At 39.0% G+C, this 57,671-nt stretch carries 52 protein-coding genes and 3 pseudogenes; 14 read left to right on the plus strand and 41 right to left on the minus strand.

What is annotated here, in order from left to right; translation table 11 throughout:
* Positions 1–316: 316 nt before the first annotated feature.
* From A6749_RS01055 to map, 4 genes are all read right to left on the minus strand, one after another.
* The gene (locus A6749_RS01055; protein WP_066383808.1) at positions 317–1,663 is read right to left on the minus strand and encodes an aspartate aminotransferase family protein; all 1,347 of its coding nucleotides are present in this window, start codon (positions 1,661–1,663) and stop codon (positions 317–319) included.
* Between the two features lie 282 nt (positions 1,664–1,945).
* Positions 1,946–2,650 (minus strand): BsuPI-related putative proteinase inhibitor, encoded by a 705-nt coding sequence (locus A6749_RS01060; protein ID WP_066383810.1) that lies wholly within the window; start codon positions 2,648–2,650, stop codon positions 1,946–1,948.
* 94 nt (positions 2,651–2,744) lie between these two features.
* Positions 2,745–3,533, minus strand: coding sequence for an HAD family hydrolase (locus A6749_RS01065; RefSeq protein WP_066383812.1), 789 nt, complete (start codon positions 3,531–3,533; stop codon positions 2,745–2,747).
* Positions 3,534–3,658: 125 nt separating this feature from the next.
* Positions 3,659–4,399 (minus strand): type I methionyl aminopeptidase, encoded by a 741-nt coding sequence (gene map, locus A6749_RS01070; RefSeq protein WP_066383814.1) that lies wholly within the window; start codon positions 4,397–4,399, stop codon positions 3,659–3,661.
* Positions 4,400–4,748: 349 nt separating this feature from the next.
* Here map and A6749_RS01075 point away from each other — a divergent pair, with 349 nt between their 5' ends.
* The 4 genes and pseudogenes from A6749_RS01075 (at position 4,749) to A6749_RS01085 (ending at position 7,505) form a co-directional block, all read left to right on the plus strand.
* Positions 4,749–5,639 (plus strand): ABC transporter permease, encoded by an 891-nt coding sequence (locus tag A6749_RS01075; protein ID WP_330220435.1) that lies wholly within the window; start codon positions 4,749–4,751, stop codon positions 5,637–5,639.
* An 18-nt stretch (positions 5,640–5,657) separates the two neighbouring features.
* The gene (locus A6749_RS27995) at positions 5,658–6,026 is read left to right on the plus strand and encodes a MetQ/NlpA family ABC transporter substrate-binding protein (protein WP_153042989.1); all 369 of its coding nucleotides are present in this window, start codon (positions 5,658–5,660) and stop codon (positions 6,024–6,026) included.
* 12 nt (positions 6,027–6,038) lie between these two features.
* Positions 6,039–6,686: pseudogene (locus A6749_RS28000) on the plus strand (taurine ABC transporter substrate-binding protein); the annotation flags it as partial.
* 3 nt (positions 6,687–6,689) lie between these two features.
* A complete protein-coding gene (locus A6749_RS01085; protein WP_201787870.1) occupies positions 6,690–7,505 on the plus strand; it encodes an ABC transporter ATP-binding protein in 816 nt (271 codons plus the stop codon).
* Between the two features lie 50 nt (positions 7,506–7,555).
* Here A6749_RS01085 and A6749_RS01090 read toward each other — a convergent pair whose 3' ends face one another.
* The 7 genes from A6749_RS01090 to A6749_RS01120 form a co-directional block, all read right to left on the minus strand.
* Positions 7,556–8,161, minus strand: a complete 606-nt coding sequence (locus A6749_RS01090; protein ID WP_066383817.1) for a YitT family protein — start codon at positions 8,159–8,161, stop codon at positions 7,556–7,558.
* An 88-nt stretch (positions 8,162–8,249) separates the two neighbouring features.
* The gene (locus tag A6749_RS01095; protein WP_066383821.1) at positions 8,250–9,650 is read right to left on the minus strand and encodes an amino acid permease; all 1,401 of its coding nucleotides are present in this window, start codon (positions 9,648–9,650) and stop codon (positions 8,250–8,252) included.
* A 448-nt stretch (positions 9,651–10,098) separates the two neighbouring features.
* Positions 10,099–11,610: an APC family permease gene (locus tag A6749_RS01100; RefSeq protein WP_066383824.1), complete on the minus strand. Its 1,512-nt coding sequence runs from the start codon at positions 11,608–11,610 to the stop codon at positions 10,099–10,101.
* A gap of 178 nt (positions 11,611–11,788) precedes the next feature.
* A complete protein-coding gene (xsc, locus tag A6749_RS01105; RefSeq protein WP_066383827.1) occupies positions 11,789–13,558 on the minus strand; it encodes a sulfoacetaldehyde acetyltransferase in 1,770 nt (589 codons plus the stop codon).
* 22 nt (positions 13,559–13,580) lie between these two features.
* The gene (locus A6749_RS01110) at positions 13,581–14,945 is read right to left on the minus strand and encodes an aspartate aminotransferase family protein (protein ID WP_066383830.1); all 1,365 of its coding nucleotides are present in this window, start codon (positions 14,943–14,945) and stop codon (positions 13,581–13,583) included.
* A gap of 22 nt (positions 14,946–14,967) precedes the next feature.
* Positions 14,968–16,104, minus strand: coding sequence for an alanine dehydrogenase (ald, locus tag A6749_RS01115; protein WP_066383833.1), 1,137 nt, complete (start codon positions 16,102–16,104; stop codon positions 14,968–14,970).
* Positions 16,105–16,355: 251 nt separating this feature from the next.
* Positions 16,356–17,078, minus strand: coding sequence for a GntR family transcriptional regulator (locus tag A6749_RS01120; protein WP_066383842.1), 723 nt, complete (start codon positions 17,076–17,078; stop codon positions 16,356–16,358).
* A gap of 135 nt (positions 17,079–17,213) precedes the next feature.
* Here A6749_RS01120 and A6749_RS01125 point away from each other — a divergent pair, with 135 nt between their 5' ends.
* From A6749_RS01125 to A6749_RS01135, 3 genes are all read left to right on the plus strand, one after another.
* Entirely contained in the window at positions 17,214–18,119 is a 906-nt protein-coding gene (locus A6749_RS01125; protein WP_066383845.1) for a selenium metabolism-associated LysR family transcriptional regulator, read from the plus strand.
* A gap of 125 nt (positions 18,120–18,244) precedes the next feature.
* Positions 18,245–19,333, plus strand: coding sequence for a hypothetical protein (locus tag A6749_RS01130; RefSeq protein ID WP_066383849.1), 1,089 nt, complete (start codon positions 18,245–18,247; stop codon positions 19,331–19,333).
* 6 nt (positions 19,334–19,339) lie between these two features.
* Positions 19,340–20,554: an amidohydrolase family protein gene (locus tag A6749_RS01135; RefSeq protein WP_066383854.1), complete on the plus strand. Its 1,215-nt coding sequence runs from the start codon at positions 19,340–19,342 to the stop codon at positions 20,552–20,554.
* Positions 20,555–21,044: 490 nt separating this feature from the next.
* On the opposite strand, the gene A6749_RS01140 is transcribed toward A6749_RS01135, so the two are convergent.
* The 7 genes from A6749_RS01140 to A6749_RS01170 all read right to left on the minus strand — a co-directional run bounded on the left by A6749_RS01140 (position 21,045) and on the right by A6749_RS01170 (position 27,970).
* Positions 21,045–21,548 carry a GNAT family N-acetyltransferase gene (locus tag A6749_RS01140; RefSeq protein ID WP_164745673.1) on the minus strand — a complete coding sequence of 168 codons (504 nt, stop codon included), beginning with the start codon at positions 21,546–21,548 and terminating at the stop codon, positions 21,045–21,047.
* Between the two features lie 39 nt (positions 21,549–21,587).
* The gene (locus A6749_RS01145) at positions 21,588–22,379 is read right to left on the minus strand and encodes a GNAT family N-acetyltransferase (protein WP_236719609.1); all 792 of its coding nucleotides are present in this window, start codon (positions 22,377–22,379) and stop codon (positions 21,588–21,590) included.
* A gap of 129 nt (positions 22,380–22,508) precedes the next feature.
* Entirely contained in the window at positions 22,509–23,216 is a 708-nt protein-coding gene (locus A6749_RS01150) for a response regulator (protein ID WP_066383859.1), read from the minus strand.
* Positions 23,173–24,804: an ATP-binding protein gene (locus tag A6749_RS01155; RefSeq protein ID WP_066383862.1), complete on the minus strand. Its 1,632-nt coding sequence runs from the start codon at positions 24,802–24,804 to the stop codon at positions 23,173–23,175. The genes A6749_RS01150 and A6749_RS01155 overlap by 44 nt, the downstream gene beginning before the upstream one ends.
* A gap of 72 nt (positions 24,805–24,876) precedes the next feature.
* Positions 24,877–26,403 (minus strand): tripartite tricarboxylate transporter permease, encoded by a 1,527-nt coding sequence (locus A6749_RS01160; protein WP_066383865.1) that lies wholly within the window; start codon positions 26,401–26,403, stop codon positions 24,877–24,879.
* A 27-nt stretch (positions 26,404–26,430) separates the two neighbouring features.
* A complete protein-coding gene (locus A6749_RS01165) occupies positions 26,431–26,883 on the minus strand; it encodes a tripartite tricarboxylate transporter TctB family protein (RefSeq protein WP_066383867.1) in 453 nt (150 codons plus the stop codon).
* 58 nt (positions 26,884–26,941) lie between these two features.
* A complete protein-coding gene (locus A6749_RS01170) occupies positions 26,942–27,970 on the minus strand; it encodes a Bug family tripartite tricarboxylate transporter substrate binding protein (protein WP_066383869.1) in 1,029 nt (342 codons plus the stop codon).
* Between the two features lie 244 nt (positions 27,971–28,214).
* Between A6749_RS01170 and A6749_RS28775 the strand changes: the two are divergent.
* Positions 28,215–28,502: pseudogene (locus A6749_RS28775) on the plus strand (transposase); the annotation flags it as partial.
* Between the two features lie 80 nt (positions 28,503–28,582).
* Positions 28,583–29,578 (plus strand): annotated as a pseudogene (locus A6749_RS27445) (IS3 family transposase); the annotation flags it as partial.
* 81 nt (positions 29,579–29,659) lie between these two features.
* Here the strand turns inward: A6749_RS27445 and A6749_RS01185 are convergent.
* The 13 genes from A6749_RS01185 to A6749_RS01245 form a co-directional block, all read right to left on the minus strand.
* Positions 29,660–30,199 (minus strand): GrpB family protein, encoded by a 540-nt coding sequence (locus tag A6749_RS01185; protein WP_066400586.1) that lies wholly within the window; start codon positions 30,197–30,199, stop codon positions 29,660–29,662.
* Positions 30,200–30,307: 108 nt separating this feature from the next.
* Positions 30,308–31,177, minus strand: a complete 870-nt coding sequence (locus A6749_RS01190; RefSeq protein WP_066383884.1) for a GNAT family N-acetyltransferase — start codon at positions 31,175–31,177, stop codon at positions 30,308–30,310.
* 47 nt (positions 31,178–31,224) lie between these two features.
* On the minus strand, positions 31,225–31,737 hold the full coding sequence (locus A6749_RS01195; protein ID WP_066383887.1) for an AraC family transcriptional regulator: 513 nt from the start codon (positions 31,735–31,737) through the stop codon (positions 31,225–31,227).
* Positions 31,738–31,804: 67 nt separating this feature from the next.
* On the minus strand, positions 31,805–32,224 hold the full coding sequence (fosM, locus tag A6749_RS01200) for a FosM family fosfomycin resistance protein (protein ID WP_066400588.1): 420 nt from the start codon (positions 32,222–32,224) through the stop codon (positions 31,805–31,807).
* 25 nt (positions 32,225–32,249) lie between these two features.
* Positions 32,250–32,795 carry a GNAT family N-acetyltransferase gene (locus A6749_RS01205; RefSeq protein WP_066383889.1) on the minus strand — a complete coding sequence of 182 codons (546 nt, stop codon included), beginning with the start codon at positions 32,793–32,795 and terminating at the stop codon, positions 32,250–32,252.
* A 57-nt stretch (positions 32,796–32,852) separates the two neighbouring features.
* Complete coding sequence (locus A6749_RS01210) at positions 32,853–34,652, minus strand: M3 family oligoendopeptidase (RefSeq protein ID WP_066383900.1); 1,800 nt, start codon at positions 34,650–34,652, stop codon at positions 32,853–32,855.
* A gap of 43 nt (positions 34,653–34,695) precedes the next feature.
* Positions 34,696–35,256, minus strand: a complete 561-nt coding sequence (locus tag A6749_RS01215) for a histidine phosphatase family protein (protein ID WP_066383902.1) — start codon at positions 35,254–35,256, stop codon at positions 34,696–34,698.
* A 35-nt stretch (positions 35,257–35,291) separates the two neighbouring features.
* On the minus strand, positions 35,292–36,170 hold the full coding sequence (locus tag A6749_RS01220) for an NAD-dependent epimerase/dehydratase family protein (protein ID WP_066383908.1): 879 nt from the start codon (positions 36,168–36,170) through the stop codon (positions 35,292–35,294).
* A gap of 2 nt (positions 36,171–36,172) precedes the next feature.
* Positions 36,173–36,586 (minus strand): GNAT family N-acetyltransferase, encoded by a 414-nt coding sequence (locus tag A6749_RS01225; RefSeq protein WP_174842967.1) that lies wholly within the window; start codon positions 36,584–36,586, stop codon positions 36,173–36,175.
* Positions 36,587–37,407: 821 nt separating this feature from the next.
* The gene (menC, locus tag A6749_RS01230) at positions 37,408–38,520 is read right to left on the minus strand and encodes an o-succinylbenzoate synthase (protein ID WP_407937499.1); all 1,113 of its coding nucleotides are present in this window, start codon (positions 38,518–38,520) and stop codon (positions 37,408–37,410) included.
* Entirely contained in the window at positions 38,520–39,374 is an 855-nt protein-coding gene (locus A6749_RS01235; RefSeq protein WP_066383916.1) for a hypothetical protein, read from the minus strand. The genes menC and A6749_RS01235 overlap by 1 nt, the downstream gene beginning before the upstream one ends.
* 200 nt (positions 39,375–39,574) lie before the next feature.
* Positions 39,575–40,609 (minus strand): TolB family protein, encoded by a 1,035-nt coding sequence (locus tag A6749_RS01240; protein WP_066383919.1) that lies wholly within the window; start codon positions 40,607–40,609, stop codon positions 39,575–39,577.
* 32 nt (positions 40,610–40,641) lie between these two features.
* Complete coding sequence (locus A6749_RS01245) at positions 40,642–41,502, minus strand: permease prefix domain 1-containing protein (RefSeq protein WP_066383921.1); 861 nt, start codon at positions 41,500–41,502, stop codon at positions 40,642–40,644.
* A gap of 288 nt (positions 41,503–41,790) precedes the next feature.
* Here A6749_RS01245 and A6749_RS01250 point away from each other — a divergent pair, with 288 nt between their 5' ends.
* Positions 41,791–42,060: a hypothetical protein gene (locus A6749_RS01250; RefSeq protein WP_236719610.1), complete on the plus strand. Its 270-nt coding sequence runs from the start codon at positions 41,791–41,793 to the stop codon at positions 42,058–42,060.
* 56 nt (positions 42,061–42,116) lie between these two features.
* Here A6749_RS01250 and qoxD read toward each other — a convergent pair whose 3' ends face one another.
* The 4 genes from qoxD to qoxA form a co-directional block, all read right to left on the minus strand.
* Positions 42,117–42,398: a cytochrome aa3 quinol oxidase subunit IV gene (qoxD, locus tag A6749_RS01255; protein WP_066383927.1), complete on the minus strand. Its 282-nt coding sequence runs from the start codon at positions 42,396–42,398 to the stop codon at positions 42,117–42,119.
* 1 nt (position 42,399) lies between these two features.
* Positions 42,400–42,996, minus strand: coding sequence for a cytochrome aa3 quinol oxidase subunit III (gene qoxC, locus A6749_RS01260; RefSeq protein WP_066383928.1), 597 nt, complete (start codon positions 42,994–42,996; stop codon positions 42,400–42,402).
* Entirely contained in the window at positions 42,996–44,942 is a 1,947-nt protein-coding gene (gene qoxB, locus A6749_RS01265) for a cytochrome aa3 quinol oxidase subunit I (protein ID WP_066383929.1), read from the minus strand. The genes qoxC and qoxB overlap by 1 nt, the downstream gene beginning before the upstream one ends.
* A gap of 76 nt (positions 44,943–45,018) precedes the next feature.
* A complete protein-coding gene (qoxA, locus tag A6749_RS01270) occupies positions 45,019–45,924 on the minus strand; it encodes a cytochrome aa3 quinol oxidase subunit II (RefSeq protein ID WP_066383931.1) in 906 nt (301 codons plus the stop codon).
* A gap of 553 nt (positions 45,925–46,477) precedes the next feature.
* On the opposite strand from qoxA, the gene A6749_RS01275 reads away from it, so the two are divergent.
* Entirely contained in the window at positions 46,478–46,786 is a 309-nt protein-coding gene (locus A6749_RS01275; RefSeq protein ID WP_066383938.1) for a DUF3870 domain-containing protein, read from the plus strand.
* Positions 46,787–46,838: 52 nt separating this feature from the next.
* Here A6749_RS01275 and A6749_RS01280 read toward each other — a convergent pair whose 3' ends face one another.
* The 4 genes from A6749_RS01280 to A6749_RS01295 all read right to left on the minus strand — a co-directional run bounded on the left by A6749_RS01280 (position 46,839) and on the right by A6749_RS01295 (position 52,962).
* Entirely contained in the window at positions 46,839–48,170 is a 1,332-nt protein-coding gene (locus A6749_RS01280) for an aminotransferase family protein (protein WP_066383939.1), read from the minus strand.
* A 97-nt stretch (positions 48,171–48,267) separates the two neighbouring features.
* On the minus strand, positions 48,268–49,479 hold the full coding sequence (locus tag A6749_RS01285) for an acyl-CoA dehydrogenase family protein (protein WP_066383942.1): 1,212 nt from the start codon (positions 49,477–49,479) through the stop codon (positions 48,268–48,270).
* Between the two features lie 20 nt (positions 49,480–49,499).
* A complete protein-coding gene (locus A6749_RS01290; protein ID WP_066383949.1) occupies positions 49,500–50,687 on the minus strand; it encodes a CaiB/BaiF CoA transferase family protein in 1,188 nt (395 codons plus the stop codon).
* A gap of 256 nt (positions 50,688–50,943) precedes the next feature.
* Entirely contained in the window at positions 50,944–52,962 is a 2,019-nt protein-coding gene (locus A6749_RS01295) for an oxidoreductase (RefSeq protein WP_066383959.1), read from the minus strand.
* 219 nt (positions 52,963–53,181) lie between these two features.
* Here A6749_RS01295 and A6749_RS01300 point away from each other — a divergent pair, with 219 nt between their 5' ends.
* The 3 genes from A6749_RS01300 (at position 53,182) to A6749_RS01305 (ending at position 56,498) form a co-directional block, all read left to right on the plus strand.
* Positions 53,182–54,657 carry a sigma-54 interaction domain-containing protein gene (locus A6749_RS01300; protein WP_084797595.1) on the plus strand — a complete coding sequence of 492 codons (1,476 nt, stop codon included), beginning with the start codon at positions 53,182–53,184 and terminating at the stop codon, positions 54,655–54,657.
* A 96-nt stretch (positions 54,658–54,753) separates the two neighbouring features.
* Positions 54,754–54,897 carry a hypothetical protein gene (locus A6749_RS28275; RefSeq protein WP_161487104.1) on the plus strand — a complete coding sequence of 48 codons (144 nt, stop codon included), beginning with the start codon at positions 54,754–54,756 and terminating at the stop codon, positions 54,895–54,897.
* The gene (locus tag A6749_RS01305) at positions 54,894–56,498 is read left to right on the plus strand and encodes a sodium:solute symporter family protein (protein WP_084797596.1); all 1,605 of its coding nucleotides are present in this window, start codon (positions 54,894–54,896) and stop codon (positions 56,496–56,498) included. The genes A6749_RS28275 and A6749_RS01305 overlap by 4 nt, the downstream gene beginning before the upstream one ends.
* A 43-nt stretch (positions 56,499–56,541) precedes the next feature.
* Here the strand turns inward: A6749_RS01305 and A6749_RS01310 are convergent, their stop codons facing one another.
* Both A6749_RS01310 and A6749_RS01315 read right to left on the minus strand, forming a co-directional pair.
* The gene (locus A6749_RS01310) at positions 56,542–57,309 is read right to left on the minus strand and encodes a LamB/YcsF family protein (RefSeq protein ID WP_066383965.1); all 768 of its coding nucleotides are present in this window, start codon (positions 57,307–57,309) and stop codon (positions 56,542–56,544) included.
* A 17-nt stretch (positions 57,310–57,326) separates the two neighbouring features.
* Complete coding sequence (locus tag A6749_RS01315) at positions 57,327–57,563, minus strand: acetyl-CoA carboxylase (RefSeq protein ID WP_066383967.1); 237 nt, start codon at positions 57,561–57,563, stop codon at positions 57,327–57,329.
* Between the last annotated feature and the right edge of the window lie 108 nt (positions 57,564–57,671).

The raw sequence follows: 57,671 nt of genomic DNA on the forward strand, positions 1-57,671 counted from the left end.
TCTGCAAAAAAGTCATGCTGCTGTCATTTTTTTGCCTGCAGGAACTGTTTTTATTAGTGCCAGTTCCAGAATCACCCACCTGTATTTCCATATAACCCCAAAACAAAACTATCGTTGGCAGCGCTTACAGGAATGATATATCAGTCATTTTTAGCTCTACTAAACGACATATTTTTAGGGCATTATCCCTCCTTTTTATCCTGAATATAAAAAATATTAGGAATATTTTAATTAAATATAAAACGCAAACCAATTAATTGCAATACTTTTTTATTTGTTTTACCTTTTTTATCTTTGTTTTAATTAAATCTTTCTATTACCTTAAAGATTGTTCAAGAATATCCATAGCTCGTTCCAATTCTTGATCCGTAATCACCAAAGGAGGGGAAAGCGTGAGGACATTTCCCTGAGAGATTTTAAAGCTTAACCCGTTATCCATACATTTGTACATAACTTTTTCCGCTTCATTTATTGCTTTTTCCTTCGTTTGCCGATCATTTACCAATTCAACACCATATAACAGTCCAATCCCCCTGACATCACCAATCATTTCAAATTGCTTTTGCATATTTTTAAGTCGTACTTTCATATAATCACCCATTTTATTGGCATGCTTAAGTAACTGGTGTTCTTCAATGTACTGAAGAACCGCCAGTGCAGCGGCACAGCCTAAGGTGCTTTTTTCATGTGTATAATGTCCTAGTGCGATGTCTTTGGCCACATCTAAATCATCACGGACAAGCATTGCAGCCATAGGCAATATCCCGCCTCCTAACCCTTTACCCAGTAAAACAATATCAGGAACAATTCCATAATGCTCAAAGGCAAACATTTTCCCGGTTCTTCCAAGCGCAGTCGGTATTTCATCGTAAATCAATAACATATTATATCGATCGCAAATTTGCCGCAGCCTCTGGTGATATTCCTTAGGCGGTACCTGCACATCGGTACATCGGATTGGTTCGAGAATCAGTGCTCCAACCTCCCCTTCACGTTCCAACACATATTCCAAATAATCAAGACATTTAAATGGACATTTGCTGCATTCTCCTAACAAACAACGGTATGAATTATAAGGCATTACATGGAGACTTCCTGGTAAAAGCGGTCCCATACCGCTTCGGAAAACTGCTTCACCGCCTACAGAAATTGCATCTAACGTGGCTCCATGGAATGAATCCCACATTGAAATGGTTTTAAATTTGCCTGTTGCTTTTCGAACAAGCTTCAAAGCCATGCTGACGGCAGAAGTCCCCCCTGGAGCAAACAGAACCTTATTCAAATTCCCCGGAGCAAGTTCGGCAAGCTTTTTCGCAAGCTGGATCGCTGGTTTATTCGTATACCGCCGAGGAGAAAATGGTAAAGTATCCAGTTGTTCTTTAACAGCTTTGACAACATACTCATTTCCATAGCCGACTTGGTGAACACTATTTCCATGAAAGTCCATATATTTTCTCCCATCAATATCCTCAAGGTAAATGCCATAACTTTTTTCAATGACATTTAAGCAAGGAGTTGATAAAGATTGTTGTAAGTAATAACGGGAGTCCTCCTCTAACAGTTGAAATGCCTCTTCACTCAGGTGATTTTTCTGCCAAATATCTCGATTCTGCGATAAATTGACATCCCCTTCCGTACGTAACGACTCGGAATTTAGTTTCATTTATTCCTCCCCTTTCGAAATAGTGATAAAGCATAATGCAAATAATGCCAAACTAAAACCAAGGAAATACAACTTTATGTTATAATATGTATGTAGTTTTGTAAATAAAAATTGTTAATTTTCAAAAAACTCATAGTAAATACAAACCATTCCCAACCTTTTTGAACATATAATTTATTTAGAATCTAATATTGTTCATACAAAAAGGAGCCTTAAATATTAGGCTCCTTTACCTTTTATTCTTATTTCAAACTGTCTGATTCACTCAGAAATTCTTGGCTTTTATTGGTTTTCAAACCTTTCAATTACTTTTTGCCCTTTATCGTTTTCTATATAAACAAAGGTCACCAGGTCACCATCTTTAATTGATTGTATCTCTACCCTAGCTTGATCCGATAACTGATAGGCAATAGCCTCGCCATTCTTATTGACTTCTATTGAATGGGGGTCCATTAATCCAACCAGCTTGCCGTCCCCTAATTTATAAATCGAATTTTCTACATTAAAATCCTTTACTGCTTTTGCTTCTTCTTCCTTAGCCAGCAAGAATGCCTCAACCTTATAATTACCGTTCACAAGACCGGGAATTTTAAACATTCTTTCAATTTCTTGATTATTTTCAAATGTGATTTCTTTTAGTGCCTGTGTTGATAATACTTCTTCAGAATATCTCTTTAAGATATTCCCATTGTGATCATATAAAATAAAATCTACCTCAAGACCACTTGTAAAAGAAAGCCGTTTTGCTTCACCAGATAAATTTTTCACTTTATATAGAACAACGACATCATTCTTCTCTTCTCTTGTTTCGATCGTAGAATGGAACTTAGCGGCAATTTCATCCTTAGCTGGTGTCTCCGTTTTGACAGGATCTTGACCGGAACTGCCGCTTTTATGATCATTAACATTACTGCTGGAGCCACAGCCTGCCAAGAGCCCAATAACAATTGCTGAGCAAACAAAACTATTGAATTTTTTCTTTATCATCCTCTTGATCCCCTTTAAATAAATTAAACCGGTTCATTTAATTAGTCGTAGTTCTAAGAGGATTTGTTACATTACTGACAACCCAACCGCCAAATTACTTAAAAGAATCCAGGATTGGAAACAGTTCAGATAATTGTTTAATTTCATAGGTTGGAACGACTTCATTTCGCTCTTTTTCGTGACGGTTAATCCAAACCGACTTAATTCCGGCCCGATTTGCACCAAGAACATCTGTCATTAAATTATCCCCAACCATAATTGCCTCATCTTTATCAATAGACAAAAGTGACAATGCGTGTTCGAAAATGGCTGGGTCTGGCTTGCCTTTTCCAAAAGCCCCAGAAATGACGATATGGTCAAAATACGGACTTATCTCTGGTGTAATTGTAAGTTTCGTATTTTGTAAGTCTGGTGACCCATTAGTTAATAGAAGCATCTGATACTGACCCTTTAATGCATCGAGGGTTTTAAATGTATCGTCATAGACAAATGGAGTTTTCCGTCGTTCTGCAGGGAAACGTTCACCCAATTCCTGTCCAAATTCGGGATCATTTACACCCAAAGCTTTAAGCCCTGCTGTCCATGCATCCCTACGATATCCCGGAACGGTATCTTTCATCTTTTTAAATTCTCCCAAATGTTCGTCGGGAAAATTGCCCCATAATCCTTCAAATGGATTTATACCAATCATTTGAGTAAAAGAGTAAAAATCATAGCCTGAATACAGCTTTCTAGCAGCTTCGCGGACCGCTTCTTCTAAAGCTTTAGAGTCCACCTCATAACGCTCTTCAGCCACTTTGCATGTTGCACAAAATGCTTCCTTGACACTTTTTTGGTCCCATAGAAGTGTGTCGTCTAAGTCAAAGAAAATCGCCTTTATCATTTGAAACTTCGCTCCTAACATCCCTAGTGAGTATTTCGAATTTTTTGTTTATAGGACAACTATACAGATATTTAATATTGGCTGCAACAAAAAAAGCAGAACCACAAGATTCTGCTTTTACTCCATTAAAGAGTTGTAATAATCGGTCCATTATTTGTCAAAATGATCGTGTGTTCATACTGTGCAACAAAGCTTTGTTCCGTAATATAGGTCCATCCGTCCCCTTTTTCGAATACCTCTTCTTCATCAGTGGAGATAAATGGTTCAAAGGCAATAACCATGCCTTCCTTTAGTATTTCACTATCAGAAGGTTCGTAATAATTATAAACATATTCAGGAGCTTCATGGATCGTCCGGCCAATGCCATGTCCTGTTAAGTTAGCAATGACAGTGAAGCCGTGCTGTCTTGCCGTTTGATAGACAACTTTGCCAAGAGCTGTTTTTCTTGCACCAGGCTTTGCCTTTTTCAATCCAGCTTCAAAGGCTAATTTCGCTACCTTACATAAATTCTTCAATACTTCATCCCCGTCACCAACAACGATCGAAATACCTGTATCGGCAAAATAGCCATTCTTAGAACCGGAAACATCGATATTCACCAGGTCTCCTTCTTGAATCACGCGATCCCCAGGAATGCCATGTGCTACTTCCTCGTTTACACTTATACAGGTATAGCCGGGAAAATCGTATTCCCCTTTCGGTGCAGAAATCGCACCTTCTCTTTCAAACATCGCTCCTGCTATTTCATCCAATTCCTTCGTTGTAATGCCCGGTACCGCTTTCTTTACTAATTCATCACGAATGGCAGCACAGATTCTGCCAATTTCCTTTAATCCGTTAAGGTCTTCTTCAGTTTTTACAATCATACTTTTCCCTACTTCTTCATAGTTTTTGTAATTCATCCATATAACATTGTAGCTTTTCTTTGTTAAAAAAAACAAGTATATGTCCGATAGGTTTGATTTAGCAATCTATTATTGACTTTTATCAAGATATCAATGACTTATGAATTTTACTAATAAGTCATATCCGCATTTCAAATAGTCATAATCTTCGAATAATATTGACGACTATTATCCTATCCCATATAATCTGTTTTATATCAGAATGTCTTTCCTTACTACCTAGAAAAGAGTAGCAAAAAATTTTCTACATAAAATAGCCAAAATGAACTAACCCATTTGGCTTAATGTTGAAGGAGAGTGAGGTATATTAATGAATGCAAACATGAACAAAAAGGTTGACCAGGAAGCTGTTCCACTGTATGACACCGTAACATCTTTAGAACCTAAAAGAGAAATGGAGATACCGGCAGTCATACGTAAGAAGAGAAAATGGAAAATCTCACAGGAAACTGGTATCATGTGGAGCTCGGTTGTCATCATTTTTTTACTATGGTATCTCATCACCAAGCTAAATATCTTCTCCGAAGTGTTTATCCCATCTCCAGCAAAAACTTGGGCCGCCTTTACCGATTTACTTGTAAATGGTTATAAAGGTAATAGTTTATTATTTCATCTGCTAGATAGTCTATATCGATTATCGATTGCCTTCTTCTTTGCCTTAATCACAGCCGTTCCTTTAGGATTAATTAGTGGTTATTCAACAAAAGTACGAGCTGCATTAGACCCCATCTTGGAATTCTACCGTCCGTTACCACCATTGTCATACTACACACTATTAATTTTATGGTTTGGAATCGGTGACCTTTCAAAGGTTGCCTTACTATACCTTGCTGCGTTTGCTCCAATGTATATTGCCGCCGTTTCCGGTGTGAAAGGTGTCTTAGAGGATCGGATTCATTCCGCTACCTCATTAGGTGCAAATCAGTGGCAAACGTTCCGATATGTTATTTTTCCATCCTGTTTACCGGAAATCTTCACCGGCATGAGGACAGCGATTGGATTTGCCTATACCACTTTAGTCGCCTCCGAAATGGTTGCAGCAGTCTCAGGGATCGGGTGGTTAGTGCTCGATGCCAGTAAATACTTACGAAGCGACATCATGTATGTCGGAATAATATTAATGGGCATCACAGGGATTCTACTGGATCGAATTCTTCGTAAAATTGAAGTCAAAGTTATCCCATGGAAGGGCAAAGATTAAAAAATTGGGGGTTAAGGGATGAAAAACAGCAAAATAAAATGGCTTATAAGTTTAATGGTAGTTTTTGCACTATTAATGATTACCGCCTGCGGCAACAAAACAACATCTAAACCTGCTGACGGCAAAGTGGAATTTAGGATTGGCTATCAAGTCATTCCAAATGCGGAGCTGCTAGCAAAAGCCACCAAAATGTTTGAAGAAAAATTCAAGGGTGTGACTGTTAAGCTTCATCAGTTTGAGGCGGCCGTTGATGTAAACACAGCGATGGCGGCAGGTGAAATTGATGCCGGACTGATTGGCTCTAGTTCTGTCGCCTCCGGGGTGGCACAAAATTTGCCATACCAAGTCATTTGGCTGCACGATGTCATTGGTGATAATGAGGCATAAGTCGTCAAAAAAGACAGCGGTATAAAATCACTTGAAGATGTAGTTGGTAAAAAAATTGCCGTTTCTTTCGGATCAACGACGCATTACAGTTTGTTATCTGCTCTCAAATTAAAAGGAATTGACCAAAACAAGGTAACTATTCTAGACATGAAGCCTGCCGACATGCTAGCAGCGTGGAAACAAGGTCAAATCGATGGAGGGTATGTCTGGTATCCGACACTAGGTGAAATGGTAAAGGACGGCAATATCGTTATTACAAGCCGCGACCTAGCTCAAGACGGCATTCTTACCGCTGATGTTGGGATTGCAACAAAGGACTTTATTAAGAAACATCCTGATGTCTTAAAACAATATATTAAAATACTGGACGAAGCTGTAGGATCTTACCGCTCATCAAAAGACACGGCAGCTGACGCAATGAAAAATGAATTAAACGTTTCAAAAGAAGACGCAGCATTTTTCATGGATCAATTAATTTGGTTAGATGCTAAAGAACAGGCCTCAGATCAATATCTTGGTACACCTGATAAAAAAGGGGCATTTGCCAAAGCTTTAAAAGATACAGCGGAATTCTTAAAAACACAAAAGGCGATTCAAACTGTACCAGATTTAAAAGCATATGAAGATGCTATTGCGCCGCAATTTCTTCAACAGGATTAGGAGGTGAGCCCCATTATTACTAGTCATGCTTTAAGAGAAACCAAGTCTGAATCCACAGTGATACAAATAAACAACGTCGGCTTAACCTATCAAACAGATAAGCAGGTCGTGACAGCGCTGCAAAATATTAATCTACAAATAAAAGAAGGAAGCTTCGTTTGCGTATTAGGACCTTCCGGCTGCGGAAAAACAACGTTATTACGAATATTAGCCGGCTTTCATCAAGCAACATCCGGTGAGGTACTGCTTGACAACAAGCCGATTTCACCGAAACCTGACCGGCACCGGGGTGTTGTGTTCCAACAGCAAATGCTGTACCCCTGGTTGAACATAGAAGATAATGTTGGCTTTGGATTAAAAATGCGAAAGGTGCCACCGAAAGAACGACAAGAAATTGTAGACCATTATTTAGAAATGGTCGGTCTCTCGCAATTTAAGAAGGCAAAATCCTATGAGCTTTCCGGCGGGATGAAGCAAAGAGCATCCATTGCCCGCGTCTTAGCTAATGATCCGCGCATTGTCTTAATGGATGAGCCGTTCGGAGCTCTTGATGCAATGACAAAGGAACAGATGCAGGATAATATTCGCAAGATATGGAAGGAAACGCATAAAACTATTTTCTTCATTACCCATGACGTGGAGGAGGCCCTCTTATTAGGTACACATATTATCGTTTTGTCATCACGCCCTGGCCGAATCGTCAAGGAAATATACAGCGACCTCCCCTATAAAATCGAAGAAGGCAAAGGCCGCATGTATCGCTCAGATCCGGATTTCGTTAAAAGGCGTGAAGAAATAATTAGTATCATTTCTTCATAATTTAAAATAAAAAAAACCGCTTGATTCCCAAGGATCAAGCGGTTTTTTATTCAATTATTAACGGCAAGCCCTTTCTCTATAACGGCTGCTGATTTTCTAGTTAGTAATTTTTTCAGGATGAAGGAATAAATAAATGTAAATGCCCCCCCTTTTATGATAGAAGTCCAGCCAAATATCGTGAATCCAAATAACAAAACCAGGTAATTAAGCATCCTGATGGCAATAGCAATATCTATTTTTTTATTTCTTTGATGCAAAATGATAGCTATGACATCCACCCCTACCGTTGTGGAATTGGCGGAAATACATAGGTAATATCCTATAGCAATGAACACAGTTGCCAATATGATCGAGGGAATGATCGTTAAATGAATGCTAATAGGCAAGGAGTAAGATAAATTAAAGAAGATTAAGTAGCAGATACTGCTTAAGATTGACTTAAAAAAATATCCCTTGCCAAGAAAGATTAAACATAACAGTAATAGCAGGATCGTAATCAAATTTGCAAGATTCGTAACCCCCGCCCCAGAAAGAGCATTACATATCATCGCCAAGCTAGTGACCCCGCCATTAATGATTTCATGTGGAACAACTAAATAAGCATAAGAACAGCCTATAAAAATATTACCCAAAATTATTTTTATTACATCCTTCATTTTTCTTAATTCCCTTCTCTGAATAAAAAAATAAAAAGCTTTTATTATGGGGATAAATAAAAGCCTTTTACTTTCTTATATAGAATTTTTATGCACCTTGCTGCATTTCATTCGGTTCATCATTATATCTTGGAGCAATCTTAATTTGATAATAAACTAACAGGATTACGAGCCAGCCAATTCCTGAAAAGACAGAAACCCTGGTTAATGGGGAATAAACGATTGCAGCAAATGCCCCTACTAACATGATGATCCCAAGGATAGGGAGAACCGGCCATAATGGCATTGGGTATTGTAATTTTACTCCGCTCTTTTCCATTTTACTCCTAAACAATATCTCTAATATTAAAATGACGATCCATGTAAATAATGAGGCAAAAGCTGAGGCACTGGTTATCCAAATATAAACATAGTCCGGAGATAGGTATGTGATAATCGTACCAATGGACATTGCACCTGCTGTAGCATAAGTAGCCATGTATGGAATCTTATTTCGGTTTATTTTCGTTAGTCGAGCCGGCATATTTTTATCCTCTGCCATACTATAAAGGATTCGGCTTGCTCCGTACACACCAGTATTACAAGAAGAGAGTGCCGAGAAGATAATTAATAGATTCATAATTGTAGCAACTAATGGGATTCCTGCCTTCATGAAAATTAAAATATAAGGGCTTTCCCCTGCCTTCAATAATTCACTCCATGGATAGGCGGCAAGCATAATTAAAATAGAACCAATGTAAAAAAATGAAATTCGGAATGTTACGGTCCTAAACGCTTTTGGTAAAGATTTTGCAGGATTTTGGGATTCTCCTGCTTCAACCGCAAGTGTTTCAATGCCGCTATACCCCTGAATGACTAAGGAAATAACAGAAATCACACCTACCCAGCCAAATGGCAAAAATCCTCCATGAGCCCAAAGGTTAGTTAAGCCTACTACTTTCCCATCATTGAAAACCCCGGTTAAGATCATGAGTGCCCCAAATATCATAAACCCAATAATCGTCATAACTTTTAAAATAGCAAAGACGAATTCGATTTCTCCAAAAACTCTTACTACCAGCAAATTACATAAGGTAAACAATCCCAAAGCAACTAACCCAGGGATCCACGCCGGAAAATTAGGATACCAAAATTGTATTAACTTCCCGATGGCAGCTAACTCTGACATGACCGTCGCTACCCAGAAAAACCACCACATGCCCCCGGTAATAAAGCCCATCCGCGGCCCTAACAAATCATGAGCATAGCTGCTGAAAGAACCGGCAATTGGTTTTTCAACAGTCATTTCCCCCAACGATCTCATCACAATGGCTACGATAACACCTGCTATAATATAGGCAATAATAATTCCCGGCCCGGCAAGTCTGACCGCCTCGGAAGCACCATAGAATAACCCTACCCCTATTACTCCTCCTAATGCTAAGAACTGAATATGCCGATCTTTTAAACTACGATCCAACTTTGAATGGTTATTCTGATCTGCGTTCATTTACTCGTCCTCCTGCCTTTATGTGGATAAACTTTTTATTTCTTAATTTCACCAAAGGTCCTTGAGGAAACATTTATTTTTAAATCGCCAACTGGATACGCTTTCAATCTTGCTGGTTTAACATTCATTGAAAGATTTAAAAATAGGGCCTTCCCGATCAAAAAGCCCCTGCACCTCAGAGCATCACACATTTGAACCGTTGTTTTTCTATTCCTACATCCACTAGCATTCCTTCACCCCCTTAGAAGGTTAAAATCATGATGTCAGGTCATCCTTACCAGTTTAATTCCTTAATAACATTAAAACACATAGATTCTAACTGTTCAATATTTTCTAACTATGTAGAATATTTAATATTCTTATATATTCTATTAATAAAATAAAACCCACTAACCATAGGGATTAGGGATTTTATTTCAAAATAACAGAAAGGAAACATTATTGTAATTTATATTTCTATATTAATGGGGGTTTCCCTAGAAGACTTTGAAGTTGATCTTCCAGTTGAAAGAGTTTTCCCTGTGATGTAAAAATCAAGTGTTTCTTTAGGAATTTGTTGATACTCTTTTCTTTTCAGAAGATAAAAGAATAGGCCAAGCACACTCCAAACAACTAACGCAATGAGCGAAGGTGTTCCTAAGGAGGATGGTGAACTAGGGATAAGCAGTAAGCCTAAAAAGCTAATACTTGAAATAATCCCGATTAGGCAAATGAATTTCTTTAATGGAGAAACTAACCCATTTGAATTTTCTTCACCGATATCTAAACTTTTTCCGTTTTCGTTCCATTTAAATAACTTATAGGCTGTACAACATGTATAAAGATAAGCAATCGTAACACCAGTTGCAGACATATCTACCACCCACAGCAATGCTGGTCTGCCAAACCATGGAGCAAATAAACAGAAGACTGCCGTAAAGATAATTCCAACATAAGGAGTTTTGTATTTTGGATGCAATTTTCCAAATGCTGCAGGCAAGATCTTGGCTCTCCCCATTGCAAACATGAGACGGCTGGAGGATACGTAAAAACCATTCAAGCCTGTAAAAACTCCCATAAGCAAGGAAATACAGAGCATAATCATTCCAGCTATGCCTAAAGTATTAGAGACAACATCTGCTGTTCCCCAAATAGGTTTACCTTCAACTAATTGCTGCCAAGGATTTGCAACTGCTGTTGCAATAACCATAAAAGAATAAAGAATCGCAGCAAAAATTAGGGAATAAATGATTAGGGAAAATGCTTTCTTAGGTGGAAAGTTAAATTCTTCTGCTGCTTGAGGAACATTATCAAATCCAACATATGCCCATGGAGCAATTGCCAGGATTGCGAGAATGCCAGTAATCGCTGGTATACCAGGTTTCATTAATGGCTTTAGATTATCCAGGCTAGTATTAGGATTGAGCAGCATACTAATCGTTAATAATAAAACTCCCGCGACGAGAATAACACAAAAGATGAACTGAATTTGACCTGAGAGGGAACTACCTTTGACATTAAAATAAGCAAACAAGATGATTGCAATACTAGCAATTAAGACTTCTCCAAGATAGACTTGCCATCCGTTCGTTTCATACAAAAAGACAACATTCGTAATGGAAGGTATTACAAATTTTCCTAGTAATGCAAGCGCAGAGGCGTTTAAAGCAACAATACTAATATATCCTAATGTTAAGAACCAGCCGCAAATATAGGCATGCGTTCTCCCAAACCCGACATAAGCGTAGGCAAATTCCCCGCCGGAAACCGGAAGCTTTTCAATTAAAATGCCATAACTTACAGCGATTAACATCATAATAAGACCGCCAAGGATTAAACCGATAATAACTCCGAGGGGTCCGGCTTTTGCCATCCAATCCGTAGGGAGGATGAAACATCCCCAGCCAATAGCTGATCCTAAAGCGATTGCCCATATCCAACTTGGTTTAAAACTTTTTTCCAGTTCAACCCTTCTTTCCATATAAAATGTACCTCCATATTTCATTTATTTTTTCTCTATTGTGAATTGATTTTTTTATTTATAACATTTCCAACTTTTAAAGGTGTAAATATTCCCAGTATTTCTCATAGGACTTTTGGATTATTTCTAAAGAAAAAGGGGCTTAGACTATTGCCTGGCCCCTTTTCTTCATTTTATCTTACCAGTTACGGTGATCTAAATGTGCATACTTAGGAAGTAGACGTACTGGCATTTTCAAAGCATCTTTTCTGAATGGTGGTGCCAATTGTGTTCCATCTACATGAATGTCAATAACAGTTGGTTTGCCTGACTCAATTGCCTTTTGAACTGCAGGCCCTAAATCTTCAGGTTGATCAACACTTACTCCTACTGCACCCATTGATCTTGCAACTTCTGCAAAATCAGGGTTTTGAATATCTGCACCTACAAAACGGTTGTTGTAGAAGTCAACTTGGTTTTTCTTCTCTGCACACCATGCATGGTTATTAAACACACAAGCAACTACTGGAATATTTTCTTCAACAGCTGTGCTTACTTCATGCAAGCTCATACCCCACGCACCGTCACCTACAATCGCAACTACTGGACTATTTGGATTAGCAAGCTTTGCACCTAATGCAGATGGATAAGCAAATCCAGTATTGCCAAATGTTAAGGCAGCTATATGTTGGCGGCCATTATTAAATTTCAAGTATGCATTTGCTGTTGAAGATACGTTACCGATATCAGTTGTAACGATTGTATTTTCAGGCAATGCTTTTGTCAGCTCTAGCAGCGCACGGCGAGGGTTAATTGGATTGCCGTCTACCATAGCTAGATCAACTAATTCTTTTTCCCATTGAGCTTTAAGTTCTGCTACTTGGCGCAGTGTTTCTTGATTTGGCGCTAAATTTGGCGTTCTTTCTTTCAAACGCTTAGCGATTTCAACAGAAGCAGCGTTCGCATCACCGATAATCCCCACTTCCACTGGATGTGTACGGGCAATATTACGTGGATTAATGTCCACTTGAATAATCTTAGCTTGTTTCGGGAAGTAATCAATGTCATAGCAAGGAAGTGTTCCAAATACGGATAAACGAGTACCAATTGCTAACACTACGTCTGCATCTTTAAGTGCGTACATAGCTGCTTTTGATCCCATATAACCGATTGGTCCCACTGCTAACGCATGATTAGCTGGGAATGCATCATTATGCATGTAAGAAACAGCCACAGGTGTAGTAAGGTGTTCCGCGATTTCTTTTACTGCTTCAATTCCGTCAGAATCAACAACACCTCGGCCGGAAATGATAACAGGATTTTTAGCATTTGATAATAATTCAACAGCTTTATCAATTAACTCTAAAGATCCACAGCCACGATTATCAACACGATATTGGTGCGGCTCTAAAATGACATCTTCTAATTCGCCATAGAAGTAGTCACGCGGGATATCGAATAATACTGGACCGCGCTCAGCGTAAGCAATACGAAATGCAGTTCTTAAGCAATCTGCTACACGGCTTGGATGAGTTACACGAACTGTTTCCTTTGTAATCGCTTTAAACACAGATACTTGGTCACACTCTTGGAAGCCGTCCCAGCCGACAGTTGGAGTTCCAGCAGATGGAGAGATGACGACCATTGGTGTATGTGCTTGGTTTGCAGCAGCAACAGAAGTTACCATGTTTGTGATACCAGGGCCATTTTGACCAATAACTACGCCAGCTACACCGCTTACTCTTGTATAGGCATCAGCCATATGGGCAGCACTTTGTTCATGGCGAACCCCGATAAAGCGGATTCCAGCCTCTGGTAATAGGTCAAGCATATCCATAAATGCAGAACCTAAGATACCGGAAATATGCTTTACTCCTTCTGCCACTAGTGTTTCTACAATCGCCTCACTTGGAGTCATTTTCACTTTTTTCGTTTGAATTTGTTGTAATTCTTTTTCTACTTTTGCCATTTACAGCACAACCCTTCTATTATTAATTAATGTGATCAAATGCGTTTTGTACGGTGTCCACTAAGAAATTCAGGTCCTCTTCCGTTGAAGAAAGCGGAGGAGCGATAATCAGCACGTTATTAAAACCAGGTACTGTGTCACCATTTCTACCAATAATTAAGCCCTGTTCTTTACATAAGCCAATAACTTTTGCGAGCACAGCATCCTCGGCTGGTTCTTTGGACTGTTTATCCTTTACCAATTCAATTCCATATAAGAATCCTTTATGGCGCACTTCGCCAACGTTTGGATGCCCGATTAAATCTTTTAATCTTCCTAAAATCGATTCACCTAATGTCGCAACGCGGCTGACGATATTCTCTTTTTCAATGATTTCAATATTCTTAAGTGCCACCGCACAGCTTGCCGGATGTCCTCCATAAGTAGAGACGTGACGAAGATGTTTGTCTGCCCCTGCTTCTTTAAAGGTTTCAAAGATTTCAGATTTAACGGCAGTTGCGCCAAGCGGCAGGTATCCGCTTGTCAATCCCTTTGCCATTGTCACGATATCCGGCTGAACACCTTCGGAATGCATAAATCCAAACATTTTACCTGTTCTGCCAAACCCTGAAACGACCTCATCACAAATGAGCAGGACATTGTGTTTCTTACAAATTTCTTGTACACGCTGCATATATTCTGCTGATGGAATAATCACACCGCCACCGGAAATAAATGGCTCCATGATGACGGCAGAGACTGTTTCAGCCCCTTCCCAATTAATCATTTGATCAATCATATCGGCAGCTACTTTATCGCAATTCGTCACTTCTTCGCCAAATGGGCAGCGATAGCTGTATGGCGGTGGAACATGAAGGAATCCTGGAACGCCTGGATCGTATTTAACTCGGCGGTTAGCTTGTGCGGTTGCACTTAATGCTCCAAGTGTTGAACCATGGTAGGCACGATATCTTGAAATAATTTTATATTTTCCTGGATTACCAGTTTGAATATGGTATTGTCTTGCAATTTTAAACGCTGTTTCATTGGACTCAGATCCACTGTTTGAAAAGAATGTTTTATAGGAAGCTCCTAAAAGCTCGCTGATTTTTGCTGATAGTTTAATAGCTGGAATATGACTAAGCGTTAACGGAAAATAGGAAAGCTTCATCATTTGTTCCGCTGCAGCATCGACAATTTCCTTTCGGCCATGCCCTAAATTTAAACACCATAATCCTGAGACACCATCCAAATAACGTTTACCGTTAACGTCTGTGAACCAAGCACCATCACCAGATTCAGCAATTGTTGGATTGCTGCCTTCCACATGACGGCTCATCGCATGCCATAAATGTTCTTGATCCTGAGCCTCAAGAAGCTGATTATCTTGAACTTCTAGTTTCGTCATTATCAGTATCCCTCCTATATTTTTATAAAGTTGTAGTTGGTGTTTTTTCTAAAATTTCATCTAATGTTGAACATGGAAGATTATATGTTGCGGCAACAGCTGGGTAAGTTATTTTACCCTTATAGGTGTTTAAACCTTTTGCTAATGCCGGATTTAATTGTGCTGATTTTTCAACGCCATTGTTTGCAAGCTGCAAACCATATGGAGTCGTAACATTTGCTAGGGCGTATGTTGACGTTTTCGAAACAGCTCCCGGTATATTTGGTACCGCATAATGTAGTACACCATGTTTGATAAATGTAGGGGAATCATGTGATGTGATATGGTCTACTGTTGCAATTGAACCGCCTTGGTCAACAGCAACGTCTATGATAACGGAATTTTGTTCCATTTGTTTAACCATTTCTTCTGAAACAAGCTGCGGCGCCTTGGCACCAGGAATGAGAACTGCTCCAATGAGCAAATCAGCTTCTTTTACTTCTTCGGCGATATTATAAGGATTTGACATCACCGTCTTTACTCTGCCGCCAAAGAGGTCATCTAATTGACGGAGGCGTTCAGCACTTATGTCAATAATAGTTACATCAGCTCCTAGGCCGACTGCCATTTTCGCGGCATTTGTTCCAACAACCCCGCCGCCTATAATGACCACTTTGCCAGGTCTGACTCCAGGTACTCCTCCTAAAAGGACCCCTTTGCCCCCATGAATTTTTTCTAAAAATTGTGCTCCCAGCTGAACGGACATTCTGCCGGCCACTTCACTCATTGGAGTTAATAGTGGCAGCGAACGATTTTCAAGCTGAATCGTTTCGTATGCAACTGCTGTTACCTCGTTATCTAGTAACGCTTTTGTCAATTCAGGCTCAGCTGCTAAATGGAGGTAGGTAAAGAGTATTAAATCTTTTCGCAAGTATTTGAACTCCTCGACTTGAGGTTCTTTTACTTTGACGACCATATCCGCCGCCCAAGCATCAGCAGCAGTCGGGACGATCGTAGCACCCGCTTTTTCATACTCTTCATTTGGAATTCCACTGCCAAGACCAGCATCTTTCTCAACCAAGACCTGATGTCCTGCCTTCACATAGGAAGCAACACTTGCTGGGACCATAGAAACTCGATTTTCGTTATTCTTTATTTCTTTTGGTACACCGATAATCATAACCTACACATCCTTTCATTCTGTTTAATTGGTCAAAAGTTATCTGCATTGGATGACAGCGTTTACAGATGCATTATTTAAATCCGGACGTCAGGTCATCCGTACCAGTTTGGATAACAAACTAACCTTTAATCAAATTTAACCATATACTTTATTAATTTTCAATATATTCTAATTATAAAAAACATTTAGTATTTTTAATACCACTTATTAATTTTCTTAATACTCTCTTTTTCTGGGCAGTAGTATCCTTAATTATACTTTCGTGAAAGTTTGATTCTAAACGAATACATATCGGAACGAAAATAGGCAAGATAATATTCAATTAAATCACCCTCTTGATCCATCAATAAGCGTTCCGTAACAAGTACATTTATGGATTCCGGCAACTCCATTAGTTCAGCATCTTCCTTGGTTAACTGTCCGCTTGTAATGATTTGCTCTGCTTCGGAAAATTTAATTTGTAAGTCTTCTTCAAGGAAATCAAATAACGTCCCTTTTTCAATATCAAACTGTGCCAACTTTTCACCAATCTCAACAGGATAATACTGGACTTCAATCGCAATTGGTATATCATTGGCATATCGGATTCTTTTAATATAGTAAGCTTCATCAAATCCGGTAACTTCTTTAATATCTTCCGAGGTTTTTACGATGCCATGTGTAATCAGCTTCGCATCGGGTTTCATGCCCATTCTTTTAATAATTTCGGTTGTGCTGCTTAGACTGCCTAGCCAATCCTGAATTGGCTTCAGGGAAATAAAAGTCCCTTTGCCATGAACCTTTTCTAAAATACCGTCCCGTACTAAATGGGAAACTGCTTCCCTCACCGTGCTTCTGCTAACTTTAAAAGCATCCATTAATTCCCTTTCACTAGGAATTTTCTCTTGATAGTAGCCATCCCTAATTAAAGTTTCGAGCTTATTCCTTAATTGAATGTGCAACGGCATTGGGTCCTTTGGATCTAATTGCATTTTTGAATCCCTCCTTATAATTTCCATATATTGATGATTACTTATATGTTACTAATTTCTATCGCACTTGTCATTAGTTTCATTTATAATAGTGAATAAATTTAGAAGTTTCAGTAAATGGGAGTTGGATGATAAATGAATCTCGAACATCTTAAAGTATTTTTCACTGCCGCTACAAAAAAGAATTTTTCAGAAACAGCAAAAGTCCTGCACCTTTCACAGCCATCCGTTAGTCTACATATCAAACATTTAGAAGAATACTTAAACACGACATTATTCGATCGTTCCACGAAAAAAATGGAGCTGACACACGCTGGCACTATTCTTTTCAGTTATGCTGAACAGTTAATCCAGCTTGTGAATCAAGTAGAAAAAGATATTTCCCTTCTTTCCGATACTATTCATGGCGACCTGCGATTAGGTGCTAGTCTAACGATCGGAGAATATTTACTCCCTTATTACCTAGGCGATTTTATCAAACAGTATCCTGAAGTGAATTTAAGTCTAACAGTTGATAATTCGTTTCAAATAATTGAAAAACTGCTGGATGGGAAGATCGATTTGGGATTCATTGAGGCGGCCATCCCACGAAAAGAAATTGAAAGTCTGCCATTTTTAGAGGATGAACTCGTCATCATCTCATCCGCTCGGGACCCCCATCCTTTGCTTACAGGAGAATCAATCGAGCCGGAATTGTTGTTTTCCCTGCCAATCATCGCCAGGGAACATGGGTCAGGCACCAGGCAGGTATTGGAAACCAATTTATTAAAACACCAGCTGGAGTTTGAGCAATTAAAGATCATTATGGAGCTTGAAAATACTGAATCTATTAAATCAGCTGTAGAATCCGGCCTTGGTGTGGGGATTATTTCCAAAACGACAATTCAAAAGGAACTAAACCTTGGGCTTTTAAAACAAACGAGAATTAAAGGTATTCCGCTAAAGCGATTTTTTTATCTCATCCATCGGAAACAAGTGTTATCCATGGCGAGTGATGCGTTTAAGGAGTTGTTTATTGCTAACATGAAGGAAAAAAATTAGTAGAAGCGTTTACTGCCCTCTGGAATTGAGGGCAGTCATCCCCATCTATTTGACTTTTACATTAGACAAACACACATTTCCAGTATGTGAATAGTCTAATGTAAAATGTTTGGAGGTTAGTGTAGATGGAAAATAAACAAGCCCCTGCCACCAAATCCGCACGGACAAAATGGCATCTATATGAAATTATTGGTATTATTCTCGTCTTCGGATCACTGCTGCTGCTATTATTTGCCCCAAATTCCCTGTCGGCTCTTTTTGATACGATCATCAAGGAAGTTAAACCAATTGTTGTCGATATTTTCCTAACAAGCGAAGTAGGAATTGCTATTATTGTAAGCGTAATTGTTGGCCGGATTTTAGAGCGGCTAGGGTTTACCGATGGCTTGATCCGCGTTTTTGTACCGATAATGAAATGGTTCCAAATTAATCCATCCGTCATTATCCCAAGTGCCTACAATATTCTTGGAGATATTAATGCCGCAGGAAAAATCTCCGGACCTATTTTAGTTAAAGCAAATGCCACCAAAGCGGAACAGAAAATTGCCGTTGCAACGATGATTCAATCGCCTCAATCATTTGCCACTTTTGTCCTTGGATTAATTGCATTAACTGTGTTTGGCATCAGTGCCTTCCCACTTGTCATTTTATCCATTTTTGTACCGATTATTGTCGTCCCCTTTTTGTTATCAAGAACGATTTATCGCGATACGAAGCGGGTGGAACTCGAAGAATTACCCCGTTTCACTCCCACTACCCGCTTCCTGCAAACAATATTCGCTTCAGCCAAAGAAGGTGCTGAACTTTTATTCCTCATCATTATTCCTGCTGTTGCTGCCGTATTTTTCTTTATAGGTGCATTGAAATTCTTTGGCATTTGGGACGCCATTGAATCAGGTCTGTCCTATATTCTGACCTTTTTAAGTATCGAACCTGGAACAGGAATAGTTTCTATATTGGCTGCCCCCACTCTTGCGGTTGCTCAGCTTGCTGAACTGGCAAACACAATTGACCCGCGTTTAATCGTCGGATCATTTGTCTTAGCCAATTCTGGACTTCCATTATCAGTTATCTTTGGTCAGGTCCCTGTTACGTGGGCAGAAACCTCAAGCTTAAATGAACGAGAAGTATTGGAAGCAGCAATCATCGGCATGGTGCTTCGATTTATTACAGCATGTGTACTTGGTTATTTCCTGACTCCATTCTTGGTGTGATTAATGATGAATTATTTGATTCATGCTAAGAAGATTGTTACTGTCAGCAGTCTCGGAACAATTATCGATGGGGCAATTGTGGTTTCAGATGAAAAAATTGTGGAGATTGGAAAATGGGAGATCCTGCAGAAGAAATTCCCTTCAGTTGAGGTGGTGGACTGTTTAGATAAGGTCATTACCCCTTCTTTAGTTGATTGCCATACCCATTTGCTTGAATTTGCCCCTTCCTCACTTTTTCCGGTTACTCCGGAAACTCATTTTTTAGCTGGTCGGTCACTCCTTTTCAATGCTCTATCCAGCGGAATCACTGCATTAGGCGAGCAAATTTGCGGCCATCCTTTTTGTGATTTTTCGATTGGCGATTATCAAAAGGCTGTTCACGATTGTCCGCTAGATATTTCATTTGCCACAACAAGTATCTCGATTGGTTTTGAAAAATTAGCCCATTTTACTTCAGTAACAGGTTCAAGGAATGTGGATCAAAAGGAATTGGTCCACCCATTAATAGTGAGAGAAATTGCCCGAATCAGTGATTATCCTGGTGAAAATATCTTTATTAATGCCACACCGGCAAATTTCACGGAAAAAGAAGTACCGCATGCGGGCGAAATTATTTATTCGCTGGAAGAACTGAAAGAGATTGTTGAGTTTTTCCATCAACTTGGTAAGAAGATCGGCTGTCATGTTGCTGGCAAGGAAGGAATCCAAATGGCACTGGAGGCCGGATTTGATGTGCTGCATCATGCACACGGAATAACCGATGAACAATTAAACTTTGCTGCTTCGCGCAAAGTAGAAATTGTGGCAACGCCTATGGGCGGTACTCATTTGATTCCGAATTCTCCGGAAGATATTCTGCTGGCATTTGATAAAGGAATTTCTGTCTCTATTTCAACAGATGCCTATCTCCCTCCTCATTCAAATGCGACCTGGCTGCCATTTAATGACGTGTCTTTAAAAGGGCCGGATGTATTAATGCTGATTTCTCACCTGCCTATGCAGTTGCTGAAGAGGCAGGGTTATGATGAGAATCAAATCTTAGCCCTTCTAACCGCTAACCCTGCTAAGGTTTTGGGAAAAGAAAATTGCTTTGGAAGGCTGGAACCAGGTTTAGATGCCAATTTCCTTGTAGCTGATGGTGTGCCGGGGCTTGAAATTACTGATGTTGAGCAGATCAGGAAAGTGTTTTTTCGCGGGAAGAAGGTAATTGATCGAGGGTAGCTTTCCATTTCAGGGATTTTGTGTCTATATGGACTTAGACGTTGATTTTTATGTGGGATTTATTCTCTTGAAATTTTTAATGGAATTGTGCTGAAATCAAGGGACTGAAAGGTTCGGGTTAAAAAATATACTTGACCCTACGACCCTTTTTCTCCCGTTTATGGTCACAACCTCTCTACGTGACCCTACGACCACATTTTCATCCGGTTCGGTCACGTATAACCTCTCTACGTGACCACACGATCACTTTTTCATCCGGTTCGGTCACGTATAACCTCTCTACGTGACCACACGATCACTTTTTCATCCGGTTCGGTCACGTAGAACCTCTCTACGTGACCTTACGACCACATTTTCATCCGGTTCGGTCACGTAGAACCTCTCTACGCGACCACACGACCACATTTTCATCCGGTTCGGTCACGTAGAACCTCTCTACGTGACCCTGATGCTCTTTTTCTTGTTTCTTCAGTTACATAGAACCATATGATTATAATTTCTTTTGATATTTATTAAAGCTGTCTGTTACCCCAACAAATTCATAGCCGCAGTTTTTATAAAAATTATTTAATTTGATATTGTCAGCAACACAATCTAATTTCACATACTTAACTTCACCCTGATAACTACTTTCAATCCAGGTCAAAATGGACTTGCCAATGCCTTTTTTCATATAATTCAGGTTAATGCCTAAGCGATGCAGATAAAGAGAATTGGTTGATGAATCCTCTCCCCAAAGCTCACGGTCCCAATCGCTTTGTTTCGTTGAAATCGTAAAAGTAGCTGCTAAATCATCGTCCTTCATCACAACATATGTTGCATTATTATCAATCGCCTGTACAATTTCTTCATCATCCCCGCCATCTAAAAGAAACTGCCACTGGTCGATTTCATTATCCTTCATCCACTGGGCCAGCTGCTTCAACAGATGAATAATTCTATTTCGATCATCACTTGCAGCGATTCGAATTTGAAAACTATCATCTAAAAACACAATATACACCTCTTTTATTAGCTATTTTATAAATATTCTTTAGGCTTCTGATGTAACAGGGTGCTTAACCCGTTCAGGATAACAATGGTTCTCATTTGTTTTTACAAACAGGGTTCCGCCATCCTGTAAAGGACTTATTTCATATGTCATTCCTTCATAATCAGGAGTGTAATGAAAAATGACTTTACAGCTACCTTCCCCTGCCAGGTCCTCTAAAATATTTTGAATATTGACCGGAGTTTTACTTATAATATCAAAAATTTCAAATGCATTCTCGTTCTTATTAAAAATCACAATAGCTTTTCCCGTTTCATGATAATAAATTTCGTTAGGAAAAACATTTAAACAATGATACATTAATATACCTTGTGAATTACTTGTGGCAAAGGTGTTGGAAACAGGTATTCTATCAAGTGCAAATGAATAAATGAACTCTAGATCAGTTCTATTTGAAACATTCAGTTTTCGCAGTTTATTTTTCGCCCCCGCCTCTGCACTAGAAGAGAAGGTCGACCAATATTGATACTCCTGTACTTTTTTAAAACCAAATTTCGGATAAAAATCTAAAACACGATCATTAGCAAAAAGATACATAAAATCGAACGAATCCTTATAGTCCTCTAATACTTTATTCATTAACCTTTTGGACAGTCCTTTGTTACGATAATCAGGACGCGTCATAACCGTCCCAATCTGTAAAGCGCGGTGCTGCTTTCCCTGAATAATGAAATCAAGAATATTCACAGAGACGTTGGCGATGATACTATTACCATCCGCAAATGAAAATGGTATGTAGCGATTCCCCCAAAAGCCATTTTCATACCAACTCACAAAATCCAACCCGAAAATACCTTTCGCCAGTTCAAAAAAGCTCTCTCTGAGTTGGTGATTATCTTTATAATTTTTTATAAACTGTATGTTGCCAGGCAATTAGTTTTCCTCCATATTCATAGTTTCTTATTAAATTGAAACAATATAAACCCGCTCTGGACGACCTACGGTTCCGTATGCTAGGTCAGCTTCTATTTTTTCTTCCGATACAAGATGTTCTAAATAGCGTCTGGCAGTTGTTCGGCTGACACCAACTTCTTTCGCAACGATTTCAGCGGTTAGACCGCGAATTTCCCTGCCTAAAACTTCGAGCACCTTTTCTAAGGTAAGCGGGTCAATCCCTTTTGGCAGATAGGACTTTTCGCTAGTCCCAGCCTCAATTTCTTTTCGGAGCAGCTTGTCAACCTGCTGCTGGGTGACATGAAGACCATCTTCCTCCAATTGCACCAGCTTTTTATGATAATCCTTATATCTTAGTAACGATTGTTTAAAGCGTTCGAAAACAACGGGTTTTATGATGTAATCAAATACACCGATACTTATGGCTTCTTGAACTTTATGAATCTCCTTTGCAGCCGTAATCATAATGACGTTCATTTGTTTCGGTTGCTGCTTTATTTCTTTCAAGAAGTCCAGTCCATTCATATCTGGAAAAAAAATGTCCAACAAGAGCAAGTCGGGCTGTAAAATATCAATTAAGGTTTTTGCCTCCTCATGGCTTGCGGCAATTCCCACTGTTTGAAAACCTTCAATCTGTTCTAGAAAACGCCTTTGGATTTCTGCAACCCTTAAGTCATCCTCCACAATTAACACTTCGATTTCCCGATTCCCCTTCATTCAAATTCCCCCTGCTTTTCGGAATTGCTATTGTAAAAATTGTTCCTTCTCCCCTTATAGAAGAAAACGTAATATTTCCACCTAAGTCCTTAATCGCATTTTGTACTAAACTTAAGCCAATGCCAGCATTACTGCTTGTGTTCTTTGTGGTAAAACCATTTTGAAAAATCATTCCGCTTGTATTTTCGTCAATCCCCATGCCGTTATCTTCCACTTCAATAATTAATTCCTTACCAAGATCAGTTAAAAACAAGGAAACCCGCTTTTCTTCTTTTTCACTCTCCCTGACGGCCTCAAATGCATTATTCACAAGGTTTCCTATAATGGTGACCAACGAGTCCCTGCTAATGTCTTCAGGTAAATCTTTAAAACTGCTTTCACGATCGATTGAAAAATTAATTTTTAACTCGCTTGCTAAACTGGACTTTCCTAAAATAAATGCTGCCAGCACCGGATCAGGTACTTCCTTCATTAAGAATTGGATAAGTCCTTGTGCAACATCCACTTCCTTTGAGATAAAATCAATCGCTTCCTTATATGATCCAAGCTGAATTAAGCCCAGCAAGGTATACATCCGATTAGAATATTCGTGGGTTTGCGCCCGCAATCCCTCTGCATATGTTTTAATATGAGATAATTCCTTCAGAAGATTGGCCAGCTCCGACTTATTGCGAAAGCTCGCCACCGCTCCTATGACTTCATTTTTATTATTAAAAATAGGGATTCGATTAGCTAAATACACTTCCCCAGCTATCAAGAACTCTTGATCATATTCGGCTTGTCCCGTCTGAACGACATCGAGCAAATGTGTATTCTCTAGCACTTGTTCAATCCTTTTTCCTCGCAGCAAGGTAGAAATAGGTACCTTCAAAATGCTGTGAGCGGTTTCATTTACTACTGTAATCCGCCCTTCGGTATCGATTGCAATGATTCCTTCATGAATCGACTCCAGAATCGCATGCTTTTCCTGGTACATCCAAGCAATTTCCTTTGGTTCCAAGCCAAAAATAGCCCTTTTGATATTTAGAGAGATTAGAAATGCTACCAGAATCCCACCAATTAAAATGATAACAGTAGCAACAAAAATTTTTTTCTGAACTTTTTCTACTTCTGTTGCGATATCCGTTTGAAGATATCCGACAGAAACAACACCTATTACCTTGTTTCCGCTGAAAATCGGTGCCTTTCCACGAAGTGAAGGTCCTAGGGTTCCAACTGACTCTGAGATGACAGATTCCCCTTTAAATACTTGGTCATTATCGCCGCCGACCATTTTCTTTCCTAGACGCTTGGGATTAGGGTGAGAGTAACGGATTTCGTTTCTGTTTCCAATGACGATAAACTCGGCCCCGACGTCCTTACGAATTTCTTCAGCAATCGGCTGGATAATGGACGACGGATTTTCTGTATGAAAAGCAGATTCGATCTCTGGCATATTAGAAATTGATTCTGCAACGGATAATGCTTTTAAACCAATTTCATGTTTCAATTTGGTTTCCATGATATTTTTAAAAGTAAATTCAATAATGACTCCGAGCACAATAATAAGCACCGAGATTCCGAGCATTAATTTCGTGTGTAAACGCATGAAAACACCTCTATCTCTATGATATTAAAAAAAACTCCTTTTAAAAAGGAGTTTTTCATAATCTTCAGAATCCTAACCTTCTACATTAATGATGACTTCTTTCCCTCTTCGTTTCAAAATCAAGGGAACAACAAGCCAAAGTACCGTAATCAGTAGAAATACCAATGAAAGCGGCCGGTTAAAAAATACACCGTAATCTCCATTTGATATGGTTAATGCCCTTCTAAGATTATTCTCAATCATCGGTCCTAATACAAGACCGAGAACAAGCGGAGCGATTGGATAGTCATGTTTACTAAAGAAATAACCAAGCACACCGCATGCTAATAAAAGCAAGAGATCATATGTTGACACTTGTACTGCATAGACACCGAATATGGAAATCGCAATAATCATCGGAATCAAATATTTCTTCGGCGTCTCAATGATTTTGGCAAATACCCTGACAAGCGGCAAATTTAAGATTAATAGCATGAGGTTTCCGATAAACATACTAGCAATCAGACCCCAGGCCACCTGCGGATGATCCTCAAATAATAACGGGCCAGGCTGGACATTGTACATCATTAACGCTCCCATTAAGATTGCAGTGGTTCCCGAACCCGGTATACCTAATGTCAGTAAAGGGATCATCGCGCCGCCGGATGCGGCATTATTCGCTGTTTCCGGTGCCGCTACCCCAGCAATTGCTCCTGTTCCAAATTTCGAAGGATTTTTGGAAATCTTTTTTTCGAGAATATAAGAAAAGAAGGATGCCAGCGTTGCTCCGGCTCCCGGTAAAATGCCGACAAAGAAGCCTAAAAGGGAACCACGGGCAATCGGTCCTGCCGATTCCTTAAACTCTTCTTTAGATGGAAGCATATTGTTGATTCTAGCAATTTCCCCGTCTTCCTCATCTTTTTCTAAAATCGTTTTAAAAACCTCACCGAGCGCAAACAGCCCAACTGCGATGGTTAAGAATTCGATTCCTTGGTAAAGCCATGGAACATCGAAAGTGAACCTGGCAATTCCCGAAACGTTGTCAATTCCAATCGTTCCAAGTAATAACCCACAAATAGTCATAATTAATGCTTTTGTGACCGATTTTCCCGCTAACCCGCTAACTGCAGCAAGCCCTAGAAGCATTAACGAAAAATATTCAGCCGGACCAAATTTTAGCGCTATATTGGATAAAGGTTTTGCTAAGGCAATTAATGCAATGATTGTCACAAATCCACCAACAAAGGAACCAATTGCTGCTATCGATAGGGCGCTGCCCGCTCTTCCTTTCTTCGCCATCTGGTATCCGTCTAATGTCGTTACAACAGAAGAGGACTCCCCAGGTGTATTTAATAGAATAGAAGTAGTCGAACCCCCATACATCGCCCCATAATATACGCCAGCCAGAAGGATAATTGCGCTTGTTGCCGCTTGTTCCGGCGGCAGTCCTCCGGTGATAGATGCTGTTACCGGGATCAGGAGCGCAACCCCGCTCATAGGACCAATCCCTGGTAAAACACCAACTGCGGTACCAATTAACACGCCAACAAAAGCAAAAATAAGATTATACCAAATAAGTGCGGTACCAAAACCGTTAATTAAATATTCAAGTGTACTCAAATGATGTTCCTCCTTTCTACATTTGTGTTAAAACCAAATCGGCCAGCCTGGCAATGTACCCTTTAATACTTCTACGAATATGAAATAAACAACTCCTGAAAATGCTGCAGAGATTATTAGTGATGTAATCCACTTAGACCGTTCCATTGTTTGAAAGCAAATAAACAAAAAGAGAAAGGTTGTAATCACATACCCGACAATTTCCAAGGTTAAAATGTAGACCAATGTGGCTGCTGCTATTATTAAGAATGGCTTGTATTGTAAAGGTTCCTTCTTTTCCCCTTCCCCGAGACTTGCGGCGGACTCGAAAAATAAACGGATACTTAATAAAACCAGTATGATTCCAAGAATGAACGGAAAGATATCCGGTCCAACCACACTTCCATATGATGTGCTCGATAAATGCCGGCTCCCGACAATAAACAGGATACCAACAACAAGAAAGGCCACAGATGCAATTCTGTCAAATTTTATCGTCATTTGTACTCCCCCTTTTGAAAAAATAAGGAAGGAGAAAGTTTACTCCTTCCCTTTTTTTTTATTTTTGCATACCTAGTGCTTCTAACAATTGCTGAACTTGTTGATTTTGCTCTTCTAAAAACGTTTTGAAATCGGCACTGTTTTTATATTCCAATTCCCAGCCTTGTGTTTCAACTTCTTTCTTCCATTCATCCGTTTTTACAAGCTTATCGATTGTCTTTTCCCAATAGACTCTTGCTTCTTCAGACATTTTTTCAGGACCAAACACTCCGCGCCAAATGGTGAATTCGGCATCAATCCCTTGTTCTTTGGCTGTTGGCACATCCTTAAACTCACCTGCCAACCGCTCAGGTGATGTCACTGCTAAAACCCGAATTTTCCCTGCCTTTAAAAACTCTTTCACACTGGAGGCATCTGTACCGATAACATCTGCATTACCTCCAAGCAGTGCTGTAATGGCTTCCCCGCCGCCATCATAGGAAACATATTTAATTTTTGTAGGATCGACGCCATATTTATAAGCTGGTAGAATAGATATTAAATGGTCCATGGAGCCTGGGGCTGAACCACCAGCAAATGTCAATTTACTTGGATCCTTCTTTACATCCTCTAATACTGATTTAAGATCTTTGTACTTAGAATCCGCTTTGACAACAATCGCTCCAAAATCTTTTGTTAACTGAGCGAGCGGTGTTGTATTTTTATAACCGTAAGGACTGTTTCCTTCCTTTTTTAAGTTGTTAATAATAATAGGCGGTGAATTAACAAAAAGCATTTCGTTATTCGCTGCTTGCTGGGTGGCGTATTCTGCCATAAATACGGCACCGCCTCCGCCTGGCTTATTCTCAACTGTCAATGGCTGTGATACAAGCTTTGTTTCACCCAAAACTTTTGTAAAGGAACGTGCCGTTAAATCCCAACCCCCGCCAGCACCAGATGGAGCAACTACTGTAATCGCTTTCTTTGGATAGCCGGTATTTTCCTCTTTTTTAGCTTGTCCACCTGTTTCTTTGCTGCTGCATGCTCCTAAGCCAATCGCCAATGCTCCTGCACACATCACTGCTGAAAATTTTTTAAGTGAAAACATTTTATTTCCCCCTTTTTCTTTTTCTTAATATTACAAAAAAATTTGATAAATAAAATATTATAGCTATAAGTAGCATTAAAAACTTAACAACCATTTTGTTCATAATGTTCACAAAGGGTAAAACATTTTCAAATCTCCCCTTTTATTGAACTATCTAGCTTAAGGAAGAATGCAAAAAAGCCTAAGCAATGTGAAATGCCCCCTAAATGTTAGACACCATTCTAACGTTTAAGGGGTTTTTTTTATGGCCAAATTTACAGCTGAAGAAAGAATACATATTGTTTTACGGTATGTATATGGGAGTGAATCTATCAAGGCGATTGCGCAGGAGGCAAAGGTATCCCTTAATATTGTGAGTGGATGGATACGACTTTACGAACAACAAGGTATAAAAGCTTTTCAAAAAAAATATACAAGCTACTCCCTACAGTTTAAAATGGATGTACTGAATTATATGAACGAAACGGGTACATCATCTTACGATGCAGCGGCCATATTCAATATTTCATCTCCTAGACTGATTCGAAATTGGAGAAGTAAATTTGAACAAGGTGGAATTGGTGCCCTAGAAAAGAAGAAAAAGGGGCGTCCACCAATGAAAAAGAAAGCAAAGAAAATCGATTCAAAAAAATCAATACCTGCAGAAGGGTCAGTCGAAGCACTGCAAGAAAAAATCGCTCGATTAGAAATGGAAAATGCTTACCTAAAAAAGTTGAATGCTTTAGTTCAAATGCAGGAAAAATTACAAACAAAATCAAAGCGCAAGTAATTTTTGAACTAAAGGATCATTATGAAGTCGTGGATTTAGTTGAAGTCGCTGACATTCCACGTAGTACGTATTATTATTGGGAAAAACGATTAAATCAAGCTGATAAATATGCCGAAGTAAAAGAAGCTATCAAAGAGATTTTTCATGAACATAAAGGTCGTTATGGGTACCGTCGTATAGCGAAAGAACTAGAGAAAAAAGGATTTCATCACGATCCGAAAACTATCAATCGTTTAATGAATGAAATCGGCCTAAAATGCCTAGTTCGAATGAAAAAGTATCGTTCTTATAAAGGAAATGTAGGAAAAACCGCTCCAAACCTACTAAACCGCGACTTTTCTGCCGAGAAGCTGAATGAAAAATGGGTAACTGATGTTACAGAATTCCACCTATTCGGTGAGAAACGTTACCTCTCACCAGTACTTGATTTATGTAACGGAGAAATAATCGCTTATACTTTGATGAAACGTCCAGTTTATAAATTAGTCGGCGATATGTTAAATCAAGCGATTGAGCGTCTTCAACCTGGGGACCAAGTAATCCTCCATTCAGATCAAGGATGGCATTATCAAATGAAGCAGTATCAAAAAACATTAGAACAGCACCAGATTACACAAAGTATGTCTCGTAAGGGTAATTGTTTGGACAATGCAGTTATTGAAAATTTCTTTGGCTTATTAAAGTCTGAACTTCTTTATCTACAGGAGTTTGATAGTATTGAACATTTTGAAAAAGAATTAGAAGACTATATTCACTATTACAATCACAAACGAATAAAGGCAAAATTAAAAGACCTAAGTCCGGTAGAATACCGAGCTCAGGTCCTCAAAGTAGCCTAAAATATTTGTCTAACTTTATTGGGTCAGATCAATGTCGCATACTTAGGCTTTCAATATCTTTACATTTTTCTCTAGTGCATTCTATTTCTTTTGGCCTGTCCTTTTCTTAAATATACTTTTCACAAACTTTTCCTTGTGGTCTGTATATGCATTCACCCCAGTAGAATGCTTCTTAATGTAGTCCAATTTTAGGTTGAGATATTCTTCTCGTGATTTTTCATTTGCATTTAAATAGTCTCTGAAAAAAATTAAGTCTTTCCACAGTTCTTTCTCAAATTCTACGAGATGAATATAATGTGTTTTTACTTGATAAGTTTGGTCAGCAAACTTGGCAAACACAATTTCATTTGGCCGTTGCACACGTAAGCGTAGGAACCCTATACTTTTAAGCCCATTAATAATAGAAATATCTACTGTGGTTAAGTCATCTACTGCCACCAGTATGTCCAGGATTGGTTTGGCCATCATACCTTTAATTGCCGTACTTCCAATATGTACAATGCGATCTTCACTAATATTTGTTGATTGGTGTATTTCTTTTCTTACTCTTGAAAATTCTTTTATCCACTCTTCAGAAAAAGGGACTATGTTTACTTCATCATTTTTCAATCCTAGGTTCATTTCTTCTCTCCATATAATTATTTGTTTTTCCATTCATAAATAACTCTATGGCACGTTCATCTACGGTTTGTAAAAATTAGGTCGAATCTAATCAGAATGTATTTCTACTTACCCAAAAATTTGAGCTGCAATGGCGAATAAAGTCTTGTTTCTAGCAGGCATTTTTACAGAATTAGTTACCATTATCGGCGGTTGATTAACCTTCACAAATCCACATTGCTCCAAGAACAACTGGAACTTTTCATTACCTGATGGTACATCAATCCGTAATTTTCCTCGATGTCTAGAAGCTAACCTATCAAGTATTAATGCCGCTGTAAGGGAATCTGGTGCTACAATTGGTCCTAATATTAAATTAATTGGTCCTAAAATCGATAATCCATAGCCAACAATGTTTGATTTATGATCTTTAACGACTAAACATTGTTCTGATTGAATGATTCTATTATGAAGAAATTTACTTCTTTTATCACCAAAGGCCGCCCTATCTATATTTACAATTTGCGGAAGATCATTTTCAGTAAAATCTACTATGCATAAAGTCCAGTTATTTAATATATTTTTAACATTATAGTGATCACAAATATATTTATGTACGCTATCAACAGTTATAAAACCCATCTTTTCATATAATGGTTTTCCCTCTTCTGTTGCAATTAACATAATGGAAATGTCGTTTGATTCGGAATCAATACATTTTTGAGTGATTTCCTTCCCTAATCCTAATCCCCTATATTCTTTATTAACTATTACCATTCCTATTGAAGCTAAATTGGTATCATAAGGAATTATTGCAGCACTAGAAACGATTTTCCCCTCACTGTTTTTATGTCCGTATATTTTTCCTGTTGATAATACGGTGCTAATTTCATATTTGTCATAATCCCAGCCAACTGATGCGGACAATTCAATTAACCCTTTAATATCATTAATATCAAATTGAACTAATTTTAAATTTGTTCTGTTATATTTACCCATAAAGGTTTCTCCTAATATTTCTATAAGTGTCCAATTAATGCGAACGCTTACTGAAGAAAGTTTCTGCTATGTTTAAAATCTACTTCATATTTTTTTATTGGTACATATAAATCAACCTTACATTTACCTTCCGGGTCTTCGGCAGGGTTATTCATATTAAATTCAAGGTTATTTCTGCTGTAATCGGCATCATAATCACTATTTGGCAGCCACTCTTTATAAAAAAATTGATATGCTGCATTCAATTTTTCAGCCCGATCATAAAATTTATACAATGCAAATTGTCCGCCGTCCAAAGTTTTAAATTTCATATCAGGATGTTTTTCTTTTTCAAAACCTTCTGGAATGGTTACACACGCATCGTGGCGGCATTCTCTACCTTCTACTAAATCAGGATTATCTAAAGGTATACCTATAAATGACTGTTGAGGCGGGAAAAGTCCATTATTAATTGCCCAGCCGATTAAAATTCCCCAATGATCTTGGTGTTCAAAATAACTTCCCGTTCGTCTTATATAGGCTACTTCAATTTTAGGTAATTCTTTTACTTCGATATTCATTATTTTTTCAACTCCCTAAAGGTAATAAATGAAAAACGATGAGGGATTCCTTTTATATAGCCAGAATTTAATCAAAAAACTCCATATGTGTTTTTTCCTTTTTGTAATAGTCCAGCCTGTCTTTTAATGTCCCTGTATGAAATTCAAACTTATGGCCATCTGGGTCAATAAAATAAATAGACTTTTTATCCCTTACGTCTCTTTGACGCCCTTCCAAAATCTCTACATTTAAATCCTTTAGCCTACGATACACACGATCAAATTCTGATTCATCGATTGAAAAAGCTATATGGGTATATGATTGATTGATTTCATTACGGGGAATATTTTTTTCTTCATTAAGTGCCAGCCATAAACCATTTAAATCAAAATAGGCCGTGCTTCTGCCTTTTACAAGTAATTTTGCATCAAAAACGGTTTGGTAAAATTTAATCGATTCCTCTAGATTTGACACTGAAAACAACAAATGATTTATACCTTTTACTATTGACACATTTGCACCTCAAATTTCTCTACTCATTAAACCTGCCCATTAAGATTGTATTATAGTAATTGCCGTCGGAAAGGATTTTGTCATTTTTTAAAATACCTTCTACTTCAAAACCATATTTTTTATAAAGGTTTATCGCTTTCTCATTAGTTTCAAGAACACTCAACGTCATTTTCTTAATTTCATTTGTATCTGCCCAATTAATAGATTCTTTTAATAGGTTCTTGCCGATACCATATCCCCAATATTCTTCTAATACACACACTCCAAATTCTACTTTATGGGACATTCTTTTCAATTTGTTTCCTTCACACCTCGAAAAACCTACGATTCTATTATTAACTTCAGCAACTAAAAATAAGTTACAGCTGCTTTCTGTATCATTCTTAATAATCTGCTGGAACCCAGATTCATCTATGTATGCCTCTCCTTTTTCTCTGTCTAGATTTTCTGTTTCACCGTCACACTGCAATCTTACTTCCGACAGATTTTTCGCGTCCCCCTCTGTTGCAGATCTAACAATGTAAGATAAATCATTTGCAAAAAATTCTTGATGGTTAATCCTCACTGAGTAATGCCCCTTCCGATTGTACCTTTGTTATATGGTTCAATTTCCCTCTTTAGCTTACTTATGAAGCAATGCAATAAATTCTACTGCATCTTTAACACACAATTCCATTCCTTTTTCCCAAAATTCTGCTGAGGTAATATCCTCTCCTAAATGCTTCATGACTAAATCTTCTGTAGACATACTTCCTGAATCACGGAGCAACTCAATATAATTTTTTTCAAATGCCTTCCCTTTTTTCTTCGATATGGCATACATACTTATTGAAATTAAATAGCCAAAAGTATATGGAAAGTTATAAAAAGGAGAATGAGTAATATAAAAATGCGGAGTCCAAATCCACGAACTCAAAGAGACACTATCAAAAGAATCTCCGTAGCACTTTTCTATGGCTTCCTGCATGAGCTCATTTAAACGTGATGATGAAACAAATCCTTTTTTACGTTCTTCATAAAATGTCTGTTCAAACATGAATCTCGATTGAATGTTCATGAAATTCATAACGCTTCGTTTTAATTTTTCATCTAGTAAAAACAATTTGTCTTCTATAGATTCGGCTTCATCCTTTGCAGCATCTAATATAATCATTTCAGCAAAAGTGGAAGCAGTTTCAGCAATACTTAATGGATAATGTCTGTTCAAACCATTAACCTGTTTCATCGCATTATTATGAAATGCGTGACCCAGTTCATGTGCTAAGGTGAGAACATTGGTAATTGTATTACTATATGTCAAAAAAATTCTCGATTCACCGGAAAGCGGGAACCCTGCACAAAATGCTACTTGTGATTTATTGGGACGATTTTCGGACTCAATCCAGCCATTTTCAAAAGCCTGGCGGGTAAAACTTTCTAATTCATTTCCAAAATGACCAAACCGATTTAGAATAAAATCTACGGCATCTTCATATTTTATAGTTTGATTTGTTTCGGTTACGGGAGCCCAAAAGTTGTATGAATGCATTTTTTCATTACCTAGCATCTCAGCTTTTTGTTTTAGATAGTTCATAAATGGCAGTTTGTATTTATTTACTGCCTCCCACATGGCATTCAGCGTTTTTTCTTTTAACCGATTTTCCAGTAAAGGCTCTTCGATCACATTCGTAATCCTTCTTTTATTGGAAACTTGTAATCTATAGCCAGCAATATGATTTAATATTTTGGCAAACAATTCCTCCTTCTCTTTCCATATTCCTTCTAAGGCATAATGAGCAGCTTTGCGTACTTCTTCCACCGGATGGGAACGTAAATTAATCGCTTGGCCAACCGACAGCTTTTTTACTTCTCCGTCCATTGGTATATTTACTCTTATACTGCTAATTAGTGATTGATAGAATTGCCCCCATGCGTGATACCCATCTACCATCAAACTTGACACTAAACTCTCTTCTTCTTCTGATGAAAGCAGCATAGCTGCCTTTTCACGCCATTCATTAAGGAGAAACTTATAGGTACTTAACTCCTTCGTTCCTACTATCTCATTCCATAAAGTGATATTAGTTTTTAATAGAATCCTTTGTACTTTTTTTAAAGCATCCTCATAACGTCCAACTAATGAAGTTGCTTTTACCCGTAAAGCTCCTGCTTGTTGATCATTTGAATTTTGCGAAAGAAGACAGGTTATGAAAGAATTCGCTTGAGATAGATGGATGCGAATATTGGCTATGTAATCAATTAAATCAGCAATCTGAATGGAATCATTAATTTCTTGAGGAGTCTTAAAACTAGATACTCTTTGTTCAAGTTTATTAATTTTCGATTCAAGCTGTTTTAAATGTTCTTTAAATGAAGCGGAATCACTTCCGCCCAAGAAAATTCTTTCCAAATCCCATACTTGGCTGTAATTTGATACTATCATTTTTTACTCCTATCATTTTATCTTCATGAAGCCTGAGCATCGATTATGTCCTTCTCCACATTCTATGAACCTCTTTCAGCTTCGTTTGGTCAAAGGTTAATTTATAAATATCGGGCATCTCAAGTTCTTTCCAAAAACTAAAACCATATTTTTTATTAAAGTAATTCATAATTAAAACCATTATATTTCCATGTGTTCCCATTACAATATTCTTACCCTCATATTCGTTTAATATCTGTAATGTTGCCCTCACTCCTCGCTCTTGAGCGATAATATTCGATTCCCCGCCTTCCCAAGAAAAGGCAGGGTCTGCCCATACTTTTGAAATAGCAAAATAAAAATCTTCAACAGGCTTTTCAGACAATTTCCGTTCTCTAAAGGCATTTTCGATTATCAATTCTTTACCTATTAATTTGACTGTTCCTTCTACTGTTTGTATAGCTCTTTTATATGGACTTGAAATGACATATTCTATATTTTCATTTTCTAGTAGTTGAGTGACCTTTTCTGCATCGGTCAGACCTTGTTTGGATAAAGGCCTTTGTAATTCATCAGGGGTATAAATAGAATGAGCATGTCGTACAAAATATAGGTTAGTCAACAAGATTATCCTCCCCCCTCTAGTTTGCTGCTGATTGTTTATTTCCCACGTGCAATTGCTTCAACTAACGGTTTTAGCCAATCCTGTAAGTTAGTAAATTGAAAGCCCTCTTTGGCAGCTTTATCATTTGTCATATACCATGATACAGGAACTGCATAGGGTGAACGGATTTCTTCATTTCCAACTAATGCAATTTTTGCGGATTTTCCGGTAGCCTCTTCGATTAATTTTATTAAGTTGGATAATGAAATTTTTCCATTTGCTGTTGCATTGTATGGTCCTTCCACATTTGTCATGCCGGACCATTTTAGAAATTCTGCAGCTTCAGTTGCTTGGATATACGACATTTCGGCATCCATATTTAAAAATCCAATTGGTTCTCCGTTGGCAATACGTTCAACATGGAAATGCAGGCGGCGTGTATAATCATCCTCGCCCATTACAATTGGGAAGCGGACAGCTACAACCGGAAATTTTGCATATTTAAAGAACACTGCTTCAGCCTGGCGTTTTCCTTCTCCGTAGGTAAAGTCTGCAATATCCCCCATTCGAATTTCATAATGATAGGGATCAAAGTCAGCTTCATTTTTCTCGTTGCCATCGGCTTCATATGTAGATAATGTAGATGTAAAGACAAGCTTGCCAATTTTCCCGTTGAAGATTTCACAAAAAGCATAGGCATCATTTGGAGAATAGCAAATATTATCATAAACAATATCGAACGTACGGCCTTCAACCTTTTTAGCCAGCTCTTCCTTATTCAGGCGGTCTACGATAAGATGTTCGACCTGATCACCGAATGGATTACCCGATTGACCGCGCGTCATTATCACAACATGATATCCGTCCGCAATTAATAACTCTACCAATTTCCGACCAAAAAAACGTGTACCGCCAAGAACTAATATATTTTTCATTTTTAAATTCCTCCGTTTGATTCAATTTGTTGTTCTGCCCATTCATATAGAATATCAGGCAGGTTTTCTTCATTTTCATGACCTCTGGCAATGATTTGAAAGCCATTTTTTTCATAAAAGCGCTGTGCTTTTTCATTTACATCAAATGTATATAAGGTTAATCTCCCGCTTGAATGGGCTTTTGCTTTATCTAGTAAAGTTTGACCTATTCCCCTCCCCTGATAATCGACATGAATATAAAGCTGGCTGATTTCCTTGTCATTATAAACTATCATACCGACCACTTTTTCAGCTACTAATACTAAATCAATTTGGAACTGTTCAGATAATACATGATTTAGAAAATGAAGATGGTTTTCAAAACTATGAATTTCTTTTTGACCAATTGCTTTTTCCTTGCTTTCCCGCCACATCATCACTGTTTCTTCAGCGTGTTTTGGATTATACTGGATAATGTTGAATTTTTGTTCGTTCACTGCAGTGTCTCCTTCATCTTAATTCTTTAAATGACCATAATGAGATTTTTCTATCGCTTACGGTCGCGTAGAACCTCTCTACGTGACCCAACTACACCTTTTTCTTCAGCTACGGTCGCGTAGAACCTCTCTATGTGACCCAACATCACCTTTTTCTTCTGCTACGGTCGCGTAGAACCTCTCTACGTGACCCAACATCACCTTTTTCTTCGTCTACGGTCGCGTAGAACCTCTCTATGTGACCCAACATCACCTTTTTCTTCTGCTGCGGTCACTTAGAACCTCTCTATGTGACCCAACATCACCTTTTTCTTCGTCTACGGTCACTTAGAACCTCCCTACGTGACCGAACATCACCTTTTTCTTCGGCTACGGTCACGTAGAACCTCCCTACGTGACCCAACATTACCTTTTTCTTCAGCTACGGTCGCGTAGAACCTCTCTATGTGACCCAACATCACCTTTTTCTTCAGCTACGGTCACGTAGAACCTCTTTACGTGACCGAACATCACCTTTTTCTTCGTCTACGGTCGCGTAGACCCCTTCTAAATGACCGAAATTTACTTTTTACACTAATTACCGGCACTTATATCAAGATTCCTTTTTCATAAATTTCCAATTAAATATACATTCAATAAAACAGCTTAAATTCCTTTTCTTTAATTAAAAATCTCTGTACAAAAATAAAGGCTGCCCATCTGGACAGCTTTTCTCGCAATTCTTAGCCTAAAACAACCCCACAAAACAACCCAATGAAATACTAAGCCTGATATATTTTTGTTGCCGCTGTAAAACGTTCTATTGTTTCCCTGTTCACTTCATAGCCAATCCCAACTCTATCAGGCACCTTAATTACACCATTTTCAGCAATGACTTCCGGCTCAATGATATCCTGCTCCCAATAACGTGATGAAGATGAAGTGTCCCCTGGCAAAATAAATTGACTTAACGTCGTTAAGGCAATATTATGGGCTCTCCCAACACCAGATTCCAGCATACCTCCGCACCAAACGGGGATCCCTTGTTCCTTGCAATAATCATGAATTTTCTTTGACTGTGTTAAACCGCCAACGCGGCCAATTTTAATATTAATAATTTTGCAGCTTCCCATCTCAACTGCTTTACGAGTATCCTCTAAGGTATGGATACTTTCATCCAGACAAATCGGTGTGCTGATTGCCTTTTGCAATATCGCATGGTCAATAATATCATCATGTGCCAGCGGCTGTTCAATCATCGTTAGATCAAACTCGTCCAATTGCTTCAAATGTTCAAGGTCCTTTAGACTGTAAGCGGAATTGGCATCCGCCATCAGCGGTGTATTTGGGAAGTTCTTCCGTACCTCTCTTAAAATATCAACATCCCAGCCCGGTTTGATTTTTAACTTAATCCGTTTATATCCGTCCCCAACTGCCTTCTCAATAACATTTAATTGGTCCTTTACTGTTTCTTCAATGCCAATGCTGATCCCTACATCAATTTCCGTTTTTTCACCGCTTAATGCCTGATATAATGGCACTCCATTTTTCTTGGCGTATAAATCCCAAATGGCCCCTTCAATCGCTGACTTTGCCATATTATTTCGTCTAATTGGCGCAAACCGCTCGCTAACCTCATCCGGATGGGCAATCGGCTGCTTCAGTAAACTAGGCAGTAAAAAATCCTGGAGCATATGCTCATTTGTTCTAACGGTTTCCTCTATATACCACGGTGACGGAAAAGCAACAGACTCTCCCCACCCGCTGACACCATCTTTATCAATGGCTTCTAACAAAAGAAATTCTTTTTCAAAAAAAGTTCCAAAGCTCGTCGTAAACGGTGATTTTAATTCCATCTTTACATTTCTTACGATTACTTTATCTAGTTCAATCATTAAAGCACTCCCCTATCATCATTAATCTGCAGACTATCTCTTTTTTCAAAAATATAATAATGAACCTGATTCTCCTCCAGCCGTTTAATACCTGTTGCCACAAAACCATTAGAAATAAGACTTGAAAAAATTTCACGCGTTTTCATCCGCCAATCAACTGCCAGACCGTTATCAACATTTTTGATATGCTGGATGCTCCACGGAATCGGTACAAACCATTGATTTTTAATTGTAAAGTCCACAACATTCCTTTCATCAATAAGTTCAGGCAGCCCCTGACTATTGATAAACGGATCAATCACCGTTTTATCGTGGCTGAGTTGAATAGATTGTCTGAATGAGTGATGTTCCGTAACATGCAGACTATCAATCCACCACTCTACTTGAAAACGGTCGGTAGGCAATCCGGCATTTAAGGCATCTTCCACTTTCCCATAGATATTTTCAATATAGTTCGCACCAATTCCGCGGAGTTTTTGCAAATTTAAATAGGCATTTGGACTCTCCAGTGGATCAAACGTCCAAGTGATCAGTCGATAACCCATGGCCAATGCTGTTCCTCGCTGTTTCAGTTTTAACAATCGCCCGATTCCCTTACTTCGATAACCTTCATGAATCCCCATTGTGTGGGAGCATAAATGGAGCCTTCCGTTTTTAATGCCAGGGAATCCGTAATTAAATCCAACTAATTGGTCATTAATAAATGCCCCTAGCATAATGCCGCCGTTTTTGATGGCAGTTAACGTTTGATGCACTGGGATTGCGGTTGTTTTCCAAACTTCTGCTTCTAATTTGTTTACCTCGGTTAATTCCGAAATAGTTGTTAAAGATCGTATGGTTACTCCGGATGTCATTTTGATTCCCTCATTTCATTTTAAAAAGTGTCCAGTATTGATTTTGGTTAAAATATATAGTCAGTTGTTTAAAATTCCTTTCAATACTCATTAACATCGAATATAGTTTATATTCTGTAAATTCTCAACGTTTTTTTTACAATAACAAAAAAGCATATCTCCAGCAGATATGCTTCTTTCAGCTTAGTGATTTAACTTCCTCACTTTGGAAGCGGAATTTCTTCTTCCTTTTTCCCGTCGATATTCATTTTATATAAATGGTAATCTGGGTCGCCCTTTGCAAAGTTTTTATCCAGCATGAAGTAAATGGTTTTGCCATTTGAGCTAACAACAGGGTCCCCGACATATTCACCAAAGTGGGTCAGCTGCTTCTCTTCCTTTGAATCTAAATTGTATTTATACAGTTCATATTCAAAGGTACCGCCCTCATCTGCATTACTGATGGATTGAAAAATTAATTCTTTTCCATTAGGAGTGATTGTAAAGCTAAATACATCCACTTCCCGGTCAGGGTCAGAAATAACGGACAATTTTTCTGGATGACCCAAAGGAATTTCAAAAATTCTCTGTTTCACTTGGAATGAATCCTCCGCTGATTTTACATCCGAATCATCATCTCTTTGGACGTATACACGATCACCGCTAGGAGCAACGTTTAACGAATGAATAGAATACTGCTTAAGTTTCGTCCATTTTTTATGTGATTTCTTAACAAGGTCATATTGATATACATCAAAATTATGCGGTCGTTTTCCAGTAATCGGCGAATAATTTTCAAATGTCCCGGCCCCTAGGTAAAAAAGGGACGAATCATTCGGTGTAAACTCAACCTCGGTAATAACGGAAGAATCAGTAAACACATTCCTTGTTTCTTTTGTTCTTAAATCCAGAAAGTGTACTGTACTCTCTAGACCTGTTTCTTTATCTTTATTAGAAGTGATATAGGCCAAGGTGGAACCATCATGTGAAAAAGATGGGTCTAGAATTATCATATTTTCCTTATATTCCACTGCGAGTGTATCTATCGACAGCTTTTTATTATATAAATACAATTGTGGTCTGCCTTTGTCATATTTAACATAGGCAATCGTATTCTTTGATGAAATATCATATTGATTCGTAAGCCCATTTTGTTTTTCCTGATCTGTTTTATTAAAAAACATCCCAACAACCACAAGAGCTGCTGTAGCAACAAACAAAAATAAAAAGAGAAAGATAAGATATTTTTTCTTCATAATAAAATCCTTTCATTGCAGCCGGATCCAACTTAAATAAAAGCTGGGGAATAAAAATACAAAATAATCAGAATGCAACCTATAAATGGAATGGAGCCAAGCACCAATGCAATCCCCTTATTTTTCTTTGCCAGTTTAATCTGCGCTATGTACATTCCAATCCAGATTGCAATCGGACTGGCAAATACCAGCATCATCGGATGAAAGGTACCAATCATTATGAGTCCACCCCAGATGAAAAATAATGAGCCTACAATAATGATAACGCCACTGATAATATTCATTCCATGAAGAATCTTCATTGATTTTTCATGGAAGCTATAATCATAAATTGTTGTTCGATATACAAGAGCCATGCCTAATGCAATATTTAACCACAGCCAAATAGTCAATCCAGTGGAGGCAGGATGATTTAAGTAAGCAGTTAGTAACCAGCCGTAAAGCACCCCAAGAGTATGGAAAATCAGTAAACTATTTAACCATAGCTTTCTATTAATGTGAAAGCTATGATTTAGCGGGAAAAACAAAAGCATGGCACATGTACCCATCGAAAAACAGAGCCAGCCAATATGAGCATCCCCTTCAACAAAGAGACGCAATAAATACAGACTGATTGTAAATAAAATCGAAGATATGGCTAATGCAAGCATTAATTCCTTCCGATACGGGAATATTGCCTGCTGCAGTTGAGTGCCAATTTCCCCCTCCTTACCGAATTGCTGAATGGCTTTTTCCTCGGCCATTTCTGGTGTCAATCCTTCTTCTGCTATAAAGGAATCTCGAGATAGCTGGAGGTGGATGAGCAGTTCCTCATAAAGATCCTCTTTTTCTTTCTTAGAACATTCTGTATGCCGAACAATGTTTTCCGCATACTGTTCTAACTTCGACTTCATATTAACCCCTCCGAGCTTCTTTGGACTAAATTCTCGATTAGCTTCATCACTTAATCGCTTTAATAATTTGGTAATTTCATAACCATATAGATCCCTCTGTTTGATTAGCGACAAAAGTAAAAGATCTCGTTATACAAGAGTGTATAATAAATTTTTCCAAATGAAAATCATGTAGCATATTTTGTGACAAAAAGTCTGATATTTTTTGACAACTTTGTGAACAAAGTTTTGACAATTTTGTGAACAAAGTGAATAATAGTAGTATAAGGGTATTTGGGGGAGGTCATTATGATGAATTCACGAATGAAAATTTTGAATGCAACAAAATTAGCAGGGAGTATTACCTTACTTACTGGTATAATGATCTTTATATATGGAGTTGTAAGCGGTTTAAATTCGGTAATTGGTATTGGGATCGGTGCCATTGTAGGAGCAGTTATGTTCTTTCTCATGGGAATGTTCTTTATCGCTACTGAAGAGATGGTGGAAAACACTGATAAGGGAATGGAAATTGCACCGAATAAATATCGGAATGGATTGTATTTAGTTAAAAGATAATAATCACACATACAAAATGAAAAGAGAGCATCTTAACAGGATGCTCTCTTTCTTCTTTACATATCCCAAAGGAAAATGAGTAATGTTCCGAAAACAGTAATTAACGCCATGGCAATCATAAAATATACTTTGCCGTAAATAATCCATTTATCTTTCGTTTCACCAGCATGCATGAACACGACAAGCTGCAGCAGTGCTTGAACAAATGCAGTAATCAATAGTACTGCCATGCCCTGTGCAAACGACAAGTGAAGGAAATAAACAGTAAGGGCTGCTGCTGTCAGAACTAATGAAAACACAAAGCCCATTATTTGTTTACGCGGAAATAATTCGCTCATCTTACATCATTCCTTTCAAGTAGATGAAGCTGAAGATAAAGATCCAAACTACATCTAAGAAATGCCAATATAATGAGAAGATAAATGATTTATTTGCTGTTTCGGGAGTTAAGCCGCGTTTTTTCACCTGCAGAAGAATAGCTGTTCCCCAGAACAATCCGAAGGTAACGTGCAGCCCATGTGTTCCCAATGTTGTCATAAGCATAGCGGTAAATGCGCTCGTTTGCAATGTAGCCCCTTCATGGATATACGTAATAAACTCATCAATTTCAAAGCCTAGGAAAACTAGACCAAGAAGAAGTGTAATCACAAAGAATGTCATCATCGCTTTTTTGCGGCCAATCCGCATAGCATGAACTCCAAGACCAATCGTAAAACTACTTGTTAATAAGACAAACGTTTCAATTAAGACAGGAGCAATTTCAAAAATTTCAGCGCCGCTTGGACCGCTGCCAGTTCTATGCTCTAACGTAAAATAAGAAGTAAAAAGTGTCGCAAACAGCATAATTTCAGCGGCAAGGAAAACCCAAAAGCCAAAAATATTCATTCCGTTTTGTTTTGTACTATATTCTAATGGCAGCGTGTGATCGACTTTCATTAGTTAACACCCCGCAATTTCGTTTCAGTTTCTTCTATTTCCTTAACAGAAATATATCGACCATGATCGTTTTCAAATGAACGGTGTGCCATACATGCAAAGATTCCAATCAGTGAAATAATAGCTGGAATCCACAGAGAGAAGATCATTGAGAATCCAAATACAAAGAAGATCGCGCTCATAATAAATGGAACTCCGCTGCTATTTGGCATATGGATTTTTTCCACTTTACCAGGGAACAGCTCGTGACCTTTTTTCTTAGCATCCCAGAATGCTTGACTTGAAGCTACATGCGGCTCAATTGCAAAGTTATATTCCGGTACAGGAGTATGTGTAGCCCATTCAAGTGAACGTGCATCCCATGGGTCCGCACCAATATTTCTTGGTGAATAACGTACACTGTAATAAACGTTATAAACGATTAAAGCAAAGCTGATGGCCATAACACCTGCGCCAACAAACGAAAGCATATTTAATGGTCCATAGCCAGTAGCTTCAGAATAGGTGTACATACGACGTGCCTGACCATCTAAACCGGTAATGTACATTGGGAAAAACGCTAAGCAGAATCCGATGGATAGAAGCCAGAATGCCCATTTCCCGATTCTTTCATTTAACATAAAACCAAACATTTTTGGCCAATAATACGTAAGACCAGCAAGCATGGCAAATACTACACCAGGGATAATCGTATTATGGAAGTGCGCTACTAAGAACATTGTATTATGGTATTGGTAGTCAGCAGCCGACATCGCCAGCATGACCCCTGTCACCCCGCCAATAACAAAAAGCGGAATAAACCCTAGTGAATAAAGCATTGGAACGGTAAAACGAATCTTCCCTTTCCACAATGTAAATAACCAGTTAAATATCTTAACCCCTGTTGGTACAGCAATCATCATGGTTGTAATGGAGAAAAAGCTGTTTGCAAGTGCCCCTTGCCCCATTGTAAAGAAATGGTGCGCCCAAACCATACAAGATAATGCTGAGATAATAACCATGGAAGCAACCATTGATTTATAGCCGTAAAGATTTCGGCCAGAAAATGTTGAAATAATTTCACTGTATAAACCAAACGCAGGTAAGATTAAAATATATACTTCAGGGTGTCCCCATACCCAGAACAGGTTGGCCCAAAGCATATCCATCCCGCCATTGGTTGTGGCGAAGAAGTGAGTTCCAAATAATCTGTCCATTGTTCCCATTGCAAGTGCTACTGTGATGACTGGGAAAACCGTAACAATGATCAGGTTCGTAACTAAAACGGACCATGTAAACATTGGCATTTTCATTAATGTCATGCCAGGTGCTCTCATTTTAAAAATGGTTGTAATCATGTTAATACCGGTCATCAGCGATCCAATACCGGATATTTGAATGGCCATCATATAATAGTTCGTCCCTACATGAGAACTAAAATCATTTCCAGCAAGCGGGAAATAGGAAGTCCATCCAGCATCAGGTGATCCGCCAATAACAAAGGAAATATTAAACAGCATCGCACCAAAGAAGAATAACCAAAAGCTTAATGCGTTTAACCTTGGGAATGCGACATCCCGAGCGCCAATTTGTAATGGAACAACATAGTTCATAAAGGCAAAGATGAATGGCATTGCCATGAACATGACCATGATAACCCCGTGTGTTGAGAAAACTTCATTATAATGCTGTGGATCAAGCAATTTATTATCAGGTACAGCAAGCTGAGCACGCAGCATAATCGCGTCCACACCGCCGCGGAATAACATAATTAAGGCAGAAATTAAATACATAATCCCAATTCGTTTATGGTCAACCGTTGTTAACCACTCACGCCATAAATAGCCCCATTTTTTAAAATAGGTTAAGCCTGCAATAATGGCGACCACTGTAAGGCCAATTGCAACCATAGATGCATATATGGCAATACTAGGATTTGGTATGGCAAAACGTTCAAAGAACTCCATCCTTGATTAACTCCTTTCAAGAAATCTCTCTTTTTAACTATTCATCTATTAAACCGTTCAATATTTACTTATGATTTTATTGATTGGACATATCCATGTTCATGTCCATTTGTGAATGATCGGTATGGCCATCTTTATTTTTAGGTGCTCCCATATGATGTTCCTCTGGAGGAGGATTAAAGCCTAAATGAGTACCAGTGAAAGTCATTTGTCCAAGATGCCCTGGTTTTAATAACTCGTCAAATTTTTTCTCGGTTAAAGGTTTTGCCGTTTTCTTAACGTCCTTAACCCATTTATCAAAATCCTTTTCAGACATTGCCGTAACATTGAACATATTTTCAGCAAATCCTTTACCGCTGAAGTTGGCGTTTCGGCCCATCATTTCACCAGGTTCATCTGCTGCCAAGTGTAATGTCGTGATCATATCAGACATTGCATATTTTTGTCCGCCCAGCTGCGGAATCCAGAAGCTTGTAATCGGTCCATATGAATAAAGCTTAAATTCGATTGGACGGTCTGTCGGAATATACAAATAGTTAACCGTCTCAATATTTTGCTCCGGATAACTAAAGTGCCATTTCCAGTCAGAAGATGAAGCATATATTACTAAAGGTTCTTTATCCGCATATGCTTGCGGCTTAGCTTCCACAATGTAGTTACTTTGTACAGATACAATTGAAAAGTAAGTGACAATGACAATTGGAATCCCGACACAGATCAACTCAACCCATTTATTACCTTCAATGTGAGGTGGTTCATAGTCCGGACTTGCCTTAGAAGCACGATACTTAATCAACACATAAATTAAAATCGCAAAAACAACAATTACAATAAATGACATGATCCCGATCGATAACAGGATATCATGGGCTTGCCTTTCTGCTTGCGGCCCTTTAGGATCGAGAACCATCAGCGGTTCACATCCGGTAAGCACCGTGGCAATAGTGAAAACAAGCATTAATAAAGCCGATTTTACTTTCATGCTAGTACCCCTTTCTTTTATTTTAACACTTCATATTAAAAATATTTTTTGAGTATGTGATTTATATCACATCTTTATTTTCTATCTTAATACCGTTCACAATTAAAGGACACCCATTCAGGAGATATGTCACTAAATGTTCAAAAAGAATTCGACATTTGAAAAAAGGGATGCTATTCACTGGCATTTTATTTAAAAAAGGATTATTATAAATAATTTGTTTCCCACAATCAGCTTCGAAATATTTTTGTACAAAAATAAAATAAAAAAAGCGAAGAATCGTTCGCGCCCCGCTATTAAGCCATTATTCAATCGAATTGTAATTTATAATCATCTATTTTGATCATTTTTAACTTTCTTGAAAAAATAAAAACAAGTCCAAGATTTAAGACAAATCGAAGAATTAGAACAAACTGAACCTTTATCGGATAATTCCCCAGGTAACCAATATATTCTTGAGACTGAAATTTTTAAAACTCCTTTTAAAACTTCCTTACTATTTTTCACTTTTTATATTATTCTAAAAATATAACTGATTTGGGGGAGTGACGGAATGAATACGATATTTATCGCGGGTCATGCGAAGCTGCCAACTGGTATGGCTGCTAGAAGTGTTTATGAAACATTGACGATCACTGCGGAAATTGATAAACAATATGGGGTCATAGTAGATGCCTCCTGTACGCTCGCTACTGAGCACGGCCGTGATTATATCAATAGGCTGTTAAAAGGACATAGTTTGCGGAACGGTATTGATGCACCGCTAGATGAATTAAAAACGGGATATTTAGGAAAAGCCAATCATGCCCTGATTGCGGCATTAAAAGATTTATTTAAGCAATATGAATCACTTAACCAATAAAGGAGAAAGGCCCCTTTCACTTGAAAAAAGGGGCCTTTCTATTAATAGCAAATTATAAACTGTTTTGAATTGCTAATAATGATTCTCGAAGGATAGAAAGGAGCTCATCTATTTCCTGCTTATTTATGACAAGCGGCGGCGAAAAGACAACGGTGTCCATGCCCTCAAATCCTACTGTTCTAACAATCAGCCCCCGTTTGGCACATTCAGCGCTCACCTTTGGAGATATAAGCGTCGGGAATCGTTTGTTCGTAACCGGGTCCATGATTTCGACCGCGCCAATTAATCCAAGCGCACGGATCTCACTAACGATGTCTACCTCTTCTTGTATTTTTTTGAATCCCTTTAACAGCTCTTCCCCCATTAAACGTGAATTCTCTACTAAATTTTCTTTTTCAATGATTTCAAGATTTTTCAAAGCAACCGCACATGCCGTAGCATGGCCGCTGTACGTATAGCCGTGAAGCAGAACTCCGTCCGATAAGGAAACGAGATCTTTATGAATCCTCTCGGTCATAACCACTGCACCCAGCTGGATATATCCACTCGTAATTCCTTTAGCCAGCAGCATCACGTCCGGGACGACATTGTAATGCTCGCAGGCGAATAATTTACCTGTCCGCCCAAAGCCGGTTATGACTTCATCCGCGATGAATAAAATATTATGCTCATCACAAATCTTTCTTACCTCTTGGAAATATCCATCAGGGGCAATGTTTACCCCGCCGGCCCCTTGAACTGGTTCTGAAATAAAGGCAGCGATCGTATCAGCACCTTCCTTAGCAATACACTCTCTTATTGCATCTGTTGAAAAAGTATCAACATGAAGGAAATCAGGTGCTAACGAAGATGTCATTTCATGGAAAGGCGAAATACCGGTCGCACTTGTCGCTCCGATGTTGACCCCGTGGTATCCTTTTTTCCGTGAAATAATTTTCGTTTTTTGCGGGAAACCTTTCAATTTCCAGTAATATCTTACCAGCTTGTAGGCAGTATCATTGGATTCGGAACCGCCGGATGTAAAAAACACAGCGTTCAAATCCCCTGGAGTAATTTCCGCCAGCTTTGCGGCCAGACGAATAGCCGGTTCGTTGCTAAAGGAAGAGAAGGAGTTGCTAAATGCCAGCTTTTCCATCTGCTCACGGGCAGCCTCCGCCAATTCCTTTCTGCCGTAGCCGACATTCACATTCCATAATGACGACATGCCTTCGAGAACTTTTTTACCGGTAATATCCGTGAGATAAACTCCTTTTCCCTCGGTAAAAATAAATGGAGCACCTGATTCCTGCTGCTGCTTCAAAGAAGAGGTGGGATGGATAAAATGCTTCTTATCCAAATCAACTAAAGTGTCTTTTAGAGTACTCTGTACTTGGTTTTGACGCATACTGACTCTCCTTCGCTTGAAAATCTATTTGTTTGGACTTCCCTCGACATTCAAGAGAAGTCCATCACTTCTATTCTATGAGTCCTCGATGAATCATTTAACTATTTTTCACAGCTTCTTTTTCATATGGCCATGCCGGGAGCATTTTGTTTAATGGTTTATCTTCACGATAGCCAAGGACATATTCTGCCTGCATAATGGTATGAATCTCTCTTGTTCCTTCATAAATAACTGGGGCCTTTGAATTTCTTAAGAAGCGCTCCACCGGGTATTCGCTTGAATATCCATATGCTCCATGTATCTGAACGGCATCATCGGCTGCTTTATTGGCAAAATCACATGCCTGCCATTTTGCAAGGGACGTTTCTCTTGTATTGCGTACACCTTTGTTTTTTAATTCCCCGACACGATAGACTAAGAGTCGGCTCATCTGCAATCCGGCCTCCATGTTGGCAATCATTTGTTGCACAAGCTGATGTCTGCCAATTTCTTTGCCAAAGGTTTTCCGTTCATGACAGTACTTTACGCTTTCCTCTAAGCTTGCCATGATTAGCCCCACTGCCCCTGCCGCAACCGTAAACCGGCCGTTATCAAGTGCGGCCATGGCGATTTTGAATCCTTCCCCTTCTTGACCAAGTAAATTCTCCTTTGGAACCCTTAGTTGATCAAAGAACAATTCTCCTGTATTTCCAGAGCGAATGCCAAGCTTCCCTTTAATTGCTTTCGATGAAAAACCAGGCATCGTGCGCTCGACTATAAAGGCAGAAATCCCGTGATGCTTTTTTGATTTGTCCGTATAGGCAAACACGATAAAATGATCAGCCACATCACAAAGGGAGATCCATGTTTTCGAGCCATTTAAAATGTAATCATCCCCATCCCGAACTGCAGTTGTCTGCAGGGAAGCCACGTCAGAACCTGCTCCAGGCTCCGTCAACCCAAAGGCAGCTATTTTTTCACCCTTTGCCTGTGGTACAAGGTATTTTTGCTTCTGCTCTTCTGTTCCCCATTGCAATAATGTCAGGCTGTTTAAACCTATATGGACCGATACCGCCGTCCGGAAGGCTGTATCTCCTCGTTCCAGCTCCTCGCAGACTATTGCCAGCGAGTTATAATCCATTCCGCTGCCGCCATATTCTTCTGGGATACATACACCCATAAGATCAAGCTCTCGTAAACGTTTCCAAATTACCGGATCAAATGCCCCCTGTTCCTCCCACTCCTGCATATATGGAATAATTTCCTTATCAACGAAACTTCTAACCATCTTTCTTAACATCACTTGTTCTTCAGAAAAATCAAAGTTCATAACTTTTGCCTCCTAGTAATTTAAATAATTTTCGTTTCCTTTAAATGTGCTACGTCTTCTTCTGTATAACCTGCCTGTAATAGTATTTCAGTTGTGTGCTCCCCTGGAATTGGCGGGTGGCGCTCTATCCTCGTCTTTGTTCTTGATAGTTTCATAGGAGAGCCTACAAGATTAACTGTCCCTGCTTCCGGGTGCTCCACTTGAACGACCATATCCCTCGCCGTAACCTGCGGATGATCAAAAACCTGATCCAATGTTGCGATAGGACCGCATGGAATATTATGCTGCAAAAACAATTCAGTCCACTCATTGACAGGTTTTAATTGGAGCTGCTTTTCAATTATTCTCGTAAGCTCCAGCTTATTTTGCACCCGCGCCTCATTGGTGTGAAACCTTTCATCTACAGCCAATTTACTCATTCCCAACACTTCACAAAGGGCGACAAATTGGCGATTATTCCCAACAGCAATAATTATCTCCCCATCTGCTGCACTAAACTTCGAATACGGAACAATGTTCGGATGGTCATTGCCAAGTCTTCTGGGAACTGTACCTGAAATGAGATAATTACTGGCTACATTGGCAAGTGAACTGACGGCCGTATCCATCAACGACATATCGATTTTTTGTCCCAGTCCTGATCTTTCCCGTTCCAACAGGGCTGCTTCAATCGATATTGCGGAATATAACCCTGTTAAAATATCAACCATGGCTACACCGATTTTCAGCGGGCCGCTTTCTTCACTTCCGGTAATGCTCATCAATCCGCTCATACCTTGAATGATATAATCATATCCGGGGAAATGCCTGTAAGGGCCCGTTTCTCCAAATCCGGTGATGGAACAATAAACAAGCCGCGGGTTTTTGCTTTTCAATGATTCATAATCCAATAACCATTTTTCCATTGAGCCGGCTTTGAAGTTATGGATTAAAACATCCGCTTCTTTTGCCAACGTACGAATGATTTCCCTGCCTTCTTCGGATTTCAGATTGACGGTGATGCTTCGCTTATTGCGGTTTGCACATAAATAGTAGGCACTAACCCCGTTTTGAAAAGGCGGCCCCCAGCTTCTCGTCTCATCGCTGCCACCCGGGGCCTCGACCTTGATCACATCCGCACCAAGGTCAGCGAGAATCATCGTACAATGCGGACCCGCCAGTACTCTCGTTAAATCTAATACCTTAATACCTTCTAATGCTCCTGTCATACTACCTCCTCCTATTTGGATTTTTAGCGAAAAACATAAAAAGCCAGCCCAAACACACAGTTAATGTGTATTGGACTGGCTACCCGTTCCATTTTTACCAGCCGGCTAAAGCTGGAAGTGGAAACTTATCAGTCAATAATATTATTGATAACTTTAAAGCTTCATTTCCTTCCACTGGGAGGGGGATAGGATGAAGATATATTTATTTTATAGGAATTTTCTGAATTGTTCAAGGCATTTTTATTAAAATATTTCCTTATTTTGCTACAGAATCCCCTATGCTACTTTTTATTTTACTCTCTTGGCTTTTAATCCCCAGCTGTAATGACGTCATTAGCCCTTCGTATGTGGCCTCTTCTAAAGTTCTAGGCGACAAGCAGTCACCTATTTGCCATACTTGTGGGGCTAAGTTTTTAATTTGTTCGAAAAGTTCCCCATTAGGGACACGGCCAAGAGAAAGGACAATTGTATCCCAGTTTTCCACGTTCTCTTTTTCATAGGAAAATAAATTGCGGATCACGACGGTGTCTCCGTTAATCTCGCCCAAATCATAATGCGGCAGCAATCTCACCTTCAGCTGATAAAGCTTTTTCAAATATTCATTTCTTAAATATTGATGGACTTCCTCGCCGATGGAAAGTCTCGCTGAAATGAGAGTGACCTGATGACCTTTTTCAGCCAAATCAATCGCCGCTTCTATCCCCGGCCAATCGCCAGCAAAATCGAATACAATGACATTTTTACCAATAACCATATTTTGTTTATTAAATAGTTCATCTACCGTTATTACTCTTGAATCATTAATCCCTGTAATATTTGGAATGTACGGCCTTGAACCGGTTGCACATACAATCGCATCAGGCGCGATAGTACGAATATCTTCCAGCTTAATCGCAGCACCAAGTTCCACTTTAACATGACTATTGGCTAATTTTCTCAAATAATTATCAATCATCGATTCGGCCAATTCATGTCTCATTGGTGCACGTCTTAAGGTATGCAGTAATCCGCCGACTTTGTCCGCTTTATCGGCTAAAATAACTTCGTGACCTAGTTCATCTAAGGTAACCGCCGCTTGCATTCCGGCAGGGCCCGCTCCGATAACTAGGACTTTCTTTTTCTCTTTTAACTGATTCTTTAGTGCTATAACTTGATTTTCTTTACCTGCTGACGGATTTTGTACACAGCCAATAGTTAATCCTTTATGATAATGGCCAATGCATGCCTGCAAACAGCCGATACACGCATCAATGGACTGCATATTTCCCGACTTTGCTTTATTTGGCATTTCCGGATCAACTATCAATGACCGGGTCATGCCAACTACATCTGCTTTACCTGCCGCCACAATTTGTTCCGCTTCCACCGGGTCGACAATCCGCGAGCCAACAAATACAGGAACCGCTCCTGCCATCCTAATTTTAAACGATTGCGGTGTCAAATAACCGTGCTTGATTGGAGAAGGAGGTACAATATGCGTTGAACCGGCATACGTACTCGAATCTCCCGCAGTGACATCAATAAAATCTATTCTTACACGATCGACTAAATATTCGACGATTTTAACCGCATCTTTTACAGTGGTTCCATCCATCGTCATTTCATCAGCGCTCATACGGATACCCACGGTGAAGTCCTCGCCGACTTCCTCCCATACCCGTTCAATCACTTCTACGATAAAGCGCATCCGATTTTCAAATGAGCCTCCATATTCATCTGTACGAAGATTCGTATGTTCCGCCCAAAATTGAGCTGGTAAATAACCATGGGAGCAACAGATTTCGACCCCATCTAATCCCCCTTTCTTCGCTAATTTTGCGGAAAAGGCAAACCCTTCAATCACTTCTTTAATTTCTTCTATGCTCATCGGCTTAGGCATCGTGCTAAAGCGAAGGCTTGGTACCGCAGAAGGAGCCCAGGCCGCGTTTCGATAATCGCTTGATACGACTTCCCTTCCGCCATGAAATAATTGTGAAAAAACTTTTGTTCCGTACTCATGGACCTCATTTGCTAGTTCTAAATATGCGGGTACTACTTTTTCGTCAAATCCAGCTATCGTATTGGTTGTAAGCATTCCTGATGGGTGCACTGCAGCCGCCTCTAGGATAATCAAACCAGCACCTCCCCTTGCCCGTACGGCATGATAGGCTGTCATATCCTCTGTAGGAATTCCATCGATCACGTGATTAGTTTGGTGTGCTGTACTTAGAATTCGATTTTTCAATTCGGTGTTTCCAATTTCAACTGGACTAAATAAATGTTTAAATTGTGCCAATTCTGTTCCCTCCCTGTGAAAGTCTTTTTTATAATAACTTGCAAAAATCGTGCCAATTCTTTCCCAGCCATAGCCTTAAAAGTTTTTTCAAAAAATTATAACGATTCACAAAAAAGTGGTTTATAATGACAGGTATAATCGAACCTTTTATGCAACACTAGATGCAAAATAGGTTCACCTCAATGAAACACTATCAACTAAAAGGTTTCGGGGTAATCTATGAAACAAACATCTAATATTTCGATGCAAAATGTGTTCAAATTTCTAAACAAGGGAGTGGAAGTTATGCCGGAGCACGAACGATACATAGAAAAAATAAATTTACTTCAACAGCAATTAGAGAGTGCTCAAGAAAAAATAAAAGAACTTACCCATGTGCTGAATTCCACTTATGATGAAATTTTTGTTACCGCCGCAAATGGACAAGTATTATTCGTCAGCGAGTCCTGCGAACATTTTACCGGTCTGCCGCCAGAGGCATTTATTAATAAAAACATTTATGAACTGGTAGAAAAAGAGATCATTAAGGAGTCAGTCACGATTAAAGCAATGGAAACACAAAAAATCCAATCATTGGAGCAGCAATATCCAAACGGTAAAACCGTGCTGGCCACAGCCAAACCCGTATTCGATGAAGATGGAAAATTATTTCGCGTAGTTTGTAATTCACGGGATATTTCAGAGCTTGTTGAAATGAAACGGCAATTGTCAGAAATCCATTCGAACCAGCAAGAATCGCTGGTCATGATTGAATCCGCCGGAAAGCAAAGGTTTATTACCCAGTCGAAAAACATGATTTCAACACTAAAAACTGCCCAAAAGGTTGCACCTTTAGACTCTTCAATTTTTATCCATGGGGAATCAGGGGTAGGAAAAGGAGTGCTTGCCAGGATTATCCACGAACATAGCCCAAGGAAAACAAAACCATTTGTCCAAGTAAACTGCGGGTCAATCCCAGATGCATTATTGGAATCCGAATTATTCGGCTATGAGGCTGGAGCATTTACCGGAGCTAATCGACGTGGAAAACCAGGTCTGGTGGAAACCGCGGATGGCGGCACATTGTTTTTAGATGAAATCGGCGAAATGCCGTTGGAGCTCCAAGTAAAAATTTTACATTTAGTACAAAAGAAATCATTCAAAAAAGTTGGCAGCATCCGGGAAAAACAGGTTGATATCCGAATCATTTCCGCAACCAACAAAGACCTGCTGCAAATGATTGAAAATAAAACTTTTCGTCAGGATTTATATTACCGCTTACATGTTGTTCCGCTGAAAATCCCGCCATTAAGGGAACGCAAGCAGGATATTCTCGCGCTAACCGATTATTTTCTTGAAAAATTCAACACAAAATATGGACAGCAAATCAAGTTAGTCGAAAATGCGAAGTTGTTAATTCAGCTGCAGGAATGGCGGGGAAATATAAGAGAACTTGAGAACTTCATGGAACAACTGGTGGTAACCGCCCAAAAATCAACAATTAATATGGAAGATCTACCATTCACAATGGACCATCGATTCTATCCTGAAAAATCACTTCAGATTATGCCGTTAAAAAAAGCGGTGGAAGAGACTGAAATACAAATCCTTTCCAACGCATTATCAAAATATAAGACAACGAGAAAAATCGCCAAAGCCCTTGGGGTCAATCAAACAACGATCATGAGGAAACTTCATAAGTATAATTTAACTTAGATATTTAATTGTTTGAAATATTTAACTGAATTTTTGGAATTGGCATGAAATTTGCATAATAGTATATGAAACCAATTATGCAAAGGAGCGAAGTGAATGGGAGAATTTGTTTTTTCATTAGGCTATGGCGGGTCCCTTATAGTTCTAGGACTGATTACACATTTATTTATTCGTAAAATGCAACGTGATGTACTGGTAAACAAAACGGGCAATTCGGATAAAAAGGCGGGAGTATCATGATTTATACAATCGGTATAATTGTCTCCTTTCTTTTATATATCCTTATTGGTGTAGTACTGTCAAAGCGGGTAAAAAGCTCCGAAGAATACTATGTTTCTGGTAGAAAAGGTTCTACCCTCATGGTGACAGGGACATTGGTTGCTTCATTCTTAAGTACCGTATCCTTTATGGGCGAAGCTGGATTTTCCTATGAAGGATACCCGATTCTTCTATTAATACTAGTTATTTTTAATGTGACAGGCTATGTGATCGGAGTTTTCTGCTTTGGCCGTTACTTAAGAAGAAGCCAATCGTTAACCGTTCCTGAATATTTCGGGAACCGCTTTCAATCGAATAAGGTGAGAATGGCCACAGCCATTACAACAATTCTTGGAATTTCTGCCTACTTAGTGGCGGTTACTCAAGGCGGGGCAGTCCTGCTGTCTGAAATTTCGGGTACCTCCTATCCAGTGGCATTATTAATTATGTGGATTGCCTATTCATCTTTCACCGTGCTTTCTGGGGCAAAAGGAGTCATGGTAAATGATACGATCATGTTTTTCTTATTTTCCATTGCCACTTATATTTCTTTTCCATATATAATCGGAAAAGCAGGTGGATTTCCTGATGCTATTATCAAAGCAGCAACAAATCCTGAACGTCCTGATTTATTGAGCTGGCATGGCATTACCGGCCCTGACGCCTACATGGGCGCACCATGGGAAGCATTACTTTGGGCCATTATTCTAGGTTTAGTGTGGTCTGCCGTCATCGCCATCAGCCCGTGGCAAAGCAGCCGATATCTAATGGCCAAGAATGAACATGTCGCCATCCGTTCAGGGGTCTGGGCTACGATTTCCATCATCACGATTTACTTATTCCTTCATATCAGCATTTCTACCATCACAACAGTTAATCCAAATATCAAACCAACAGAAAAGGTATTTATTTGGGCAGCGATGAATATGGTACCTAAGTGGCTTGGAGTCATTATAGTCAGCGGAATCATGGCAGCCGCCTTATCATCCTGTGCTAGCTTTCTGCAGTTAATCGGCAGCAGTATCACCCGTGATATTATAGAACAATCACGTAACAAAACCTATACAGATAAACAATTGCTTCGAACAAGCCGACTTTCCATGATTGTCGTCAGTATCATTATCCTGCTGATTGGACTGTGGCAGCCGCCTTCTATCATGTGGATAGGCTACTTCGCCGCAACCTTGTTTGCCGCCTCTTGGGGGCCGGTGGCTTTTGCCAGCATTTATTCCAAAAAGATTACAAAAACCGGGGCATTATCGAGTATTATCGTTGGTTTTTTGGGAGTTATCTTCGGAGAATCTTTGGAAAAATTAGGCGTAACATTACCTGTCTATTTGAATCCCGTTATAATTGGTGTCGTCCTAAGCTCTCTCGCCCTTTATATCGGTTCTAAATTTGGCGAAATTACTGATCAAGAAAAAGAGTTTCAGAACAACATCCTTAAGCGTCCAATTGAAGCTGATGAAAATGAAAATATGAAGGTTACAAAAAGATATCCAATTTATTTGGTCGCGAGCGGCATTGTGATTATCATCGTTACCTTTATTTTCTACTACTGGCCATTACAGCTGGCGATGTAAAAATAAGAAACTAGCACCTTGTGATGGTGCTAGTTTCTTATTTTTATTCCGTTATAATATTCCTCACTGGTTCTATTTTTATATCAGCTTCTTCTAACCGATACCGGATTTGCTTGATTAACTCCGGTGCTCCCTTTGTATCCCCGTGGATGCAGACAGTATGAACATCCACACCCGCTTCTTCGCCATCAGGTGTGATCACCTTTTTATCCTTTACCATGTTCACCACACGATCAGCCATTTCTTCATAGCTTTGAATGGACGGACCTGTGCGGGTTAAAATAATCGATCCGTCCTTTGTATGTTCACGATCCGCATACAGTTCCTTCGCAATTGGCAGTCCCATTTTCTCTCCTTCATGGGCCACTGCCGAATTGTTTAAGGCAAATACAATCATATTATCGGAAAACGAAGCGATTCCTTCTAAAATAGCCCTGGCAAGCTTTTCGTCGCTCATTGCCATCATAAAGAGAGCACCATGGGGCTTACAATGCTGTAATTCAAGACCATAATTTTGTGCAAAACCATTGAGTGCTCCCATTTGGTAGATAACATAATCTTTTACCTCAGCTGGGGTACAATTTAAATGTCGTCTGCCAAATCCAATTAAATCAGGAAACCCTGGGTGAGCGCCAATCGCTACATCATATTCCTTCGCCAGCAGTACTGTCTGCCTCATGACATGAGGATCACCGGCATGAAATCCGCAGGCAATATTGGCCGAAGAAATATACTTCATCATTTCCTCATCATTCCCCATCTGATAGAGCCCGAAGCTTTCTCCCATATCACAATTTAAATCGACCTTCATTGTTCACCATCCTTTCCCTATCTCAATGACACGATTTCCTGCCCTGCATCGACTATTTCTTCATTATTAGCAGTAAATTTTTCAACGATCCCTGCTTCTTCAGCTTTTAGCTCGTAAAATGTTTTCATTATTTCGATGAGCCCGACGACATCGCCAGGGTTCACTTGCTCGCCTTCTTGGACAAATTCCGGCTGATCCGGTGCCGGCCTCCGATAAAATACTCCTGGCAGCGGCGCAATGATTGCTTTAGACATAGCGTTCCCCTCCAAATCTACGTTTTCTTTTGACCCCGTTCTATTTATCTGCAATTTTTAAAATATATCTGCAAATTTATATGCTTTATCTGCAGTTTTTCTAATTTA

The sequence above is a fragment of the Neobacillus mesonae genome (genome assembly GCF_001636315.1).
Taxonomy (GTDB): Bacteria; Bacillota; Bacilli; order Bacillales; family Cytobacillaceae; genus Neobacillus; species Neobacillus mesonae.

What these genes read in the sequence shown, in the direction of transcription:
- A6749_RS01185 (WP_066400586.1), bottom strand. Translation starts at nt 30,199, where the DNA reads ATGAACCTAGGATTGAAAAATGATGAAGTAAACATAGTCCCTTTTTCT.
- A6749_RS01165 (WP_066383867.1), bottom strand. Translation starts at nt 26,883, where the DNA reads ATGACGATAAAATTTGACAGAATTGCATCTGTGGCCTTTCTTGTTGTT.
- A6749_RS01300 (WP_084797595.1), top strand. Translation starts at nt 53,182, where the DNA reads ATGAAACAAACATCTAATATTTCGATGCAAAATGTGTTCAAATTTCTA.
- A6749_RS01280 (WP_066383939.1), bottom strand. Translation starts at nt 48,170, where the DNA reads ATGCGTCAAAACCAAGTACAGAGTACTCTAAAAGACACTTTAGTTGAT.
- A6749_RS01110 (WP_066383830.1), bottom strand. Translation starts at nt 14,945, where the DNA reads ATGACGAAACTAGAAGTTCAAGATAATCAGCTTCTTGAGGCTCAGGAT.
- A6749_RS01195 (WP_066383887.1), bottom strand. Translation starts at nt 31,737, where the DNA reads ATGAATATCGAAGTAAAAGAATTACCTAAAATTGAAGTAGCCTATATA.
- A6749_RS01235 (WP_066383916.1), bottom strand. Translation starts at nt 39,374, where the DNA reads ATGACATCCGGAGTAACCATACGATCTTTAACAACTATTTCGGAATTA.
- A6749_RS01240 (WP_066383919.1), bottom strand. Translation starts at nt 40,609, where the DNA reads ATGAAGAAAAAATATCTTATCTTTCTCTTTTTATTTTTGTTTGTTGCT.
- A6749_RS01135 (WP_066383854.1), top strand. Translation starts at nt 19,340, where the DNA reads ATGAATTATTTGATTCATGCTAAGAAGATTGTTACTGTCAGCAGTCTC.
- A6749_RS01120 (WP_066383842.1), bottom strand. Translation starts at nt 17,078, where the DNA reads ATGCAATTAGATCCAAAGGACCCAATGCCGTTGCACATTCAATTAAGG.
- qoxD (WP_066383927.1), bottom strand. Translation starts at nt 42,398, where the DNA reads ATGAGCGAATTATTTCCGCGTAAACAAATAATGGGCTTTGTGTTTTCA.
- A6749_RS01130 (WP_066383849.1), top strand. Translation starts at nt 18,245, where the DNA reads ATGGAAAATAAACAAGCCCCTGCCACCAAATCCGCACGGACAAAATGG.
- qoxA (WP_066383931.1), bottom strand. Translation starts at nt 45,924, where the DNA reads ATGAAAGTAAAATCGGCTTTATTAATGCTTGTTTTCACTATTGCCACG.
- ald (WP_066383833.1), bottom strand. Translation starts at nt 16,104, where the DNA reads ATGATTATCGGTGTACCAAAAGAAATAAAGAATAACGAAAATCGAGTT.
- qoxC (WP_066383928.1), bottom strand. Translation starts at nt 42,996, where the DNA reads ATGAAAGTCGATCACACGCTGCCATTAGAATATAGTACAAAACAAAAC.
- A6749_RS01090 (WP_066383817.1), bottom strand. Translation starts at nt 8,161, where the DNA reads ATGAAGGATGTAATAAAAATAATTTTGGGTAATATTTTTATAGGCTGT.
- A6749_RS01095 (WP_066383821.1), bottom strand. Translation starts at nt 9,650, where the DNA reads ATGAACGCAGATCAGAATAACCATTCAAAGTTGGATCGTAGTTTAAAA.
- A6749_RS01275 (WP_066383938.1), top strand. Translation starts at nt 46,478, where the DNA reads ATGAATACGATATTTATCGCGGGTCATGCGAAGCTGCCAACTGGTATG.
- A6749_RS28275 (WP_161487104.1), top strand. Translation starts at nt 54,754, where the DNA reads ATGGGAGAATTTGTTTTTTCATTAGGCTATGGCGGGTCCCTTATAGTT.
- menC (WP_407937499.1), bottom strand. Translation starts at nt 38,520, where the DNA reads ATGATTGAACTAGATAAAGTAATCGTAAGAAATGTAAAGATGGAATTA.
- A6749_RS01225 (WP_174842967.1), bottom strand. Translation starts at nt 36,586, where the DNA reads ATGATGTGGCGGGAAAGCAAGGAAAAAGCAATTGGTCAAAAAGAAATT.
- A6749_RS01170 (WP_066383869.1), bottom strand. Translation starts at nt 27,970, where the DNA reads ATGTTTTCACTTAAAAAATTTTCAGCAGTGATGTGTGCAGGAGCATTG.
- A6749_RS01100 (WP_066383824.1), bottom strand. Translation starts at nt 11,610, where the DNA reads ATGGAAAGAAGGGTTGAACTGGAAAAAAGTTTTAAACCAAGTTGGATA.
- xsc (WP_066383827.1), bottom strand. Translation starts at nt 13,558, where the DNA reads ATGGCAAAAGTAGAAAAAGAATTACAACAAATTCAAACGAAAAAAGTG.
- qoxB (WP_066383929.1), bottom strand. Translation starts at nt 44,942, where the DNA reads ATGGAGTTCTTTGAACGTTTTGCCATACCAAATCCTAGTATTGCCATA.
- A6749_RS01290 (WP_066383949.1), bottom strand. Translation starts at nt 50,687, where the DNA reads ATGACAGGAGCATTAGAAGGTATTAAGGTATTAGATTTAACGAGAGTA.
- A6749_RS27995 (WP_153042989.1), top strand. Translation starts at nt 5,658, where the DNA reads ATGAAAAACAGCAAAATAAAATGGCTTATAAGTTTAATGGTAGTTTTT.
- A6749_RS01315 (WP_066383967.1), bottom strand. Translation starts at nt 57,563, where the DNA reads ATGTCTAAAGCAATCATTGCGCCGCTGCCAGGAGTATTTTATCGGAGG.
- A6749_RS01305 (WP_084797596.1), top strand. Translation starts at nt 54,894, where the DNA reads ATGATTTATACAATCGGTATAATTGTCTCCTTTCTTTTATATATCCTT.
- A6749_RS01310 (WP_066383965.1), bottom strand. Translation starts at nt 57,309, where the DNA reads ATGAAGGTCGATTTAAATTGTGATATGGGAGAAAGCTTCGGGCTCTAT.
- A6749_RS01150 (WP_066383859.1), bottom strand. Translation starts at nt 23,216, where the DNA reads ATGAAGGGGAATCGGGAAATCGAAGTGTTAATTGTGGAGGATGACTTA.
- A6749_RS01220 (WP_066383908.1), bottom strand. Translation starts at nt 36,170, where the DNA reads ATGAAAAATATATTAGTTCTTGGCGGTACACGTTTTTTTGGTCGGAAA.
- A6749_RS01060 (WP_066383810.1), bottom strand. Translation starts at nt 2,650, where the DNA reads ATGATAAAGAAAAAATTCAATAGTTTTGTTTGCTCAGCAATTGTTATT.
- A6749_RS01190 (WP_066383884.1), bottom strand. Translation starts at nt 31,177, where the DNA reads ATGGGTAAATATAACAGAACAAATTTAAAATTAGTTCAATTTGATATT.
- A6749_RS01250 (WP_236719610.1), top strand. Translation starts at nt 41,791, where the DNA reads ATGATGAATTCACGAATGAAAATTTTGAATGCAACAAAATTAGCAGGG.
- A6749_RS01245 (WP_066383921.1), bottom strand. Translation starts at nt 41,502, where the DNA reads ATGAAGTCGAAGTTAGAACAGTATGCGGAAAACATTGTTCGGCATACA.
- map (WP_066383814.1), bottom strand. Translation starts at nt 4,399, where the DNA reads ATGATTGTAAAAACTGAAGAAGACCTTAACGGATTAAAGGAAATTGGC.
- A6749_RS01285 (WP_066383942.1), bottom strand. Translation starts at nt 49,479, where the DNA reads ATGAACTTTGATTTTTCTGAAGAACAAGTGATGTTAAGAAAGATGGTT.
- A6749_RS01075 (WP_330220435.1), top strand. Translation starts at nt 4,749, where the DNA reads ATGAATGCAAACATGAACAAAAAGGTTGACCAGGAAGCTGTTCCACTG.
- A6749_RS01065 (WP_066383812.1), bottom strand. Translation starts at nt 3,533, where the DNA reads ATGATAAAGGCGATTTTCTTTGACTTAGACGACACACTTCTATGGGAC.
- A6749_RS01210 (WP_066383900.1), bottom strand. Translation starts at nt 34,652, where the DNA reads ATGATAGTATCAAATTACAGCCAAGTATGGGATTTGGAAAGAATTTTC.
- A6749_RS01125 (WP_066383845.1), top strand. Translation starts at nt 17,214, where the DNA reads ATGAATCTCGAACATCTTAAAGTATTTTTCACTGCCGCTACAAAAAAG.
- A6749_RS01055 (WP_066383808.1), bottom strand. Translation starts at nt 1,663, where the DNA reads ATGAAACTAAATTCCGAGTCGTTACGTACGGAAGGGGATGTCAATTTA.
- A6749_RS01155 (WP_066383862.1), bottom strand. Translation starts at nt 24,804, where the DNA reads ATGCGTTTACACACGAAATTAATGCTCGGAATCTCGGTGCTTATTATT.